Source organism: Kitasatospora sp. NPDC058492 (assembly GCF_042720685.1).
Taxonomy (GTDB): domain Bacteria; phylum Actinomycetota; class Actinomycetes; order Streptomycetales; family Streptomycetaceae; genus Kitasatospora.
The window spans coordinates 1-56,069 of the sequence record NZ_JBHXMU010000009.1 but is presented as its reverse complement, the minus strand read 5'-3'; the positions used below and the strand labels follow the sequence as shown (position 1 = coordinate 56,069).

General features: G+C 74.9%; 47 protein-coding genes, 2 tRNA genes, 1 rRNA gene, 1 pseudogene and 1 riboswitch (1 of these 52 running past the window's edge). Of the genes and pseudogenes, 23 read left to right on the top strand and 28 right to left on the bottom strand.

Annotated elements, in window-relative coordinates; all coding sequences use genetic code 11:
* The 4 genes from ACFWPI_RS08745 to ACFWPI_RS08730 form a co-directional block, all read right to left on the bottom strand.
* Positions 1-288, bottom strand: the 5' portion of a protein-coding gene (locus ACFWPI_RS08745) for a hypothetical protein (protein ID WP_063348325.1). It extends 48 nt beyond the left edge of the window; the window shows 288 of its 336 coding nt (coding positions 1-288); the start codon lies at positions 286-288; the stop codon falls past the left edge of the window.
* 161 nt (positions 289-449) lie between these two features.
* The gene (locus ACFWPI_RS08740; RefSeq protein WP_380374896.1) at positions 450-1,544 is read right to left on the bottom strand and encodes a hypothetical protein; all 1,095 of its coding nucleotides are present in this window, start codon (positions 1,542-1,544) and stop codon (positions 450-452) included.
* 177 nt (positions 1,545-1,721) lie between these two features.
* Complete coding sequence (locus tag ACFWPI_RS08735; protein ID WP_380374895.1) at positions 1,722-2,417, bottom strand: tyrosine-protein phosphatase; 696 nt, start codon at positions 2,415-2,417, stop codon at positions 1,722-1,724.
* A gap of 55 nt (positions 2,418-2,472) precedes the next feature.
* On the bottom strand, positions 2,473-3,237 hold the full coding sequence (locus ACFWPI_RS08730; RefSeq protein ID WP_380335468.1) for an SDR family oxidoreductase: 765 nt from the start codon (positions 3,235-3,237) through the stop codon (positions 2,473-2,475).
* 172 nt (positions 3,238-3,409) lie between these two features.
* Between ACFWPI_RS08730 and ACFWPI_RS08725 the strand changes: the two genes are divergently transcribed.
* A complete protein-coding gene (locus ACFWPI_RS08725; RefSeq protein ID WP_380374893.1) occupies positions 3,410-4,177 on the top strand; it encodes a DNA polymerase beta superfamily protein in 768 nt (255 codons plus the stop codon).
* A 37-nt stretch (positions 4,178-4,214) separates the two neighbouring features.
* A tRNA-Lys gene (locus tag ACFWPI_RS08720) sits at positions 4,215-4,287 on the top strand.
* A gap of 128 nt (positions 4,288-4,415) precedes the next feature.
* Here the strand turns inward: ACFWPI_RS08720 and ACFWPI_RS08715 are convergent.
* Positions 4,416-5,498, bottom strand: a complete 1,083-nt coding sequence (locus tag ACFWPI_RS08715; RefSeq protein ID WP_380374892.1) for a fatty acid desaturase family protein — start codon at positions 5,496-5,498, stop codon at positions 4,416-4,418.
* Positions 5,499-5,963: 465 nt separating this feature from the next.
* Between ACFWPI_RS08715 and ACFWPI_RS08710 the strand changes: the two genes are divergently transcribed.
* From ACFWPI_RS08710 to ACFWPI_RS08675, 8 genes are all read left to right on the top strand, one after another.
* On the top strand, positions 5,964-7,721 hold the full coding sequence (locus ACFWPI_RS08710) for an LCP family protein (protein WP_380374890.1): 1,758 nt from the start codon (positions 5,964-5,966) through the stop codon (positions 7,719-7,721).
* A gap of 224 nt (positions 7,722-7,945) precedes the next feature.
* Positions 7,946-8,395 (top strand): SRPBCC domain-containing protein, encoded by a 450-nt coding sequence (locus ACFWPI_RS08705; RefSeq protein WP_380374888.1) that lies wholly within the window; start codon positions 7,946-7,948, stop codon positions 8,393-8,395.
* Positions 8,396-8,644: 249 nt separating this feature from the next.
* Positions 8,645-9,445, top strand: a complete 801-nt coding sequence (locus ACFWPI_RS08700) for a VOC family protein (protein ID WP_350880560.1) — start codon at positions 8,645-8,647, stop codon at positions 9,443-9,445.
* 151 nt (positions 9,446-9,596) lie between these two features.
* On the top strand, positions 9,597-10,343 hold the full coding sequence (locus ACFWPI_RS08695) for an HAD family hydrolase (RefSeq protein WP_380374886.1): 747 nt from the start codon (positions 9,597-9,599) through the stop codon (positions 10,341-10,343).
* A gap of 99 nt (positions 10,344-10,442) precedes the next feature.
* A complete protein-coding gene (locus ACFWPI_RS08690; protein WP_380374884.1) occupies positions 10,443-12,848 on the top strand; it encodes a glycoside hydrolase family 65 protein in 2,406 nt (801 codons plus the stop codon).
* A gap of 114 nt (positions 12,849-12,962) precedes the next feature.
* On the top strand, positions 12,963-14,696 hold the full coding sequence (locus ACFWPI_RS08685) for a pyruvate dehydrogenase (protein ID WP_380374882.1): 1,734 nt from the start codon (positions 12,963-12,965) through the stop codon (positions 14,694-14,696).
* 88 nt (positions 14,697-14,784) lie between these two features.
* Entirely contained in the window at positions 14,785-15,417 is a 633-nt protein-coding gene (locus ACFWPI_RS08680) for a helix-turn-helix domain-containing protein (RefSeq protein WP_063348316.1), read from the top strand.
* A gap of 32 nt (positions 15,418-15,449) precedes the next feature.
* Positions 15,450-15,647: a DUF6126 family protein gene (locus ACFWPI_RS08675; protein WP_063348315.1), complete on the top strand. Its 198-nt coding sequence runs from the start codon at positions 15,450-15,452 to the stop codon at positions 15,645-15,647.
* Positions 15,648-15,669: 22 nt separating this feature from the next.
* On the opposite strand, the gene ACFWPI_RS08670 is transcribed toward ACFWPI_RS08675, so the two are convergent.
* The 3 genes from ACFWPI_RS08670 to ACFWPI_RS08660 all read right to left on the bottom strand — a co-directional run bounded on the left by ACFWPI_RS08670 (position 15,670) and on the right by ACFWPI_RS08660 (position 19,023).
* A complete protein-coding gene (locus tag ACFWPI_RS08670) occupies positions 15,670-17,097 on the bottom strand; it encodes a PLP-dependent aminotransferase family protein (RefSeq protein ID WP_380374879.1) in 1,428 nt (475 codons plus the stop codon).
* A gap of 51 nt (positions 17,098-17,148) precedes the next feature.
* Positions 17,149-18,069, bottom strand: a complete 921-nt coding sequence (locus tag ACFWPI_RS08665) for an undecaprenyl-diphosphate phosphatase (protein WP_380374877.1) — start codon at positions 18,067-18,069, stop codon at positions 17,149-17,151.
* A gap of 141 nt (positions 18,070-18,210) precedes the next feature.
* Positions 18,211-19,023: an NRDE family protein gene (locus ACFWPI_RS08660; RefSeq protein ID WP_380374876.1), complete on the bottom strand. Its 813-nt coding sequence runs from the start codon at positions 19,021-19,023 to the stop codon at positions 18,211-18,213.
* Between the two features lie 243 nt (positions 19,024-19,266).
* Here ACFWPI_RS08660 and ACFWPI_RS08655 point away from each other — a divergent pair, with 243 nt between their 5' ends.
* On the top strand, positions 19,267-19,752 hold the full coding sequence (locus ACFWPI_RS08655) for a carboxymuconolactone decarboxylase family protein (protein ID WP_063348311.1): 486 nt from the start codon (positions 19,267-19,269) through the stop codon (positions 19,750-19,752).
* Positions 19,753-19,772: 20 nt separating this feature from the next.
* Positions 19,773-20,597 carry an isocitrate lyase/phosphoenolpyruvate mutase family protein gene (locus tag ACFWPI_RS08650; protein ID WP_380374919.1) on the top strand — a complete coding sequence of 275 codons (825 nt, stop codon included), beginning with the start codon at positions 19,773-19,775 and terminating at the stop codon, positions 20,595-20,597.
* A gap of 209 nt (positions 20,598-20,806) precedes the next feature.
* Here ACFWPI_RS08650 and ACFWPI_RS08645 read toward each other — a convergent pair whose 3' ends face one another.
* The 11 genes from ACFWPI_RS08645 to ACFWPI_RS08595 form a co-directional block, all read right to left on the bottom strand.
* Entirely contained in the window at positions 20,807-21,064 is a 258-nt protein-coding gene (locus ACFWPI_RS08645; RefSeq protein WP_063348310.1) for a hypothetical protein, read from the bottom strand.
* Between the two features lie 43 nt (positions 21,065-21,107).
* Positions 21,108-22,214 carry a cytochrome P450 gene (locus tag ACFWPI_RS08640; RefSeq protein ID WP_380374873.1) on the bottom strand — a complete coding sequence of 369 codons (1,107 nt, stop codon included), beginning with the start codon at positions 22,212-22,214 and terminating at the stop codon, positions 21,108-21,110.
* On the bottom strand, positions 22,178-23,626 hold the full coding sequence (locus ACFWPI_RS08635) for a cytochrome P450 (protein WP_380374872.1): 1,449 nt from the start codon (positions 23,624-23,626) through the stop codon (positions 22,178-22,180). The genes ACFWPI_RS08640 and ACFWPI_RS08635 overlap by 37 nt, the downstream gene beginning before the upstream one ends.
* Positions 23,623-24,258: an ATP/GTP-binding protein gene (locus ACFWPI_RS08630; RefSeq protein WP_380335493.1), complete on the bottom strand. Its 636-nt coding sequence runs from the start codon at positions 24,256-24,258 to the stop codon at positions 23,623-23,625. Before ACFWPI_RS08630 ends, ACFWPI_RS08635 begins: the two co-directional genes overlap by 4 nt.
* Positions 24,236-24,583, bottom strand: coding sequence for a DUF742 domain-containing protein (locus tag ACFWPI_RS08625; RefSeq protein ID WP_350880532.1), 348 nt, complete (start codon positions 24,581-24,583; stop codon positions 24,236-24,238). Before ACFWPI_RS08625 ends, ACFWPI_RS08630 begins: the two co-directional genes overlap by 23 nt.
* Complete coding sequence (locus ACFWPI_RS08620) at positions 24,580-24,993, bottom strand: roadblock/LC7 domain-containing protein (protein ID WP_063348307.1); 414 nt, start codon at positions 24,991-24,993, stop codon at positions 24,580-24,582. Before ACFWPI_RS08620 ends, ACFWPI_RS08625 begins: the two co-directional genes overlap by 4 nt.
* Positions 24,977-26,245, bottom strand: a complete 1,269-nt coding sequence (locus ACFWPI_RS08615) for a sensor histidine kinase (protein WP_380374917.1) — start codon at positions 26,243-26,245, stop codon at positions 24,977-24,979. The genes ACFWPI_RS08620 and ACFWPI_RS08615 overlap by 17 nt, the downstream gene beginning before the upstream one ends.
* 233 nt (positions 26,246-26,478) lie before the next feature.
* Positions 26,479-28,740, bottom strand: a complete 2,262-nt coding sequence (locus tag ACFWPI_RS08610; RefSeq protein ID WP_380374871.1) for a SpoIIE family protein phosphatase — start codon at positions 28,738-28,740, stop codon at positions 26,479-26,481.
* A gap of 82 nt (positions 28,741-28,822) precedes the next feature.
* Positions 28,823-29,953 (bottom strand): PP2C family protein-serine/threonine phosphatase, encoded by a 1,131-nt coding sequence (locus tag ACFWPI_RS08605; protein ID WP_380374870.1) that lies wholly within the window; start codon positions 29,951-29,953, stop codon positions 28,823-28,825.
* A 220-nt stretch (positions 29,954-30,173) separates the two neighbouring features.
* Positions 30,174-30,743, bottom strand: a complete 570-nt coding sequence (locus ACFWPI_RS08600) for a TetR/AcrR family transcriptional regulator (protein ID WP_063348304.1) — start codon at positions 30,741-30,743, stop codon at positions 30,174-30,176.
* A gap of 96 nt (positions 30,744-30,839) precedes the next feature.
* Entirely contained in the window at positions 30,840-31,667 is an 828-nt protein-coding gene (locus tag ACFWPI_RS08595; RefSeq protein ID WP_380374867.1) for an alpha/beta fold hydrolase, read from the bottom strand.
* Between the two features lie 341 nt (positions 31,668-32,008).
* A riboswitch (cyclic di-AMP (ydaO/yuaA leader) is annotated at positions 32,009-32,167 on the top strand.
* A 12-nt stretch (positions 32,168-32,179) separates the two neighbouring features.
* Between ACFWPI_RS08595 and ACFWPI_RS08590 the strand changes: the two genes are divergently transcribed.
* Entirely contained in the window at positions 32,180-33,013 is an 834-nt protein-coding gene (locus ACFWPI_RS08590; RefSeq protein ID WP_063348302.1) for a M23 family metallopeptidase, read from the top strand.
* A 61-nt stretch (positions 33,014-33,074) separates the two neighbouring features.
* Here the strand turns inward: ACFWPI_RS08590 and ACFWPI_RS08585 are convergent, their stop codons facing one another.
* Positions 33,075-34,037 carry a hypothetical protein gene (locus ACFWPI_RS08585; RefSeq protein ID WP_380374865.1) on the bottom strand — a complete coding sequence of 321 codons (963 nt, stop codon included), beginning with the start codon at positions 34,035-34,037 and terminating at the stop codon, positions 33,075-33,077.
* Between the two features lie 42 nt (positions 34,038-34,079).
* Here ACFWPI_RS08585 and ACFWPI_RS08580 point away from each other — a divergent pair, with 42 nt between their 5' ends.
* The 4 genes from ACFWPI_RS08580 (at position 34,080) to ACFWPI_RS08565 (ending at position 37,060) form a co-directional block, all read left to right on the top strand.
* On the top strand, positions 34,080-34,652 hold the full coding sequence (locus ACFWPI_RS08580) for a GNAT family N-acetyltransferase (protein WP_380374863.1): 573 nt from the start codon (positions 34,080-34,082) through the stop codon (positions 34,650-34,652).
* Positions 34,653-34,842: 190 nt separating this feature from the next.
* Positions 34,843-35,583: a sensor domain-containing protein gene (locus tag ACFWPI_RS08575; RefSeq protein ID WP_380374861.1), complete on the top strand. Its 741-nt coding sequence runs from the start codon at positions 34,843-34,845 to the stop codon at positions 35,581-35,583.
* A gap of 226 nt (positions 35,584-35,809) precedes the next feature.
* On the top strand, positions 35,810-36,562 hold the full coding sequence (locus tag ACFWPI_RS08570) for a hypothetical protein (protein ID WP_380374859.1): 753 nt from the start codon (positions 35,810-35,812) through the stop codon (positions 36,560-36,562).
* Between the two features lie 36 nt (positions 36,563-36,598).
* Positions 36,599-37,060, top strand: a complete 462-nt coding sequence (locus ACFWPI_RS08565; RefSeq protein WP_363376805.1) for a GNAT family N-acetyltransferase — start codon at positions 36,599-36,601, stop codon at positions 37,058-37,060.
* On the opposite strand, the gene ACFWPI_RS08560 is transcribed toward ACFWPI_RS08565, so the two are convergent.
* From ACFWPI_RS08560 to ACFWPI_RS08535, 6 genes are all read right to left on the bottom strand, one after another.
* A complete protein-coding gene (locus ACFWPI_RS08560; protein WP_380374858.1) occupies positions 37,057-38,199 on the bottom strand; it encodes a hypothetical protein in 1,143 nt (380 codons plus the stop codon). The genes ACFWPI_RS08565 and ACFWPI_RS08560 overlap by 4 nt on opposite strands.
* 579 nt (positions 38,200-38,778) lie before the next feature.
* A tRNA-Met gene (locus ACFWPI_RS08555) sits at positions 38,779-38,852 on the bottom strand.
* Positions 38,853-38,902: 50 nt separating this feature from the next.
* The gene (locus tag ACFWPI_RS08550) at positions 38,903-40,204 is read right to left on the bottom strand and encodes a PrsW family intramembrane metalloprotease (RefSeq protein ID WP_380374856.1); all 1,302 of its coding nucleotides are present in this window, start codon (positions 40,202-40,204) and stop codon (positions 38,903-38,905) included.
* Positions 40,205-40,320: 116 nt separating this feature from the next.
* The gene (gene trmB, locus ACFWPI_RS08545) at positions 40,321-41,151 is read right to left on the bottom strand and encodes a tRNA (guanosine(46)-N7)-methyltransferase TrmB (RefSeq protein ID WP_380374855.1); all 831 of its coding nucleotides are present in this window, start codon (positions 41,149-41,151) and stop codon (positions 40,321-40,323) included.
* A 55-nt stretch (positions 41,152-41,206) separates the two neighbouring features.
* Positions 41,207-42,442 carry an L-2-hydroxyglutarate oxidase gene (gene lhgO, locus ACFWPI_RS08540; RefSeq protein ID WP_380374854.1) on the bottom strand — a complete coding sequence of 412 codons (1,236 nt, stop codon included), beginning with the start codon at positions 42,440-42,442 and terminating at the stop codon, positions 41,207-41,209.
* Between the two features lie 172 nt (positions 42,443-42,614).
* Entirely contained in the window at positions 42,615-44,042 is a 1,428-nt protein-coding gene (locus ACFWPI_RS08535) for a hypothetical protein (protein WP_063348294.1), read from the bottom strand.
* 741 nt (positions 44,043-44,783) lie between these two features.
* On the opposite strand from ACFWPI_RS08535, the gene ACFWPI_RS08530 reads away from it, so the two are divergent.
* From ACFWPI_RS08530 to ACFWPI_RS08520, 3 genes are all read left to right on the top strand, one after another.
* Complete coding sequence (locus ACFWPI_RS08530) at positions 44,784-46,934, top strand: asparagine synthase-related protein (RefSeq protein ID WP_380374852.1); 2,151 nt, start codon at positions 44,784-44,786, stop codon at positions 46,932-46,934.
* 95 nt (positions 46,935-47,029) lie between these two features.
* On the top strand, positions 47,030-47,551 hold the full coding sequence (locus tag ACFWPI_RS08525; RefSeq protein WP_159398461.1) for a universal stress protein: 522 nt from the start codon (positions 47,030-47,032) through the stop codon (positions 47,549-47,551).
* 141 nt (positions 47,552-47,692) lie between these two features.
* On the top strand, positions 47,693-48,397 hold the full coding sequence (locus tag ACFWPI_RS08520) for a DsbA family oxidoreductase (RefSeq protein ID WP_079135703.1): 705 nt from the start codon (positions 47,693-47,695) through the stop codon (positions 48,395-48,397).
* A gap of 74 nt (positions 48,398-48,471) precedes the next feature.
* On the opposite strand, the gene ACFWPI_RS08515 is transcribed toward ACFWPI_RS08520, so the two are convergent.
* The gene (locus tag ACFWPI_RS08515) at positions 48,472-50,760 is read right to left on the bottom strand and encodes a sigma-70 family RNA polymerase sigma factor (protein ID WP_380424675.1); all 2,289 of its coding nucleotides are present in this window, start codon (positions 50,758-50,760) and stop codon (positions 48,472-48,474) included.
* 338 nt (positions 50,761-51,098) lie between these two features.
* A complete protein-coding gene (locus ACFWPI_RS08510) occupies positions 51,099-51,962 on the bottom strand; it encodes a helix-turn-helix domain-containing protein (protein WP_363376793.1) in 864 nt (287 codons plus the stop codon).
* A gap of 573 nt (positions 51,963-52,535) precedes the next feature.
* Here ACFWPI_RS08510 and ACFWPI_RS08505 point away from each other — a divergent pair.
* From ACFWPI_RS08505 to ACFWPI_RS08495, 3 genes and pseudogenes are all read left to right on the top strand, one after another.
* Entirely contained in the window at positions 52,536-53,873 is a 1,338-nt protein-coding gene (locus ACFWPI_RS08505; RefSeq protein ID WP_380380867.1) for an NAD(P)/FAD-dependent oxidoreductase, read from the top strand.
* 168 nt (positions 53,874-54,041) lie between these two features.
* Positions 54,042-55,400 (top strand): annotated as a pseudogene (locus ACFWPI_RS08500) (PP2C family protein-serine/threonine phosphatase); the annotation flags it as partial.
* A 577-nt stretch (positions 55,401-55,977) separates the two neighbouring features.
* Positions 55,978-56,069 (top strand): 16S ribosomal RNA (locus ACFWPI_RS08495); the annotation flags it as partial.

Here is a 56,069-nt window from a genome sequence, read left to right as displayed (position 1 = left end):
GACCACACCGGTGACGGCGAAGACCGACGGCCAGGCGCCGATCTTCTTCGCCAGCGGATGCGAGCCGCCGAACGCCGCCACGTACAGGCCGGTCAGCGCCGCCGCAGTGGCCGCGCCCGAGCTGCGGTGCCACTGCGCGGCCGCCCCGGCACCGGCCACCGCCAGCACCGCGCCGCCCAGTTCGCGCCGGCCGCTCCAGCGGGCGACGCCGTAACCGCCCACCAGGCCGCTCGCCGCGGTCAGTGCGGCGGGCGCGGCGGCCGAGAGCACGTTGGGGACCTTCGCCATCGTCGACTCCACTCGTAGAGGTTGTCCCGACTTCCTGTTCCGGCTTCCGACCATAGCCCGCCCGCCCCGCGCCCGTCCGGGCCTCCCCGCCGTCGGGTCCTGCTGCCGTCGGGTCCCGCCGCTTTCGGGCCTCCCCGCTTTCGGGTCTCCCCGCGGGCGCGTTACCGGAACGCCTGTTCGGCGGGTTGTGCCGGCACCGTGCGGGCCAGCCGCTGCGCGGCCTCCGCCGGGGGCAGCACCCGTTCCAGCCGCAGGTCGCCCGGGACCTCCTGGAGGAGCCGCCCGGCGGACCAACTGCGCTCGTACGGCGGCGGTTCCAGCACCAGGGTGCGCACGCCGTCCACCACCGGGATGTCGCTGGGCGTCCCCTCGTTCCACAGCCACGAGCCGTCCGGGGCGACCAGGTTGAACGCGCCGGTCGCGACCACCCGGCGGTCGTCCGGGACCGCGGTACGGGCCAGCGCCACCACCTCCGGGTCCGGCCGGGTGCCCGGCAGGTGGCCGCCGCCGATCAGCACCTCGGCGAGCAGGGTGTGCAGTTGGAAGGTGTCGCCCAGCCCGTCCATGCGCAGCAGGTAGCCGGTGCCGGTGGGGCGGTCCAGCACCAGCAGCGGCTCGTCGTCGAGGACCAGCGCCAGGTGCGCCAGGCCCTTGAAGTCGTGCCGCCCGCCGTCGTACCGCTCGAACAGCTCCAGCAGCACGTCCGTCACGCCCGAGGTGCGCGCCTCGCGGCGCACCGGCGGGTGCGCGTACACGGCCCAGGCGGCCCGCTGCCACAGGTGCAGCGTCCACCAGCCGACCACGGCCAGGTGCGCGTGCCACGCGTCCAGGTGTGCCGGATCCGCGACCCGGTCGTGCGCCTCGACCGGGTCGTCGCCCTCCGGGTCCGGCAGCGGGCCGCCGCCGGTCTGCGCCCACCGCCGCGTCAGCCGCTGCGTGCCGGTCAGCGCCCCGCGCAGGCCTGCCAGCACCGGGCCCGCGCAGCCGACCGGGTCGGCGCCGTTCTCCACGCAGGCGCCCACGACCATCGCCAGGTGCGCCCGGGGGAACGGCGGGGCGCCCGGCAGCAGCGCGGCCAGCCGGGGGCCGGCTGCGGCGGCCTCGGCCGGACCGGCCGACCCGAACAGCCCGCCCACCAGCGCCAGGGCGGGGCCGAAGCGGTCGTCGTCCCCGGCGGCGGCCACCGCCTCCAGCCCGGCCACCGCCTCCAAGAGGGTGGGCTGCTGACGGTGCGGCGCATCATGGTCGGAAGACACCGCCGCAGCATAGGCGGCGCTGCGGGTGGGCCCGGTGGCGGGTGCCGGGTCGGCTGCCGGGCCGCGGCCTTCGCGCCGCACCGCCCCCGACCCCGCCGTCCACCAGGGGGAGGACACCGGCCCGCCCGCCCAGTGGTGGCGCTTCGAAGGCCAGGAGCAGGTGCGTCCCCGGGCCGGTCAGGCCGACAGGTTGGTGCGCAGGGCGGTCAGCTCCTCGTCGGTGACGCCGTGGGCGCGGAGGTAGGCGGGGAGGGAGGAGTGCCGGGTGTGGATCCAGCCGAGGGCGGAGGCGAGGAGTTCGGCGGTGACGGGGCGGGAGACGCGTTCGGTGCCGGTCTCGTCGACGTAGGGGGTGGGGCCCCGGTCGAGGCCGAGGCCGACGTTGGAGAGCAGGAAGTCGGCGGTGACGTCGGCCTCCGAGGCGCCGAGCAGGGACTGCAGGACGGCGATGGTCAGGCCGGTGCGGTCCTTGCCGACGGCGCAGTGCACGAGGGCGGGCAGCGCGCCGGGGGCGGCGAGGCGGCGGACGACGGCGGCGAGGGACGGGCCGGCGGTCCGGGCCATGAAGGGGTAGAGCGCCGCCTGGTCCTCGGGCCAGGGCTGGTCGACGTCCTCGCGGTTGGCGGGCAGGGTCGGCAGGTTGAGGGCCTCGTGGTCGAGGCCGTGCCGCAGGTCGGGCCAGACCTCCAGCTCGACCGGACTGCGCAGGTCGAGGACGGTGCGCAGGCCGAGGGCCTTGAGGCGCCGGGCGCCCTCGTCGGTGAGGGTGTGGAAGGAGCCGGAGCGGTAGAGCACGCCCCGCCGCAGGGCGCCGATCCCGCCCGCGTCACGGAAGTTGCGCACACCGGGGATGTCGATGAAGGCGTCGGTCATGGCCCCACGGTACGGGCGGCGGGCGGGCCGGCGGAAGGAAACCGGAGGGAACCTTTCAGCGCCCGCCGGAGACGTCCAGGAACGCGTTGGTGGTGTACGAGGCGGCGGGGGAGAGCAGGAAGAGGATCGCCTCGGCGACCTCCTCCGCCCGTCCGCCGCGCCGCATCGGCAGTCCGGGGGCGACCCGGTCGACCCGGCCGGGCTCGCCGCCGAGGGCGTGGATGTCGGTGTGGATCAGGCCGGGGCGGACGGCGTTGACCCGGATCCCCTCGGCGGCGACCTCCAGGGCGAGGCCGCGGGTCATCGAGTCGACGGCGCCCTTGGCGGCCGCGTAGTCGACGTACTCGTTGGGCGAGCCGAGCCGCGAGGCGGCCGAGGACACGTTGACGATGGCACCGCCGCGGCCGCCGTGCCGGGTGGACATCCGGCGGACGGCCTGGGCCGCGCACAGGAACGGGCCGGTGATGTTGGCGGCCCAGATCCGGTTCAGCCGGTCCTCGTCGATGTCCTCCAGCCGGCACTGCTTCTCCAGCGTGCCGGCGTTGTTCACCAGGCCGGTGAGCAGCCCGAGTTCGGCGTCCACGGTGGTGAACAGCCGCTCCACCTCGGCGGTGCGGGTGACGTCGGCCCGGACGGCGAGCGCGGTGCCGCCCTCGGCCCGGACGGCGTCCACCACGGCGGTGGCCGAGGCCTCGTCCGTGCGGTAGTTGACGCAGACCCGGTAGCCGCGCCGGGCGGCGAGCAGGGCGGTGGCGGCGCCGATGCCGCGGCCGGCGCCGGTGACGATCAGGACGCCGTCGTCGGGGATGGTGGTCGACATGGTCGGTACGCTACCCGGCGGGCCGGCCGGGGCGGGCCCCGGCGCGGAAATCGTTCGCCCGGAGCGGCCCGGACCGGCGAGGATGCGGTAGCGGCGCCACCACCACCCTCACCGCCACCACCCTCACCGCCGGCACCGTCCTGCCAGCCGGCCGGTCGAGAGGAGACCGACGATGCCCGACGCACCCGCACCCGCACCCGCACCCGCCGTCCCCGGCACCGTCCTGCTCTCCGGCGTGGTCGGCTCCACCGCGTACGGCTTCGCCCACGCCGGCTCCGACGTCGACCGGCTCGGCCTGTACGCCGCCCCCACCGAGGAGCTGCACGGTCTGCACCGCCCGGCCGAGTCGCACGTCACCACCGGGCCCGACGTCACCCTGCACGAGGCCGCCAAGTGGTGCCGCCTGGCGCTGTCCTGCAACCCGACCGCCTCCGAGCTCGTCTGGCTGCCGGACGACCTGTACGAGATCCGCACTCCGCTCGGTGCCGAACTGGTCGAGATCCGCTCGAGTTTCCTCAGCGAATCGGCCGTCCGGAAGGCCTATCTCGGTTACGCAGAGCAGCAGTTCCGCAAACTGCTGACCCGCGACACCACCGACCCGGTCACCCGCGGCCGGGCCGCCAAGCACGCCCGGCACCTGGTCCGGCTGGTCGCGCAGGCCGTCCGGCTGCACGAGACCGGCCACAACCTGGTCCGCCTCGCCGACCCCGGACACGTCCGCGACCTCGGCGAACGCATCGCCGACCGCCCCGCCGTCGCCGAGTCCCTGCTCGCCGACGCCGCCGATCGCCTGGCCCGCCCCGGCGTCCTCCCCGCCGCCCCGGACCCGCGCCCCGCCGAATCCTGGCTCCGCCGCGTCCGCGCCGCCCACTACGCTCCGCCCCCCGCCCCCGGCGCGCCCGCGCAATCCGCTGGCGGAGCCCTGCGCCCCACCGGGTAGGATCACGGTGGCCCTCCCCAACCGGGACGAGGGCCACGGGCCACTAGCTCAATTGGCAGAGCTGCGGACTTTTAATCCGTAGGTTCAGGGTTCGAGCCCCTGGTGGCCCACCGAACCGAGGCCAGGTCAGAAAACCTCTGACCTGGCCTTTTGCATGTCCGCGACCGGTGAACGCACTGCGGCACCCCGGCTGGTCGAGTAGCCGGGGTGCCGCAGTGTGGTGCGGGTCGTGGGCGGGTCAGGCCGCGGCGCGGATCGGGGCGCCGGTCTGGTGGAGGTGGGTGAGGATCTCGCGGTACGAGCGGAAGAGGCCGGTCTCGTAGTAGGCGATCTCCTTCTCGGCGCAGAAGTCACGGGTGAGGACGGCGGCGCGGCGCAGGGCCGGGGTGGGCATGCTGGGGAAGAGGTGGTGCTCGACCTGGTAGTTGAGGCCGCCCATCAGGGCGTCGATGAAGTAGCCGCCGCGGACGTTGCGGGAGGTGAGGACCTGGCGGCGGAGGAAGTCGAGCCGCATGCCGGGCGTCACCATCAGCATGCCCTTGTGGTTGGGGGCGAAGACGCAGCCCAAGTAGACGCCGAGCAGGGCCTGGTGGACGGCGAGGAAGGCGAAGGCCTTGCCGACCGGGAGGGCGGCGAAGACCAGCCCGAGGTAGGCGGCGAAGTGGGCGACCAGCAGGAAGCCCTCCAGGTACGGGCGCTTCATGATCGGGCTGCGCAGCGCGCGGAAGCTGTTGTAGCTGAGGTTGAGGCCTTCGAGCAGGAGCAGCGGGAAGAAGAGGAACGCCTGGCGGCGGCCGATGAAGCGGGCGATTCCGCTGGCCCTCCTGGCCTGGTCCTGGGACCAGACGACGAGGTCGGGGGAGACGTCCGGGTCCCGCTCCTCGTGGTTGGGGTTGGCGTGGTGGCGGGTGTGCTTGTTCATCCACCAGCCGTAGCTCATGCCCATCAGGAGGTTGGCGACGATGCGGCCGCCGATCTCGCCGGCGCGGCGCCCGGTGAACACCTGGCGGTGCGCCAGGTCATGGGCCATCAGTCCGAGTTGGGCGAAGACGATGGACATCGCGGCGGCCAGGCCGAGTTGGAGCCAGGTGTCGCCGAGGGCGAACATGGCCCACCAGCCGCCGAGGAACGCGGCGAGGACGAGGCCCGCGCGGACGGTGTAGTAGACCGGGCGTCGGTCGAGCAGGGCCTCGGCGCTGATCCGGCCGAGCAGTTGGGCGAAGTCGCTCCCGCCGGTTCCGGGCGGGGCGGTGTCCGGTGGTCCGGCGGGCGGCTGCGGCCGGGTTTTCGCGGTCGGCGTCCCCGCGGTATCGGTGGTCATGGTGCTGAGTCTGGTCTAGCGAACGGGCCTTGAGAAACGGGGGCATCCCCCTGGGGCGGGGTGAGGATAACCCCCGGACCGTCCCGGGCGGCGGCGGACGTGCGGCGCGTGGTGCCGGATGGTGCCGCTGGGGCGGGGCGAGGTGGCGTAGGTCACGTCGTAATCGGCTGGTTTCGGGCGTTCTGTGGCGAGCTTGCGCCGTGGTGGCCGGGGTTGGTGGTGGACCGGAGGTCGGTGACCGCGTCGGGCCTAAATATGATCGGAAGCCACGTTCATCGGTTTGTACCGATGTTCGTATGTGCAACCTGGGAACGGCTCCGACCGTCTCCCTGTGTGCGGTGCGCCAGATCGTCCGGGGCGTCGCTTCCGTCGGTGAAAGGTACGCGCATGTCAGGTCAGTGGGGCGAGGGCCCGGCTCGGGGGGAGAACGCACCCGGCGCGCTCACGACGGGGAGCGATGGATCCGTGCCGCCGCCGCGTACCGGCGGCCGGGCGGAGGCCCGACGCGCCGCCCAGGGCAAGGGCGCTGGCCGCGCTGGCAAGGACGGCGGCAAGGACGGCGGCAAGGACGCTGGCAAGGACGGTGGTCGGGGCGCTGGCAAGGACGGCGGCAGGCCGGAGGCGGCGGCCGGCGGCGGCCGGGCGGCGGCGCGCAACAGCCGCAAGCCCAAGAAGAACGTGAAGAAGATCGTCGCCTGGTCGGCGGCCGGTGTGCTGGTGCTGATCGCGGGCGCCGGCGGGGCGATCTACTTCAAGCTGAACGCCAACATCAAGTCCTTCGACGGCGACGCGATAGCCACCGACCGCCCGCCGGAGGCGCAGGCCGACGCGGACGGCAACAAGCCGGTCAACGTCCTGCTGATCGGTTCGGACAGCCGCGGCGGCAACAACTCGGACCTCGGCGGCGGCGAGGACGGCGGCGCCCGCTCGGACACCACGATCCTGCTGCACGTCTACGCCGACCACAAGCACGCCGTGGGCATCTCGATCCCGCGCAACGCGAAGGTCCCGATCCCGCCCTGCAAGCTGCCCAACGGCAAGTGGACCAAGGGGGCGTCCAGCGACCTGTTCAACGCGGCCTTCTCGGTCGGCGGCAGCGACGGCGGCAACCCGGCCTGCGCCCAGAACACGGTGGAGAAGCTCACCGGGATCCGGGTCGACCACACCATCGTGGTCGACTTCAACGGCTTCTCCGCGATGACCAAGGCCGTGAACGGCGTCGACGTCTGCCTGCCGAAGGCCATCTACGAGGGCGACGTCAACCCCAACCTGCACAAGAAGGGCGACCTCGTCCTGCCGCAGGGCAAGCAGACCGTGCAGGGCCAGCAGGCGCTGGACTACGTGCGCCTGCGGCACGGCATCGGCGACGGCTCCGACATCGGCCGGATGAAGCGCCAGCAGGCCTTCCTCAGCTCGCTCGCGAGCAAGGTCAAGAAGGACGGGCTGAGCCCCACCAACCTGCTGCCGCTGGCCGACGCCGCGACCAAGTCGCTGGTGGTCGACCCGGGGCTGGCCTCCGCGGACAAGCTGCTCTCCTTCGGGCTGTCGCTCAAGAACATCGACATGCACGACCTCAAGTTCGTGACGGCGCCCTGGCGTTACCGCACCCAGGACAAGGACCTCGACCTGGTCCAGCCGGACGCCAACAAGCTCTGGGAGACCCTCAAGGCCGACCAGACCATCGACGGGCAGAACGCCACCGGCCAGCAGCCGGACGCCGCCGCCAGCCCGAGCGCACCGGCCGCGTCGCAGTCGGCCGCGTCCAGCGCGCCCGCCGCGCCGGTCGCGGACGCCGGTAACTCGTCGATCAAGGTGGCGGTCTACAACGGGACGACCGAGAACGGCCTGGCCGGCAAGGCGACCGCGCAGCTGAAGGCCGCCAAGTTCGTCGCCACCACGGCGGGCCAGGCGGCGAGCACCAAGTACAAGACCACCATGATCGAGTACGGCTCCGGGCAGAAGGCGAACGCCGACAAGGTCGCCGCGCTGTTCCCGGGCGCCAGCGTCGAGGCCGGCAACTCGGCGGGCGTGACCCTGATCGTCGGCAAGGACTTCTCGGCGGCCAACGGCGGCGGCGCCACCGGCCCGGCCGCCGGGACGGGCGGCGCGGCCGCGAACGGCACCCCGGCGCCCCCGGCGCCGCTGCCCACCACCGTCACCAACGACGCCCGCTCGGCGGACGACGACATCTGCGCGAACACCACCTACGGCAGCGGCGGCTGACCGCACCCGAGCCGTGGGGGCTGACCGCACCCGAGCCGTGGGGACGACCCCCGGGCCGGCGCCGTCCAGGGCGCGCGGGCCCGGGGGTCGTGCCATGGTGGCCGGAGAAACCGGGGAGGCGCCCGGCCCGGGCGACCTGAGGGACGGGGGCCCGACGCGCGGGACCCCGGTACACCGGACCCGGCCCACGGACAAGGGGGGCGCGCACCGAAAGGCGGACCCCCATGCCCGAGATCGCCCTCCAGTTCGACATCGCCGCACCCCGGGCCGTCGTCCTCGCCGCGCTCAACACGCACGGCGGGCTGACCAGCTGGTGGACCACCGGCGTGGACCGGGAGGGCGACGTCCTGCTGTTCGACTTCCCCGGCGTCCCCGAGCCGTTCCGGCTGCGCCGCGAGCGGGCCGACCTGGACCGGGTGGTGTGGGCCAACGCCGGGGCCTTCCCGCCGCACTGGGCCGGCACCTGGATCAGCTGGGACCTCGCCGACCAGCCCGGCGAGCCCGGCCGCACCCGGCTGCTGTTCCGGCACGGCGGCTGGCAGCCGGGCAGCGAGGACGGTGTCCCGCTGGTCGCCGGCACCTGGGCCGAACTGCTGGTCCGGCTCAAGGACTACGCGCAGAGCGGCAAGGTGCAGCCGTACTTCGTCACGGCCCAGCGGCACGACGCCGCGTGAACGGCCCACGCGGCGGCGTGAGCGGCACGACGCCGCGCGAACGGCCCGCCGGCGGCCGAACGGGCCCCGGGCCCGTCCGATCGCCCGCCAGGGCGCCGTCCGGTGGCGGGATCGCGGCGCCGGGCCGATGGTGGGCGGTGTACCCGCCGTTCGCGCTGACGGCCGGCACCGGCAGCCCGGCACCGGGCGGCCGGGACCCGCCCGCCCCGACGACCACGCCGGCGACCACTGCCTTCGGGAGGCCCAGCAATGCCCGTAGTCACCGCTCCGTACAAGCCCGGCACCCCGTGCTGGATCGACCTGATGGCGAGCGACCAGCAGGCCGCGCTCGACTTCTACCGCGACCTGTTCGGCTGGCAGGGCGAGGTCGGCCCGGCCGAGTTCGGCGGCTACGCCGTGTGCATGCTCAACGACCGACCGGTCGCCGGGATCATGGCGCGGTCCGCGCCCGAGGGCCAGCCGCTGCCGCCCGTCGCCTGGACCACCTACCTGGCCTCGGACGACGCCGACGTGAGCGGGGCCGCCATCGCCGAGCACGGCGGCACGATCCTCTACCCGGCGATGGACGTCGGCGTGATCGGCCGGATGCTGGTCGCCGCCGACCCGACCGGCGCGGTGTTCGGCGTCTGGCAGGCGATGGACTTCATCGGCGCGGGCGTGGTCAACGAGCCCGGCGCACTGGTCTGGAACGAGCTCAACACCGCCGACACCGACGCGGCCGGCCGCTTCTACCTCCCGGCGCTCGGGCTGCGCCCGGCGACCATCCAGGGCATGGAGGGGTACTTCTCGCTCAACGCCGGCGACCGTACGGTGGGCGGCATGCAGCCGATCCCCAAGTACCTGGGGGCGGGCACGCCCTCGCACTGGATGGCCTACTTCTCGGTGGACGACACCGACTCCACCGTGGACGCCCTGGTCAAGGCGGGCGGCTCGGTGATCCAGCCGCCGTTCGACATGCAGTCCGGCCGGATGGCGGTCGTCCAGGACCCGCAGGGTGCGGTGTTCGCGGTGGCGGAGGCCGCCGAGGCGCAGATGCCCGACTCGCCGTAACAGCAGCCGGGCACCCCCGCCGTGCCGGCGCCGGGCACCCCCGGGCCCACCCGGCCACCCACGAGCACCCGGGCAACCGGAAGCCGCCCTTCCCGCGACGCGCCGCCGGGAAATGGGCGGCTTCCCCGCGTTCCCGGGTAAGACTGCACCCATGCTGGGGCTACCGGACGACATCCGCGCTTTCCTCTTCGACCTCGACGGGGTCCTCACCCAGACCGCCAAAGTGCACGCCGCGGCCTGGAAGGACACCTTCGACTCCTTCCTGCGCGCCGAAGCCGCCCGCACCGGCGGGCAGTTCGTCCCCTTCGACGCCGTCACCGACTACGACACCTACGTGGACGGCCGCCCGAGACTGGACGGCACCCGGGCGTTCCTGCACAGCCGGGGCGTCGACCTGCCCGAGGGCACCGACGCCGATCCGCCCAACACCCCTACCGTGCACGGGATCAGCCGGGCCAAGAACGACACCGTCCTGCGGCTGATCCGCGAGCAGGGCGTCCAGCCGTACGACGGCTCGGTCGCGTACGTGCACCGGCTGCGCGCGCTCGGGCTGCCCAGCGCCGTGGTGTCCTCCAGCGCCAACTGCCGGGACGTGCTGCGGGCGGCGGGCATCGAGGGGCTGTTCGACGTGATCGTGGACGGCGTCGTCGCCCAGCGCGAGGGCCTGCCCGGCAAGCCCGCCCCCGACACCTACCTGTACGCCGCCCGCACGCTCGGCGTCGAGCCCGCGCACGCCGCCGTCTTCGAGGACGCGCTCGCCGGGGTGGCCTCCGGCCGGGCGGGCGGCTTCGGGGCCGTGGTCGGGGTCAACCGCACCGGGCAGACCGCCGAACTGCGCCGGGACGGCGCGACCGTGGTCGTCGACGACCTCGCCGAACTGCTGGAGGAGCAGGCATGAGTGAGTGGAGCGGGGTAGTCGCATGAGTGAGCGGAGTGAGCTCATCATCGAGAGGCGCGCGTGCCGGTCATCGGCTGCCGAGCGGAGCGAGGTGGGCGCATGAGTGGCTTGGACAACTTCTCCGTCGACCCCTGGCTGATCGCCGAGCAGGGTCTGGACCTGACCGCGATGGCCCGCGCCGAGTCGCTGTTCGCGCTCTCCAACGGCCACATCGGCCTGCGCGCCAACCTGGACGAGGGCGAGCCGCACGGCCTCCCCGGCACCTACCTGAACGGTGTCTTCGAGCTCCGCCCGCTGCCGTACGGCGAGGGCGGCTACGGCTACCCGGAGTCCAGCCAGAGCGTCATCAACGTGACCAACGGCAAGATCATCCGGCTGTTGGTCGACGACGAGCCCTTCGACCTGCGCTACGGCGAACTCATCCGCCACAAGCGCTGGTTGGACTTCCGGGAGGGGATGCTGCACCGCGAGGCCGAGTGGACCTCCCCGGCCGGCCGGACCATCCGGGTGCGCTCCTCCCGGCTGGTCTCGCTCACCCAGCGCGCGGTCGCCGCGGTCGAGTACAGCGTCGAGGCGGTGGACGGGCCGGTGCGGATCGTGCTCCAGTCCGAGCTGGTCGCCAACGAGCAGCTGCCCGGCGGCCCCGAGGGCGATCCGCGGGCCTCCGCCGTGCTGGAGGCGCCGTTGCAGCCCGAGGTGCACCACGCGAGCGGCACCAAGGCCGTCCTGGTGCACCGCACCCGCTACAGCGCGATCCGGGTCGCCGCCGGGATGGACCACGTGATCGAGGGCCCGGAGGAGCTCGAAACCGTCGCCGAGGCCGAGGCCGACCACTGCCGGATCAGCGTCACCACCGTGCTCCGGCCCGGACAGCGGCTGCGGCTGGTCAAGTTCATGGCCTACGGCTGGTCGGGGACGCGCTCGTTGCCCGCCGTCCGGGACCAGGTGGAGGCCGCGCTGACCGCCGCCAGGTACACCGGCTGGGACGGTCTGGCCGCCGAACAGGCCGACTACCTCAAGGAGTTCTGGGAGACCAGCGACGTCGAGATCGAAGGCGACGTCGAACTCCAGCAGGCCGTCCGGTTCGCCGTCTTCCACGTCCTCCAGGCCGGCGCCCGCAGCGAGGAACGGGCCATCCCCGCCAAGGGGTTGACCGGCCCCGGCTACGACGGCCACAGCTTCTGGGACACCGAGACCTTCGTCCTGCCGGTGCTCACCTACTGCCTGCCCGGGGCCGTCAACCAGGCGCTGCGCTGGCGGCACACCACGCTGCCGCTGGCCCGCGAGCGGGCCGCCCAACTCGGCCTGGCCGGAGCGGTGTTCCCCTGGCGGACCATCCGCGGCGAGGAGTGCTCCGGGTACTGGCCGGCCGGTACCGCAGCCTTCCACATCGGCGCCGACATCGCCGCCGCCGTCGCCCGCTACGTCCGGGCCACCGGGGACGCCGAGTTCGAGCGCGCGTACGGGCTCGAACTGCTCGTGGAGACCGCCCGGATGTGGCGCTCGCTCGGCCACCACGACGTCTCGGGGAAGTTCCGCATCGAGGGCGTCACCGGCCCGGACGAGTACAGCGCCGTCGCCGACAACAACGTGTTCACCAACCTGATGGCGCAGACGAACCTGCGCGCCGCCGCCGAGGCCGCCGCCCGCCACTCGCACGAGGCCGCCGAACTCGGCGTCGACACCGAGGAGACCGCCGCCTGGCGGGACGCCGCGGCCGCGATGTACATCCCGTACGACGAGGACCTCGGCGTGCACCCGCAGGCCGACGGCTTCACCCACCACCAGGTCTGGGACTTCGAGCACACCCCGCCCGAGAAGTACCCGCTGCTGCTGCACTACCCGTACTTCGACCTGTACCGCAAGCAGGTGGTCAAGCAGGCCGACCTGGTGCTCGCCATGCAGGTCCGCGGCGACGCGTTCACCGACGAGCAGAAGGCCCGCAACTTCGCCTACTACGAGCGGCTCACCGTCCGCGACTCCTCGCTCTCCGCGTGCACCCAGGCGGTGATCGCCGCCGAGGTCGGCCAGCTCGACCTCGCGTACGACTACACGGCCGAGGCGGCGCTGATGGACCTGCACGACCTCGGCGGCAACACCCGCGACGGCCTGCACATGGCCTCGCTCGCGGGCGCCTGCATCGCCCTGGTGGCGGGCTTCGGGGGGCTGCGCGACCACAGCGACTCGCTGTCCTTCCGGCCCCGGCTGCCGGGCGGGCTGATGAGGCTCGGGTTCTCGCTGATGGTCCGCGGGCAGTTGCTGGGCGTCCAGATCACCCACGAGGGGACGACGTACGCGCTGCGCCGCGGCGAGGTGCTGCACCTGTGGCACGACGGCGAGCCGGTGCAGGTGAAGGCCGGGCAGCCGGTCACCCTGCCGACCACCGCGCCGCCGGCCCAGGAGCGGTGCGGCCAGCCGCCCGGCCGCGAGCCCGCCCGGCGGCAGGCGCAGGCGGGCCTGGTCAGCGGCAAGCTCGGGCAGCAGGACCACCTGGCGGCGGAGTAGCCGCGCCGGCCTGTCGTTCACCTGTTCGGGCCCGCTCCGGGTGCGGGGCGGGCCCGGCCGTCGGAGGGTGCAGGTGTCCTGCGGCAGCGGGCGGCCGGTGATTGGAGAGCACCCGTGGCGAGCGTGGCCGAACAGATGGTGGAGGTGCTCCGGCAGGCCGGGGTCGAGCGGGTCTACGGCGTGGTCGGAGACAGCCTCAACCCGGTCGTGGACGCGATCCGGCGGACCGACTGCATCAGCTGGGTGCACGTGCGCAACGAGGAGGCGGGCGCCTTCGCGGCGGCCGCCGAGGCCGAACTCAGCGGCCGGCTCGCCGTCTGCGCCGGCTCCTGCGGCCCCGGCAACACCCACCTCGTCCAGGGCCTGTACGACGCCCAGCGCAGCGGCCTGCCGGTGCTGGCGCTCGCCTCGCACATCCCGTCCGGGCAGATCGGCACCGGCTTCTTCCAGGAGACCCACCCCGAGCGGGTGTTCACCGACTGCAGCTCCTGGTGCGAGATGCTCTCCACCCCCGCCCAGCTGCCCCGGTTGATGCGGATCGCCATCCAGCACGCGCTCGGCTCGCACGGCGTCTCGGTGCTGGCCTTCCCCGGGGACGTCGCCGCGCTCCCCGCCGCCGGGCCCACCGGGACCAGCCACTTCCTCACCGAGCAGGCCGTCGCCGCGCCGCCGTGGTCCCAGGTGCAGGAGCTGGCCCGGCTGCTCAACGCGGCCCGCAAGGTCGCCCTGTTCTGCGGCGCGGGGGTGCGCGGGGCGCACGGCGAGGTGATGGAGGCGGCCCGGGCCCTGAACGCGCCGGTCGGGCACTCCCTGCGCGGCAAGGAGTGGATCCAGTACGACAACCCGTACGACGTCGGCATGAGCGGCCTGCTCGGCTACGGCGCCTGCCACGAGGCGCTGCACTCCGCCGACCTGGTGCTGCTGCTCGGCACCGACTTCCCGTACGACTCCTTCCTGCCGCAGGCGCACACCGTCCAGGTCGACCACGACGCCACCCGGCTGGGCCGCCGCACCGCGCTCGAACTGGCCGTCCACGGCGATGTCGCCGCCACCCTGCGGGCCGTCCTGCCGCTGCTGGACGCCAAGCGCGACCGCGCCTTCCTCGACGGGATGCTGCGCAAGCACTGCCGCTCGCTGGAGGACGTGGTCGGCGCCTACACCCGGGACATCGAGAAGCACCTGCCGATCCACCCCGAGTACGTCGCCTCGGTGCTCGACGAGGTGGCCGCCGACGACGCGGTGTTCGCCGTGGACACCGGCATGAACAACGTCTGGGCCGCCCGCTACCTCCAGCCGAACGGCCGCCGCCGGGTGATCGGCTCCTTCCTGCACGGCTCGATGGCCAACGCCCTGCCGCACGCCATCGGCGCCCAACTGGCCTGCCCCGGGCGGCAGGTGATCGCGATGGCCGGCGACGGCGGGATCGGCATGCTGCTCGGCGAACTGCTGACGGTGGCCAAGCACCGGCTGCCGGTGAAGACCGTCGTCTTCAACAACGGGGTGCTCGGCATGATCAAGCTGGAGATGCTGGTCTCGGGCTACCCGGAGTACGAGATCGACAACGGGGACGTCGACTACGCGGGGATCGCGCGGGCGATGGGCATCCCGGCCAAGCGGGTCACCGAGCCGGGGAGGGTCCGGGAGGTGCTGGCGGAGGCGCTGGAGCGGCCCGGCCCCGCCCTGGTGGACGTGGTCACCGACCCCAACGCGCTGTCCATCCCGCCGTACATCACGGCGGCCCAGCTGAAGGGCTTCGCGCTGGCGGCCGGGCGGACGGTGCTCTCCGGCGGGGTCGGGCGCATGATCGACCTGGCCCGCAGCAACCTGCGCAACATCCCGCGGCCGTAGGCCCTGTCCGAGAGAGGGGGACTCCGGGCCCTCTTGCCTCTGAGGCAAAAATCTTGCCCGAGCGGCACGGCGGGTGTCCACTGGTCACATGACCACCAGCCCGACCGGGGACGCCGCCCCGGAAGACCGGCTCGACGACCAGGAAGTGGTCGGCCTCGCCGCCCGCCTCCGGGAACACCGGCTCAGCAGCCGCCTGACCCTCGAAGTGGCCTCCGCCAGGGTCGGGCTCTCCCCAGCCTATCTGTCCCGGCTGGAGACCGGCCGCCGCCAGCCCTCCCTCCCCGTCCTGCTCGGCCTCGCCCGCGCCTACGGCACCTCCGTCTCCGGCCTGCTCGGCGAGACCATGGCCGAACCCGACCCGGTCGTGCGCGGCGGCGCCATCGAACCCGGCCGCGCCGGCGGCTGGGGCTACCGCCGGGCCGGCGCCCCCGGCCGGGCCATGCAGGCGCTGCGCGTCCACGTGCCCCCGGGCGTGCAGGACACGGTGGTCCGGGTCCACCCCGGCGAGGAGTGGCTGTACGTCCTGCAGGGCCGGCTCAAGCTGACCCTCGGCGACCGCGTCCACCGCCTCGACGTCGGCGACTCCGCCCACTTCGACTCGCTCACCCCGCACTGCATCGCCGCCGACGCGCCGGACGGCGTCGAACTGCTCTTCGTCCACACCCTGCTGCAGAGCCCCGGCGGCGAACTCTGCCTCGGCGGCCCCGCAGCAACCCACTGACCCGACGTCAGAACCCTTGGAGGAGATCCCTCATGGCCGATCCCACCAGCCCCGACCAGGCCGCCGCGGCCACCGCCCCGGCCGCTCCGACCCCCGCCCCGCTGACCGTCGACGCCGGCATCTCGGCCAACCGCCGGGTCGGGGTCCGCCTGGTGATCTACACCGCCGGCATCCACGCCGTCGCCGGCTTCATCATGCTGCTGTTCGAACTGGGCAACCGCAACAAGTAGTCCACCGGGGCGGTCGCGGCCCTCACCGCTCGCGCAGCAGCTCGCAGAGGGCGTCCAGCGCCGCCGGGAAGGCGTGCTCGGGCGGGGACGCGTAGCCGATCACCAGAGCGGGGGCGGCGTCCGGGTCGGCGGCCGACCGGTCGGCGAGGTGCCAGGACAGCCCTTCGAGGGCCAGGCCGGCGGCCTCGGCCCGGGCCAGCAGCTCAGCCTCGGACGCGGAACCGGGCGGCAGTTGGAGAACGGCGTGCAGCCCGGCGGCGATCCCGGTGACCCGCACGCGCGGGGCGTGCTCGGCGAGCGCGGCGACCAACTGGTCCCGTCGGCGCCGGTAGTGCAGCCGGCAGCGGCGGACGTGCCGGTCGTACGTCCCGGAGGTGATCAGCTCGGCGAGGGTCAGCTGGTCGAGCACCGGGGACATCGTGTCGGCCAGTCTCTTCAACCGGGCCACCGGCTCGACCAGCGCGTCCGGCAGGGCCAGCCAGGCCAGCCGCAGGCCCGGCGCGAGGCTCTTGGCGGCCGTCCCGGCGTACACCACCCGCTCCGGGTCGAGCGCCTGCATCGCGCCGACCGGCTGCCGGTCGTAGCGGAACTCGCCGTCGTAGTCGTCCTCGACGACGTACCCGTCCCGCTCGCGCGCCCAGCGCACGGCGGCGGCCCGCCGGTCGGCGGCCAGCGGCGCACCGGTGGGGAACTGGTGCGCGGGGGTGAGCAGGACGGCCCCGCACCGGCCGTCGAGCCGCTCGACCCGGGCGCCCGCCTCGTCCAGCGGCACCGGAACGGTGGCCAGCCCCGCCGCCCGGGCGACGGCGTGCTGCGGCGGCAGCCCGTACTCCTCGACCGCGAGGGCGCGGTCCCCGCGCTCCCGCAGGGCGGCGCAGAGCAGGCCCAGGCCCTGGGAGACACCGGTGCAGATCAGCAGGTGGTCGGGGTCGGTGCGGACGCCGCGGACCCGCGCCAGGTAGTCGGTGAGCGCCCGCCGCAGCTCGATCCGGCCGAACGGGCTGCCGTAGCCGAAGGCCTCGTGCGGCGCGGTGGCGAGGGCCCGGCGGGCGGCGGCGAGCCAGGCGGTACGGGGGAAGAGCGAGAGGTCGGGCCGCCCGGCCATCAGGTCGTGCCGGACGGTCCGCCGCCCCGCTGCGGGCCGGGCGGCCCGCCGGCTCCGGCCGGGCGCGGCCCGCCGGGCGACGGTGGTGCCGGAGCCCTGCCGGGAGGTGAGCCAGCCCTCCGCGGTGAGCTGCCCGTACGCCTCGACCACGGTGTTCCGGGCGATCCCGAGGTCCTCGCCGAGGGCCCGCGAGGACGGCAGCCGGGTGCCGGGCACGAGCCGCCCGTCCTGGACGGCCTCGCGCAGCGCGTCCTCCAGGGCGGCCCGCAGCCCGGCCCCGGCGGCGCGCCGCTCGGTGAGGTCCAGGTGCAAGTCGCCGCCGAAGGAAGTCCAGGAGCTGCTCACGGGCCCGATTATCGCGCGGCCCGGCATCCTCGACCCCGGGGTGGGGGCGGATCAGACCGACAGGTAGACCGCGCTGCCGACGCCGGCGAGGAAGCAGTAGAGCGCGAACGGCGTCAGGCTGCGGGTCTCGAAGTACTTGGTGAGGAAGCGCACCGAGACGTAGCCGGCGACGAAGGCGGCGATGCTGCCGGCGACGACCGGGCCGAGGACGGCGGAGTTCTCCGGCTTGAACAGCTCCGGCACCTTCAGCACGGAGGCGGCCAGGATGACCGGGGTCGCGAGCAGGAAGGAGAAGCGGGCGGCGTCCTCGTGGTGCAGGCCGCGCAGGATGCCGGCGCTCATGGTGACACCGGAGCGGCTGATGCCGGGGAAGAGCGCGAGGATCTGGGCGGCGCCGATCCAGGCGCCCTGGACGAAGCTGAGCCGGGCGAGGCGGTGGTCGGAGGCGATCGCCGGGTCGAGGCCCGGTTCCTCGGTCGGCGGGGCGGCGTGCCCGGCCCGCCGACGGCCGGTGCCGCCGCGCTTGAGCCGTTCGGCACCGAGCAGCACCAGCCCGTTGAGGGCGAGGAAGACGGCGGCCGGGACGGGCTTGCCGAGCGCGTTGCGCAGCGCCTTCTCCAGGGCGAGGCCCGCCACCCCGACCGGGATGGTGGAGATGATCAGCAGCCAGGCGAGCTTCTCGTCCCGGCTCTCGACCCGGCGGCGGCGGATCGAGCTGAAGAAGCCGCCGATCACCCGGACCCAGTCCTTGCGGAAGAACACCACCAGCGCGAACGCGGTGGCCAGGTGCAGGCCGACCAGGACGGCGAGGTAGGAGGAGCCCTCGGCGGTCATGTCGAGGTCCCGCTGGATCTTCCCGCCGATCAGGGCGGGGAGCAGGATGCTGTGGCCCAGGCTGGAGACCGGGAAGAGTTCCGTCACACCCTGCAGCAGGCCGACGCCTATCGCTTCCGGGTAGGTCAGGGTGGACATCGCGCACCTTCGCTCGGGGGTCTGGATCCGGGGGAGCCCCGCGAAGCTACTACGGGCATGTAGACGCCCGGCAGCCCCGCCGCCAGAAGTTCATCGAGCGGACGTCTGGGCGCCACCGCCACCGCTGCCGGTCAGCCGTCGTCAGCCGCCGGACCGCGCCGCCGACCCGCCTCCGCCGAGCGGCACCCGCCGCCACGCCCCGCCGTCGGCGGGCACCGGAGCGGGGGCGAAGTCGTAGCGCGGCCCGTCCGGCCCGAGCGCGAGCAGCGAGATCGAGGAGGACCCCCAGATCCGCCCGTCGCCGAAGTCCCGCCGCTGGATCAGCGCCGCGTCGTCGTCCAGCGGCAGGCCGTCGCCCGCGACGATCGGCAGCCAGTCGCCCCAGGCCCGTTCGGCGGGCCCGTCGCCGGTCGGCTCCGGCCGGGGCGCGGCGGCGAGGCGGGCCCGGAAGCGGTCGGCGCGGGCGGCCATCAGCGCGCGGATCCGCTCGGAGGCGGTCCGGTTGGCGGCCGTGCCCTCCAGCCCGTCGTTGAGCACCACGCTGAGGCCGACCGGCAGTTCGCGCTCCTCCAGCCGGCCGCCGCCCCAGCTGGCGACCCGGGCGCCGTCGGGCCGGACCAGGACGAGGTGGAACGGGTCGTACGGGGTGAGGTCGAGGTGGCCGATCCCGCCGTCCCGGACGGCGGTGAGCGGCAGTTCGCCACGGGAGAGCCGGGTGTCGGCGGGGGCGAGCGGCCCGAAGCCGTTCAGCAGGCAGGCGGCGGTCCGCCGCCCGGGGTCGACGGCCAGCCAGGTGCCGCCGGCGGCGAGGTCGAGTCCGCCGACCAGGGCCGGCCGGTCCGGCCAGTGGTGGTCCGGCGGCAGCCAGCCGCGCCCGAGGTACTCGTCCCGGACGGAGAGGAGCAGCACCGGCACGGCCGCTCCCGGTTCGATGCTGACGAACGCCGTACACACGATCGCGGCCCCCTGACCTCGCCCGGCGGGGGCACGCGTGGTGGCGCCCCCGCGGTCGATCCTCGCACTCCCGTTCGCGCGCCGGGAGTGCGCGTCCGCGCCCGGAGGCGCCCCAGGGCCCTCCCTTTTCGGCCGCCGCCGTGGCACACTCGCCCCACGGCCGGGCGCAGGCCGAAGTGGCCCAGGATTTCGCGGTTCAAATGCACCAGGGAACAGGTCCACCAGGTCCCTAGGCTGGTGGCCATGACGACGAACGAGCACCAGCCGACCGAGGCCCCGGTCCCGGCCCCCGCCCAGCGCCTCGCGCTGCACAGCCTGGCCCCCGACTTCTACCAGGCCATGATCGCGGTGGACCGCGCCGCCCGGAAGGGCATCGACCACACGCTCGCCGAGCTGGTCAAGGTGCACGCCTCGATGATCAACGGCTGCGCCTTCTGCATCGACATGCACAGCACCGACGCCCTGAAGGGCGGCGAGCAGGACCACCGGCTGCTCTCCCTCCCGGCCTGGCGCGAGACCCCCTGGTTCACCGCCCGGGAGCGGGCCGCGCTGGCCCTCACCGAGTCGGTCACCCTGCTGACCCAGGGCCACGTCCCGGACGCGGTCTACGCCGAGGCCGCCGCCCAGTTCGACGAGACCGAGCTGGCCCAGCTGATCGCGCTGATCGTCACCATCAACGCCTGGAACCGGATCGGGGTGGCCTCCCGGCTCAGCCCGGCCGCCAAGTGAGGCCCGGGGACATGACGAACATGGCGAACATGGCGGACATGGCGGTCGTCCAGCAGGAGAAGGCCCGGCTGCTCCGGGAACTGCACCGGCCGGGCGAGCCGCTGGTGCTCGCCAACGTGTGGGACGCGGCGAGCGCCCGCCTGGTCGCCGCCGCCGGAGCGCGGGCGGTGGCGACGGCCAGTGCGAGCGTCTCCTGGTCGCTCGGCAGCCGGGACGGCGGCGGCGCCGACCTCGAACAGGTCCTCGTACGGACGGCGCAGGTGGTCCGCGCGGTGGACCTGCCGGTCACCGCCGACCTGGAGAGCGGCTTCGCGCGGACCGCCGCCGGCGTCGGCGAGTCCGTCGCCGCGCTACTGGCCACCGGCGCGGTCGGCGTCAACCTGGAGGACGAGGGCCGGCCGGTGGCCGAGGCCGCCGAGCGGATCGCGGCGGCCCGGGCGGCGGCGGACGCGGCGGGCGTGCCCGCCTACGTCAACGCGCGCACCGACGTGTTCCTGCACGGGATCGGCGCGCCGGAGGGCCGGCTGGACGACGCGGTGCGCCGGCTGCGGGCCTACGTCGAGGCGGGTGCGGACGGCGTGTTCGTGCCCGGTGTCGCGGACCGGGAGACGATCGCCGCGCTGGCCGCGGCCGTCCCGGTGCCGCTGAACGTGCTGGCGGGGCCGGGCGCGCCGTCCGTCCCGGAGCTGGCGAAGCTGGGCGTGGCCCGGGTGAGCCTCGGCCCCGGGCTGGCCGAGGTGGCGTACGCGGCGGTGCGCCGGGCCGCGGCGGAGGTGTACGCGAGCGGCACCTACACCGCCTTGGAGGGCGGGCTGACCTACCAGGAGCTGAACGGCCTCTTCTGAGCGGGCTTCGGCCCGGTCCGTCCAGCGCTGAGCGGGCCCGGCGGCGCTGGGCAGGGCGGTCCGGCGGCGCCGGGTGGTCCGGGCAGGCCTGCGGCGCGGGCCGGGCGGGCCCGGGAACGGCGAAGCCCCGGTTGCCGCCGACGGGGGTGGCGGCAACCGGGGCGGTGCCCGGTGGGCGTGGTCAGCCGATCCGGGTCAGTCGATCCGGGTCAGCCGATCTGACCGCTGAGCCCCGGGTGGGTCATCTGGTTGGTGCCGACGGCCTCCACCTCCTGGGCGGTGTGGCCGACCACCGGCAACTTGCCGGCGGCGTGGATGGCGAGGTCGGCCGGGGAGAGGTTGAGACCGTCGGTGAGGCCCCCGGTGGCGTCCGGGGAGCTCGCGGTCTGGGTGGTGGCGGACGCCGCCGGGGCGGCGAGCGCGAGGCCCGCCATGGTGAGGGCGGCCAGGGTGGCGAGTTTCTTCATGCACTGCCGAACGACCCGGGCCGCCTTCAGGTAACCGGGCGGCTCAGACCGTCACCCGCAGGGTTCGCACGCTGTTGCTGATGAAGGAGCCGATCGGCTCCGGCGCGTCGCCCTCGGCGAGGGCCAGCCCGGGGAACCGCCCGAACAGGTGCCGCAGCGCGGTCTCGGCCTCCAGCCGGGCCAGCCCGGAGCCGAGGCAGAAGTGCGGGCCGTGGCCGAGCGACAGGTGCCGGTTGGGCCGCCGGGTGACGTCGAAGCGGTCGGCGTCCGGGTGGTGCCCGGAGTCGCGGCCGGCCGCCGCGTAGGAGGCGAGCAGCGCCTCGCCGCGTCGGATCACCACGTCACCGACCTCGATGTCCTCGGTCGCGTAGCGCAGTGGGAACTGGCCGACCGGCGAGTCGTAGCGCAGCGTCTCCTCGATGACCGCCGACCACGGCTGCTCGCCGGAGAGCACCAGCCGCAGCTGGTCGGGGTGGGCGAGCAGGGCCCGGACGGCGTTGGTGATCAGGTTGAGCGTGGTCTCGTGCCCGGCGACCAGCATCAGCAGCAGGGTGCCGACCAGTTCGGCCTCGCTGAGCCGGTCCCCGGCCTCGCGGGCGGCGATCAGGTCGGTGGTGAGGTCGTCGGCGGGCGCGGCCCGCTTGGCCGCCACCACGGAGCCCAGCAGCGCGTACAGGGCCTGCTGCGCGGCGGCGGCCGCCGCGGGGGTGGCCGAGCTGGAGACCAGGGTGTCGGAGAGCTCGTGCAGCCTGTCCTGCTCGTCCAGCGCCAGGCCGAGCAGTTCGCCGATCACCTGCATCGGCAGCGGGTAGGCGAAGTGCTCGCGCAGGTCGAACGCGCCGTCCAGCTCGGCGACCCGGTCGAGCAGCGAGACGGTGCGGGCCTCGATCGCGGGCGCCAGGTCGGCTATTCGGCGCGGGGTGAAGGCCTGGCTGACCAGGCCGCGCAGCCGCCGGTGGTCGTCGCCGTCGGCGGTGACCATGCCGGGCACGGTGACGAAGTTGAGCAGCGGCCAGCCCTGGGGCAGCCGGCCCTCCCGGAAGGTCGTCCACAGCTGGGCGTTCTTGCCCACCCGGTGGTCGGCGAGCAGCGCCTGGAGGGTGTCGTGGTGGGTTATCGCCCAGACCACCACCCCGCCAGGGAGCTCCACCAGGACCGCGGGGCCGGCCGCCCGGAGGCGGGCGTTCTCCTGGTGCTGGTCGCGTCCGAAGGGGTCGAGTCTGACGGGCTCGGGTCGGGGGTCGACGGCGGTGTCCATGCGGGCCTTTCGGGGGCTGGCGGGCGGGGCGGGGTGAAGGCGCTGTACAGCACCGGCAGGCCGAGCAGAGCCCGTGACCACGGGGACGGGCGCCATCCCAGGTCGCCGGCGGGGACGGCGAGTTGGAGATCGGGCAGGCGGTGCAGCAGGGTCTCGACGGCGGTCTCGACGATGATCCGGGCCGGGTGCTGGGCCGGGCAGACGTGCCGTCCGGCGCCCCAGGCGAGGTGGGCCCGGTTGCCGCCGAGCGAGCCCTGGGCGGCGGAGGCGAGGCCCTGGGCGGCCGGGTCGGCGTTGGCCGCGGCCAGGCCGAGGACGAGCATGTCGCCGGCGCTGATGTACTGGCCGCCGAGGACGGTGTCGCCGGTGGCCCAGCGGCCGGGGAAGTTCTGCGTCGGCGGGTCGCGCCAGAGCACCTCCTCCAGCGCGTCGGAGACGGTGAGCCGCCCGCCGGTGAGGGTGGCCCGGAACCGGCGGTCGGTGAGCAGCAGCCGCAGCGTGTTGCCGGTCCAGTTGATGCTGGTCTCGTTGCCCGCGACCAGCATCACCACCAGGTGGTGCACGGCCTCCTCGTCGGTGAGCCCGGCCGGGTGGGCGAGCAGCCAGGAGGTGAGGTCGGCGCTGGGGGCGGTCCGGCGGCGCCGGACCAGGTCGACCAGGATCGCCTGGAACTCGGCGTTGGCGCGCACCGACTTGGGGCCGCTGTCCACGAAGTGGCTGATCAGCTCGACCAGGTGGGGCCCGGCTTCGCGGGGCAGGCCGACCAGCTGGGTGAAGACCAGCAGCGGCAGCGGGCGGGCGTACTGGGCGATCAGGTCGGCGGTGCCGTCCGGGCCCCAGCTGTCGATGAGGTCGTTGGCGCAGGCCTCGGTGGTCTCGCGCAGCTGGCGGTGGTCGATCTGGGCGAGGGTGTCCGAGACGGCGGAGCGCAGCCGCTGGTGCTCGGCGCCGTCCAGGTTGAGCAGGGTGGGCCGCCAGGAGGTCATCGGCAGCAGCCGGGAGTCGGGGGCCAGCCGGCCCTCGGCGGGCACCCGCCAGCGGCGCGAGTCCTTGGAGAACAGCGCCTCGTTGCGGGTGAGTTCGAGCAGTTCGGCGTAGCCGAGGACGAGCCAGGCCTCGACCCCGGGCTCCAGCTCGATCGGCGCGACCGGGCCGTAGCGCTGGCGCAGCCGGGCGTACAGGCCGTGCGGGTCCTCGGCGACGGCGGGGCCGTACAGCGGGGTCAGCGGGAGGCCGGCGGGCAGGCTGCCGCCGTGCGGGAACGGGCAGCCGGGGGAGGCGGTGCCGGGTTCGGGCGCGGTCATCCCTGGAGCTCCAGGATCGAACTGCGGTGCAGGTGGTCGACGAAGTCGATCAGCAGGTCGTAGGACTGCCGCCGGTCGCGGGCGTCGCAGTGCAGGATCGGTACCTCCGGCAGCAGGTCGAGGGCGGAGCGCAGCTCCTCCTCGGGGTAACTCGGCGTGTCCGAGAAGGTGTTGACCGCCACGGCGAACGGGATGCGCTGCTCCTCCAGGCGGCCGAGCACGTCGAAGCTCTCGTCCGGGCGGCGCAGGTCGACCATGGCGATGGCGCCGAGCGCGCCGCGCGACAGGTCGTCCCAGAGCGGCCAGAACCGCCGCTGGCCGGGCGTGCCGAACAGGTACAGCGCGAGCCGCGGGTTGAGCGTGATCCGGCCGAAGTCGAGCGCGACCGTGGTGGTGGTCTTGCCGGCGCGCCCGGTGAGGTCGTCGATGCCGCTGCTGGCGGCGGTCATCGTCTCCTCGGTGCGCAGCGGAGTGATCTCGCTGAGCGAGCCGACCAGCGTGGTCTTGCCGACCCCGAACGGGCCGGTGACCAGGATCTTCACCGCGCCCTGGACCGAGGACGGCAGGTACCGCGGCTCGGCGGGCAGGTCGGCGGTGGCCCCGGGGGCTTCAGCGGAGTTGGCGGAGGCCAACGAGCACCTCTTCCAGAAGGGTTGCGGGCAGGCGTTCGGCCTGCGGGACGGGCGGGAGGACCTGGACGGCGCCGAGGTCCCAGAGGTCGCCGACCAGCACCTTGACGACGCCGAGCGGCAGCCCCAGGTGGGCCGCCACCTCGGCGATCGACAGCAGGCTGTGGCAGAGCGCGAGGATGCGCCGGTGCTCGCGGTTGAGCAGGGCGTGGTCGGGGAGCTCCGGCGGCTCGGGTAACGCGCTGACCAGGCTCTCGATGGCCAGCTCGGCCCGGGTGGACCGGCTGCGGCCACCGGTGATGACGTAGGGCCGGACCGGCCCGCTCACCGGTGCCCCCCCGCCGCGTGGTCGACCCGCGGCGGGCTGGTGAGGTGGCTGCCGATCCGTTCGACCAGGACCTGCATCTGGTAGGCGACCAGGCCGGCGTCCACGGCGTCGCTGGTCACCACGGCCAGGTGCGCGCCGGCCCCGGCGGCGACGATGAACAGGTAGCCGCCGCCGTACTCGATGATGATCTGGCGGGTGGCGCTGCCCGGTCCGCCGAACCCGGTCGCGACGCCGCGGGCCAGCGACTGGAGTCCGGAGCAGGCGGCGGCGAGCCGTTCGGCGTCCTCGCGCGCGATGTTCGCGCTGCGGCCGATCTCCAGGCCGTCGTTGGAGACGACGACGGCGTGCTGGACCTGCGGGACGTTGACGATGTCGGCGAGCATCCAGCCGAGATCAGGGGTGGTGGTCATGGAACTCTCCGGAGCGCTGGGGAAGTCGGGGGGAAGCGGGCAGGGAAGGGTCGTGCTGGGCCTGGACCCGGGCGGCCGATCGGCCGCTGGCGGTGCCGGCCTGGAACATCGCCATGAACGCCTGCGCGTCCCGGGCCGAGCGGTACGGCGGGGCGGGCGGCGGCGCGGGAGAGGCGTGCTGGGCGGGGCGGGCGGCGCGGTCGCGTCGGTGGCTCCGGCGGGGCAGCGGCGGCGGGGTGTCGGCGGCCGCGGGGGGTCGGCCGGCCGGCGGGGTCTCCACCAGGGGGTGTCCGGCGGGGTGTCCGGTCGGCCGGAAATCGGTGCTGAACGCCCGGTCGTCCGGTCCGAGGCCGGGGACGGTGGGCGGCAGCGGTTCGGTGAGCAGGGCGTTCGGCAGCATCACGACGACGCGGACGCCGCCGTACGGCGAGGGCGCCGAGCTGAGGGTGACCCGGAAGCCGTACTGCTCGGCCAGTCGGCCGACCGCGGCGAGGCCCAGCTGCGGCACCTCGCCGAGCCGGGAGACCTCCAGGCTGGTGCCGCCGGCGAGGGCGGCGGCGGCCTTGGCGACGGCCTGTTCCGGCATGCCGACGCCACCGTCGTCGATCTCGATGACGGCTCCGTTGTGCACCGGCATCAGGGTGACGAACACCTGGGTGCTGGGCGGGGAGTAGCGGGTGGCGTTGTCCAGCAGCTCGGCGACGGCGTGGATCAGCGCCTCGGCGGCGGCGCCGACCACGGCGGTCTCGATCCGGCTGCGGACCACCACCCGCTGGAACGGCAGGATGCGGGACTGGGCGCCGCGCACGACGTCCTCCAGCGAGACCGGCTCGGGCCAGTGCCGGCCGGCCCGCGCGCCGCACAGCACGGCCAGGGTCTGGGCCAGCCGGGCCTGTTGGGCGGCGGCGTGGTCGGCCTTGAGCAGGCCCTCCAGCAGCGCCGGGTCGTCGTGGGTGCGTTCCATCTCGTCGAGCAGGGCCTGCTGGTCGTGGGCCATGACGAGGATGCGGCGGGCGACGCTGAGGAAGGCCCGCTGGGTGGAGGCGGTGAGTTCCTGCTCCTGCTGGACGGCGGCCAGGTCGGCGCCGCGGCGGGAGAGTTCGGCGCCCAGCTGCTCCTGGAGCCGGGCGAGGTCGCGTCGCAGCCGGTCGGCGCGGCGGCGCTGGGTGACGGACACGGCGCGGTACCGGGCGGTGGCCACGAGGGCGAGGGCGGCGAGTACGCCGGTTGCCGTTGTGCACCACTGAGTCATCGTCACGCCGCGAATTCTAGGGTGATGATCCTACGAAGGTGTGAACGGATCTCGCCAAGTGACCGGATCTCGTCAATATCCAGTCAATACGGCGTCAAACCGGCGCCGTTCGACCGCGATCCGGGCGGCCCGAGGACGTTCGTCCCCGGTGGGGCGCCTGCGGCGCGTCGGCCGGGCCGGGCGGGAGATGGCCGAGTCACGTCCTGGGATGTGTGGGGAACGTGTGCACGGTGTTACGGAAGGGGCGACGTCCGGTGCAGGAGCAACAGCGCCACGTCGTCCGGCCGGGACCGCCGCTCGGTCACGTTCAGCGTGAGCAGGTCGGCCAGCCGCTCCAGCGCGGGCGCCGCGCCGACCCGGGTCGGGCCGGTCTGCCGGGCCCACAGCTCCAGCCCGCCGAGCATCCGCTGCACCGACTCGTCGTAGTCCTCCTCGCGGTCCTCGACCAGCCCGTCGGTGTACACCAGCAGCGTCTCGCCGACCGCCAGCCGGCCGACCGTCAGCGGGTACGGCTGCCCCGGGTCCACGCCCAGCGGCGGCCCGCCCGGCAGATCGAGCTCGACGGCCCTGCCGTCCGCGATCCGCACCGGCGCGGGATGCCCGGCCCGGGCCGCGGTCAGCGCGCCGTCGGCCGGGTCCAGGGCCAGGAAGAGGCAGGTCGCGAACAGGTCGGTGTCCAGCTCGGTCAGCAGCCGGCTGGTCCGGGCCAGCGTGGCGGCCGGATCGTGCCCGTCCGTCGCGTACGCCCGCAGGCCGCTGCGCAGCTGGCCCATCACCGCCGTCGCCTCCGCGTTGTGGCCCTGGACGTCGCCGATCACCAGCCCGATCCGGCCGTCCGGCAGCCTCAGCAGGTCGTACCAGTCGCCGCCGATCTGCATGCCCTCGGTGCTCGGCAGGTAGCGGGCGGCACTGGCGATCCCGGGCAGCCGGGGCAGGGTGCGCGGCAGCATCGCGCGCTGCAGCTCGGTGGCGCGGTGGTGGTGGGTGTCGTACAGCCGGGCCCGCTCCAGGGACTGCGCCAGGATCCCGGCGAACGCCGAGTACAGGGTGCGGTCCTCCCGGCCGAACGCCCGCTCGGCGGAGAAGGTGATCAGGCAGGAGCCCACCTGCCGCCCGGAGGCGACCAGCGGCAGCACCGCCCAGGAGGCCGGGGTGAGCGGGCCGTGCCGGCCCCGTTCCGGGCCGGGCTCGCTGAACAGCGGGGCCGAGCGGGTCAGCGCGTGCTGCATCACGTTCTCGGAGAGGTCCGCCAGCCGGGTCAGCTCGGTGCGCCTGGGCCCGCCGTACACGGTGTGCGAGACGGGCAGCAGCCGGCCCTCGTCCACCAGGTCCAGGACGATGCTGGCGGCGCCGAACGCCGGGCGGGCGACGTCCGTGACGGCGGTGGTGACGTCCCGGACGGTCACCGCCCGCGACAGCGACCGGGTGAGCGCGAGCAGCAGCGCCGTCCGGGCCCCGGCCGGGGTGGACTGCTCCTCGGGCTGCTGCCCGGGGTGTTCCCGGCCCTGGTCCCGGCCGCGGCCCTGGCCCCGGTCGGAGAGCAGCCCGGCGACCCGGACCGGCCGGCCGTGGACGTCCAGCATCACCTCGCCGGTCTCCTCGATCCGCGCCACCCTGCCGCCCCCGCGCAGTACCCGGTACCCGATCCGGTACCACCCGCCGGTGGTGAGCGATTCGGCGAGCGCCGCCTGCACGTCCGGCAGGTCCTCCGGGTGGACGATCCGGTCCAGCTCCGGGGCGGAGCCGTCGGCGGTGGCGGGCTGGCCGGTGACCCGGAACGCCGCGGCGTCCCAGTAGCTCTCGCCGGTGACCAGATCGCGTTCGAAGGCGCCGTGCCCGGCCGCCCGGACGGCGAGCGACAGCATCGGGTGGGCCAGCCCGGCGGGGAGGCTGCCGGCCCCGTCCGGCGGCGCCCCGGCCGGGTCCTGGGGTATCCGGGCGTCCGCGTGGTCGAGCAGGTGGGACAGCCGGTGGGCGCAGGCCTCGCCGATGGTCTCCAGGACGTCCAGGTCGCGGCGGGGGACGGTGCCCCGGTGGGCCAGCGCGAGGGCGAGGACGCCGACCGGCCGCTCGTCGACGACCATCGGCAGGGCGATCACGGCGACCATGCCGGTGCCCATGCCGGCGTTCTTGTTCGGGTAGTCGACGCTGGTGTGCTCGGGACTGAGCAGGTAGGGGCGGCGTAACCGCAGGGCCATCGCGGCGGGGAGGTCACCGGCCGGATCGACGATGCTGTAGCGCTCGTGGGCCCAGTCCGGCAGCCCGTGCGAGGCGGTCAGCCGGAGCATTCCGGCGGAATCCAGTAGGTAGAGCGCGGAACCCTCGCCGGTGATCCAGCCCGGCCCCTCGGCGAGGACGGTGCCGAGCAGTTCGGCGGCGCTGGTGCAGCCGAGAAGTAAGCGCACGCAGCGCATGGGGCTGCGGGCGGTGGGACTGCTGCGCGGCGTCCGGCTCTCGTCCTCGGAGGGGGGAACCCACGGCGAGGTCAGGTCCATCGGATACCCGGCCTTTCCGCTCTCGGGGGGTGGGTGCCCTCTGGGTGCCCGAACGGGCACTTAATTCTTCATACCTTATTTCTCAAGTGGGTGCTGAAGCGGGTGAATGGTGACCCAGACGGCGCACCAGCACCAGCGTCCGGTCGTCCGCCGCGTCCCGCGCCACCGTCCGGACCAGCCGCTCCGCCGCACCCCGGGTGAGCTGCTGCTGCGTCCGCCACGGCCGCACCACCGGCTCGGCCGCCGCCAGCAGCCGGCCCACCCCCTCGTCCAGGTCCCGACCCGGCACCTCCACCAGGCCGTCACTGAACAGCAGCAGCGAATCGCCCCGCCGCAGCCGCCCCGACACCGCCGGGTACAGCGCGCCCGACACCAGCCCCAGCGCCGGACCGCCGTGCCCCGACCGCGCCCAGCCGCCGCCGTCCGCCCGGCGGAACTGCGCGGGCGCCGGATGGCCGGCGTTGAACAGCAGGTAGTCGCCCGTCGCCGGGCGCAGCGCGAGGTGCACCGCCGTCGCGAAGTCGTCCTCCCAGCCCATCCGCACCAGATGGTCGTTGGCCGCCGGCAGGAACGCCTCCGGCGGCACCCGCCCCAGCAGCATCGCGAACGCGCCCGACAGGTGCGTCGAGCGGGCCGCCGCCCGGCTGCCCTTGCCCGACACGTCCACCAGCAGCAGTTCCAGCAGATCCTCCTCGGGGCGGTGCGCGCACAGCAGGAAGTCACCCGAGAACGAGGTGTCGCCGGCCGGCGCCAGCGCACTGTCGAAGTGCCAGTCGAGCAGCCGCTCCGGAAGCCGGGCCAGTGCCCGGGTGTGCTCGGCCAGCTCCAGCAGCATCGAATCGCCCTGCGTCCCGCGCAGACCCAGCCGGTGCCGGAACCGGTTCGCGGCCAGCACCGTCACCGCGGTCGCGGCCAGTACCAGCGTCACCCCGATCCGCACCCCGAGCGGATCCCGCACCACCGCCCCCAGCACCCCGCCGGCCAGCGCCGCGCACACCAGCACCAGCAGCTGCCCGCGCCGCAACAGCAGCCCGCCGACCACCAGCGGCAGCACCAGCGCCGACGGCGGCCAGCTGTACGGCAGCACGATCGGCAGGACGCTCAGCACCGCCGTCACTCCGAGCAGCACCCCCAGCGCGTACCGCGCCGCCCGGGCGTTCCCGTCCAGCAGCCGCAGATACCACCGCCGTGCCCTCGCTATCGGTGCGGGCACGTGGACCTCCGCCAAGGGGTCGGCGGTCCCCTGTCATGACCACCAGTCAGCCCGGCCACACTAACCCGTCCACCCCCACCACCCCCAGGCCGCTGCCTGCCCGCCGCACGGGAAGTCGGCGGGGCCGACTTCTCGCGCATGTGTCACCCGGGGCGCTGGCCGTTCCGCCGTCGCGGGAGGCCGGGCGGGTCGTGCCGCGGTCGGTGCGGTGGCCGGCGTCTCAGGGGGTGGGCCAGGTGCGGAGGCCGGTGGTGAGGAGGGTGATGAGGCGGCTCTGGGTGGTGGCCAGGTCCTCGGCGAGCTGGAAGCCGCCGCCGATGGAGAGGGAGGCGAAGCCGTGGGCGACGGAGCGGACGGTGCGGGCGGCGTGGATCGCCTCCGCGCCGTCGAGGCCGTACTCCCGCAGGACGGCGATGATCACCCCGACGAGCCGACCGGCCGCGCGGGTGAGGTCGTCGTCCGGCTGCGGGGCCTGGGGGAGGGCGTTGTAGCGGTGCGGGTGCTCGGTGGCGTACGCGTGGTAGGCACGCAGCACGGTGGCGACGGCGTCGTCCCCGCTGCGGCCGACGGCGGCCTCGGCGAGCCGGTCGGCGAGTTCCTCGGTGACCCGGACGGCGATGAGCCGCCGCAGTTCGGTGAGGCCGCCGCTGACGTGCTTGTACAGCGACGGGGTGGCGACCCCGGCCCGGGCGGCGACGGCGGCCAGGGTGAGGGCGTCGGCGCCCTGCTCGTCGATGAGGGCGAGGGCGTGGTCGACGACCTGCTCGGGGGTGAGTCCTACTCGGGGCATGGTGTGGGCTCTCCGTCGGTGGAAGGCGTACGTGGCGGGGCGGGGCGGGGCGGCGCGTGGGGGCGGGGCTGACGTGGGCGGACGGGGTGGGCGGGCTCAGGCGAGTTCGGCGAGGAAGGGCAGCAGGGCGCCGGCGGTGGCCTGCGGGTTGTCGGCCATCGGGTAGTGCCCGGATCCGTCGATCATGACCTTCCGCGCGTCGAGCGCGGCGGCCTGCCGGTCGGCGACGGCTTCCGGCTTGGGGAAGTCGGGGTCCTTGCTGCCCATGATGACGAGCGAGGGGCAGCGGACGGCCGCGGTCCAGCCGACGGGCGCGGAGTCCCCGCTGACGTGTCCGCGGGTGGCGGTCTTGCGGCCGGGGGTGCGCATGGCGGCGACGAGTCCGGCCACGTACGTGTCGAAGTCGGCGGGCTTGGCGCCCGGGTAGGCCAGCTTGCGGTGGTAGAGGCCCCAGAAGGCGGGCGAGTGGACGGTCAGGGTGCCCATGACGCGGAGGGCGCCGCGCATGAGGGCGCCGGGCGGGGGGTTCTCGACGAAGGCGTCGATCAGGGCGATGCCGGCGACCCGCTCGGGGGCGTCGCCGGCGGCCTTGACGACCGTCGCGCCGGTGTAGGAGTTGCCGACCAGGACGGCGCGGCCGATGCCGAGGTGGTCGAGCAGGGCGAGGACGTCGGTGGCGATGGCGGCGGGGGAGTAGTCGTCCCAGACGATCGAGGATTCGCCGAAGCCGCGCAGGTCCATGGTGATGACCCGGCGGCCGGCGGCGGCCAGCAGCGGGTGGAGGTGCCGGTAGGCGGCGCGGGTGTCGAGCATTCCGGGGAGCAGCACGACGGGGGCGCCGTCGCCCTGCCGGGTGTCGTCGTAGGCGAGGCGGCCGCCGGTGACGTCGAGGTACTGGGTGGTGGGGGCGCTGGTGGCGTTCATGGTGGGCCTCCGGGGGCTGCCGGTGCGGGCTTCGGCGTGCTGCCGATAGCCATAAAGCTAAGGCTAATAGCCTTAGCCGTCAAGCCTTCGCACCCTGTGGGGCGGGGGAGGTCGGTGGTGAGTGCCTGAATGAAGGGCCGTCCGTTGACGTCCGATCACGTGAGGTGGCGTCAATGGTGTTCAAGCGTGCCCAAGGGGCTCAAGGGGGACAAAACGCCCTTCGCGTCCCAGAGTGCCCCGTCCGTCTCCGGTCGTCCCGGGCGAACGGCTTGGAATCAGGGCCTCCTAGGATTAACGTTTGATAACGCAGCGCGGTCCTCAACGCCGTACCCAGACGGCACCGTGCGCCGTCGCCTAATCCCGCCGACCGGCCTCCGGGCAGGTCAGGGAGCCGGGGAACCACGTTCCTTGGGGTGAATCGGCGGGGCTCCGGCCCAGCCGTAGGAGACCTTCCTGCTCCGAACCCGTCAGCTAACCCGGTAGGCGCGAAGGAAGGAAAGGAGCGCGCCTCCGTGGCGTCGACGCACACCCCGGCACACCCGGCCGGCCTCGCAGCAGGTACCCGGCTCCTCGACCACCCCGGCCCGGACGGCCCCGAGTACGCGGGCCCGGACGCCGAGACCAACCGGCACCGGATGCCGCGTCAGGTCCGTGGGACCTCCCCGCTGCTCGGCGTCACCGCCGTCGCCGCCACCCTGGGCGCCACCGGCTTCGCCTCCGCCACCCCGGCCGCCGCCCCCGCCATCGAGACCCCGGACGAGACCCCGGTCGCCCTCTCCGCCGACCCCGGCCTCGCGCTCGCCGCCCGCATCCAGCTGCAGGCCGACAGCCAGCGCACCGCCGCCGAGGAGGACGCCCGCGTCCAGGCCGCGAAGGAGGCGGAGGCCAAGGCCGCCGCCAAGGAGGCCGAGGCCAAGCGGGCCGCCGAGGAGGCCGAGCGGGCCAAGGCCGCCGCCCTCACCCTGCCGGTGCGCGACTACCACCTCACCGCCCACTACGGCCAGAGCGCCCGCTACTGGGCCCACCTGCACACCGGCCTGGACTTCGCCGCCGACACCGGCACCCCCGTCTACGCGGTCGGCCAGGGCACCATCACCTCGGCCGGCTGGTCCGGCTCGTACGGCTACCGGATCGTCGAGACCCTGCCCGACGGCACCGAGATCTGGTACTGCCACCTCTCCTCGATCATCAAGGGCTCCGGCAAGGTCGGCTCCGGCCAGCAGATCGGCAAGGTCGGCGCCACCGGCAACGTCACCGGCGCGCACCTGCACGTGGAGGTCCGCCCCGGTGGCGGCGCCCCCGTCGACCCGGAGACCTGGTTCCAGCAGCGCGGCCTCAACCCCTGACGCACCCGCGAAGCCCCGGCCGCCGGAACCGAAAGGCACCGGCGGCCGGGGCTTCGCCGCGTCACTCCCGAGCCTGGTCCGTCGGGTCCGTCGGGTCTGCCTGGTCCGCCGGGACTGCCGATCCCGCCAGCTCCTCCAGGCGGGCGTCGAACTCCTCCTGCGCCGGCCCCGCCAGGTACGCGTCGATCTCCTCCTGCCCCGGCTCCGGCGCGAGGTCCGGGAACTCCTCCACCAGCAGTCGCGGCAGCCCGGGCACCGTCCACTCCCCGTACAGGTCGAGCGCGGCCTCCACCGCCGCCTCCTCGAACGCCCCGAAGTCCCCGGCCAGTTCGTCCGGCATCGGCCGCCCCAGCGCGGTCAGCTCGGTCAGGTTGCGGTAGCTGCGCCGCATCAGGCCCTGCTCCAGCAGCCGGCGCGCGCCGTCGGTGGCCATGCCGACCGAGATCACCCGGGTCGGGCTCCAGCCCTGCTCGTCCACCTCGTCCAGCCAGCCGGTCTGCGCCAGTGCGGCGAACCTGGCCAGCCGCTCCTCCTGCGCCAGCTCCCGGAAGCCGGTCAGCCACTCCCGCACCGCCTCCGGATCCGTGACGTCCGCCCCGTACGCGTGCAGCAGCAGCGCGTACAGCCGGGGCCAGGTCACCAGGTCGGCGCGGCGCAGCAGCCCGGCCGCGACCTCGCCCTGCCACTCGGCCTCGGCGTGCAGCCGCTCCTGGCGCTTGGCGTTGAGCCGCTTGGCGGCCCGCTGGTGGTCGGTCAGCAGCCGGACGGCGGCGCCGTACGCGAACGGGTCCGCCTCCGGTTCGGGTTGGACGTACAGGTGGAGCCGCTCGTACAGCAGGTGCTCCACCGCGTTCGAGGTCAGTTCGGGCCAGCCGTCGTGCATCCTGCCCTCGCCCAGCTCCAGCAGGGCCAGCACCGCGCGCAGCGGCGCTTCGGCCACCGGGGTGCGGTCCTCTTCCGCCGCCCAGGCGAGCAGGTCGGCGGCCCTGGTGCGCGGGGCGAGCCGCAGGTCTTCGTCGTTCATAGCTCGAACGGTAACCGCTGGCCGGGAGTAGGGTCGGCTGCCATGGTCCCCGTACGACTCACCGGCCCCCGGCTGGCCATCCGCGAGTATCACCACACCCCCGGCGACGTGGACGCGCTGCACGGGCTGTTCGGCGACCCGGAGGTCACCCGCTACCTCCCCTTCGAGCCGCGCGACCGCGAAACCTGCGCCGACCAGATCGAGCTCTACCTGGAGGAGGCGATGGCGCCGGAGCGGGACACCTACCGGCTGGCCGTCACCCGGCGCGACGACGCCGAGGACCCGGTGGACGCCACGCCGATCGCCCACGCCTCCCTCACCCTCGGCAAGCACCGCTCCGCCCACCTCGGCTACGTGCTGGGCCGCGACGTCTGGGGCCGCGGCTACGCGGGCGAGATCGCCGGCCTGCTCTGCGAGCTCTCCTTCGAGGCCCTCGGCGTGCACCGGCTGGCGGCCCGGGTCGACGTGGACAACGCCGCCTCCGCCAAGGTGCTCCTCCGGCTCGGGTTCCAGCTGGAGGGGCGGGTCCGGCACGACCTGTACAAGGGCGGCGCCTGGTCCGACTCGTACCTGTACTCGCTGCTCGCCGACGAGTGGACCGGCGCGACCGGCTGACCTTTCGGCGCGGACGTCCGGCGCGGACATCTGGCGCGGACATCTGGCGCGGACCCGGGGCAGGCCTGTCAGGTCAGGCCCGGGGGGTTAACCCCACCCCCGATCCGCCAGGCCTCCGGATCCTCCCCGGCCCGCCGTTCGACCAGACTGATGCCATCAGCAGCCGAGAACGAGGGACCGGGGCCGGGACATGAGCATCAGCCGAAGCACGCAGGACCGCGAGTGGGACGTCCTCGGTGGTTACGGCGACGACCCGCGTCCCGCTCGGGCCCACCGGACCGAGGAGCCGCCGGCCGTCTGGCGGGCGCCGTTCTCCAAGCACTACTACCGCGAGATCGGCTACACGCTCACCGGCCTGCCGCTGTCGGTCATCGGCTTCTCCGTCTCGATCATCCTGTTCTGCATGGGGGTCGGCACCTTCGTCACCGTCCTCGGCCTGCCCGTGCTCGCCCTCCTGACCACCGTCGCCCGCGGCATGGGCCGGATGGAGCGGGCCCGGGTGCGCGGCATGCTGGCCCTGGACGTGCCCGCCCCGGCGCCGGTGCGCCAGACCCGCCCGGGCACCTGGGGGGCGATCACCGCGCGGCTGGCGGACCCGGCCGGGTGGAAGGCCGCGTTCTACCAGGTGGTGATGTTCCCGTGGGCGGTCCTCAGCTTCGCCCTGTCGCTGGTGTTCCTGCTGCTCGGCTGGGCGATGGCGCTGTACCCGCTCTACCAGTGGGTCTTCCCGGCCTTCACCTCCTGGCGCGGGTACCGGGTCTTCGACTTCTACGACAGCGGCAACGTCCAGCACGTCTACTACGTCGAGGGGGCCTGGCAGATCGCGGGCTTCTCGCTGGCCGGGGTGCTGCTCATCATCCTCACCGCGCAGCTGGTCCGCGGCCTGACCAACGTGAACCGGGCCGCCGCCCAGGGCCTGCTCGGCCGCTGAACCCCGCCCGCTTCCCCGGTCCCGCCCGCCTTCCCGGCCCCGCCCGCTTCCCCGGTCCCGCCCGCCTTCCCGGCCCCGCCCGCTTCCCCGGTCCCGCCCGCTTCCCCGGCCCCGCCCGCCTTCCCGGCCCCGCCCGCTTCCCCGGCCCCGCCCGCCTCACCGGCCCCGCCCGCGCCCCGGACGTGCTCCGGATGCGGGCGGGGCCGGCCCGTGTTCGGATGGCCGGGTGGCCGCCGCACGCACTCCCGCCGACCCGGGCGCCCTGGGTCGGGACATCCTGGTCACCTCCCGCCCGCTGGACGAGTACTGCGACCTGTTCGACCTCACCCGGGCCCAACTCGCCGCGCTGCCGGGCCCGGTGCTGGACTGCCCGGGCGGCGCGGCCGGCCTGGCCGCCGAGGCGCGTCGGCTCGGCTGCCGGGTGATCGCCGCCGACCCGGCGTACGCGCTCCCCGTACCCGAGGTCGCGGCCCACGCGCTGGCGGCCCGGGCGTCGATGGCCACCGCGATGGCCGCCCGCCCGCACCTGTACCCGTCGCCGCGCTCCTGCCGGCCGGACCGCTACCTGCGCAGTTGGGACCGCGCCCGCCGCCTGTTCGCCGCCGACTCGGCCGCGCACCCGCAGCAGTACGTGGCCGCCGCGCTGCCCCGACTGCCGTTCGCGGACGGCGCCTTCGCGCTCACCCTGAGCGGCTATCTGCTCTTCGCCTACCCCGAACTGTTCGACCCCGAGCGGCAGTTGGCCGCCCTGGTGGAACTCGTCCGGGTGACCTCCCCGGACGGCGAGGTCCGCGTCCAGCCGCTGCACGACGGCCACGGCCTCCGCTGCGCCCACCTCGACCCGCTGCGGTACGCGCTCGGCGAGCGCCGCGTCGCCAGCGAGATCCGCCGCTTCCCCCGCGCCGCGGACGGCCGCACCCGCCGCGTCCTGGTCCTGCGGTCCGCCGACCACCGCCGCCGGTCCGCCGCCGAAAAGTAATGGTCTCTCCTGGTCAGCACCCCTATACTCGCCCGCATGAGCGAGACGACCATCAGGCGCGCCGGGGCGGCCGACGCCGACCGGCTCACCGAGCTGATCCAGGCCTCCACCGCCTACCGCGGCGACTACGCGGCGATGATCGACGGCTACCGGGTCACCCCCGAGTACGTCGCCCGGCACGAGGTGTTCCTGGCCTCGGACCCGACCACCGACCGACTGCTCGGCTTCTACGGCCTGATCCGTGAACCGGCCGAACTGGACCTCATGTTCGTCGCCGACGAGGCCCAGGGGCTCGGCATCGGGCGGAAGCTGATCGCGGACATGCTGGAGCGCGCCCGGGCGGCCGGGATCGCCTCGGTCAAGGTGGTGTCCCACCCGCCCGCCGAGGGCTTCTACCTCCAGATGGGCGCCGAGCGCACGGGCACCCGTCCGCCGCAGGTCAAGACGCCCTGGGAGCAGCCCGAACTGCGCTTCACCGTCAAGGAGTTCAGCAGCTAGCTGTGGTCGCCCGCCGACGGAGCCGACTGGACGGGCTGGACGGGCTGAGCGGGCTCAGCAGGCTGAGCGGGCGGGGCCGGCTGCGTCGGGACGAAGGCCGTCGCCTCCAGCCGGGACAGGATCTTCTCCGCCAGCCAGCTGCGGTCCGACCCGTACGGGATCCCCTCCGGCAGCACCAACTGCCCGGCCACCGCGTCCCGCAGCCGCTGCGCCTCGGCGCCGGGCAGCCGGGAGAGCAGCCCCCGGGCGGCCAGCAGCGCGTGGTACTGCTCGAAGCCGGAGCGCGGGCGCTCGATCGCGTCCAGCAGGCTCGGCAGGTCGGCCAGCGACGGGTCGCCCTGCATCAGCGCGAGTGCCTGGATCCGGCGGCCCTCGGAGCCGTCCGCGTACAGCGCCCGCACCTGGTCGGCGGTCAGCGCCGAGCGGCGCGCGGTAGAGCGGACCTCGGCCACCACGCCCTCCGGCCCGGACGAGGGCGAGGAGGCGGGCGGCAACTGCGCGGCCAGCGCGGCCGACTGCTCCGCGCTGCCCCCCAGCAGCCCGAGCTGCTGCATCGCCCGGACCCGCAGGTCGTCGGCGCCCACCTTGTCGCCTCGCCGGTCGCGGTCCTGCCCGGCGAGGAAGAGGTCCAGGGCCTGGTCGGCGTCGGTCAGTACCTGCGGCAGCGCGAGCCTGGTCACGAGCCAGCCGGCCAGGAAGCCGAAGACCACGAAGTACAGCACCAGTGCCGCCGCGAACGGCACCGCGGCGTCCTCCCCGCCCAGCGCGGGGGCCAGTGCGGTGCCGAGCTGGTGCAGCCGCTCGCCGAGCGAGCCGAGCTGGGTCAGCCCGACGCCCAGCAGCACCTTGGTCAGCCAGTCGGACACCTGCTCCAGGTTGGTGTTCGGGGCGTACGAGCCCTGCGGTTCGCCGCTGCCGCTGCGCACCCGGGGCACTCCGAACAGGAAGCCCAGCGCGCCGCCGAGCACCGTCGAGGCTCCGGCCACCACCAGCCCGCCGCCGAACGCCTGCCAGGCCTGCTCCCGGCCGAGCGAGAAGAGCAGCAGCCCGAGCAGGCCCGTCCCGGCCAGTGCCCCGGGCGCGGCCCACCGTGCCGTCCGCAGGGCCGTCGTGCCGCTCCGCCGCCGCGCCTTCGCCATCGCCTACCCCCTGTGCCCGCGCCGCTCCGCTCCGGAACCCGCGCCGACTCTAGCGCCGCGGCCCCACCGCGGGAACGACCCGGGGGCGCCCCGGACCGGGCGCGGGTGAGGACCAAGAGCGGCGGAAGACGCCGGAGGGCGGCGGAGAACGCAGACAGCCCGCAGGCTGCTCCTCCGCGCCGGCCCGTGCACTGGCCTGGCGCCGAGGCACCGGGGATGTTCCGGTGGGCCTGCGGGCCGGGTGACTGCTATGGATTTCGCCTGCCGGAGGCCTCAGGCCTCACCCCGCGCAGGCAGGGGCGGCTCTAGCGAGCAGCCACCTCACACATCCTGATGGAACTCAATTCAGGATCACCTCCCTTCAGTGTGCCGCCACGATAGGCAGCCCACCGGCCGGAGGGCAACGGATTTATCGGTGGCCCGCCCGGCGGCCGTCGGCCGGGCCGCCGTCGTTCGGGAGGTCTCCGCTGACGGGGGCCCAGGTCCTGTTGCGGCTTCGCGGCGGAACGTTCCTTCGCCGTGCCGGGGAACGCGAAAGGCCCGGAGGACGAATCCTCCGGGCCTTTCGTTGCTACTGAGTAGCGGGGACAGGATTTGAACCTGCGACCTCTGGGTTATGAGCCCAGCGAGCTACCGAGCTGCTCCACCCCGCGTCGGTGAACACAACAATACGGGGAAGTCGCCGAGATGGGAAATCGGTTCTTCAGACCGCCCCGGCGGAGCGCCTGTCGCGCCGGGCGGCGTGCCGGGCCGCCCGGGACCTGGCCCAGGCCGCGAAGCAGACCAGCGCGGCGAAGCAGGGCACCATCAGCGCCCCGTACACCACCAGGAAGCCGTCCGTGCCGAGGTCGGCGGCGGCGTTCCAGGTGCCGTGCAGCGCCATCGCCAGCAGCAGCCCGGTCGGCGCGGCCAGCCGGGCCAGCCAGCGCCGCCCGGTGGTCAGGGCGACGGCCAGGCCGATCCCGGTGAGCGCGGTGAACAGCGGGTGCGCGAAGGGGGAGAGCAGGGCGCGCAGTACGAAGGTCTGCACGGTGCCGTCGAAGTCGCGCAGGCTGGGCGGATCGCCGAGGCCGATGCTGTCCAGCCGCTGCCGCTGGTCGGTGGTGAACGCCCGGCCCAGGTAGAGGGCGTTCTCGGTGAAGGCGAAGCCGCAGGCGGTCATCCCGCCGAGCACCACCCCGGCCGCCAGGGTGCGGGGCCGGGAGCGGCGGTGCGGGCCGCCGCCGGAGGGCGGGGCCGGGCGCAGGTACGGCAGCGGGCGCAGGTACGGGCGCAGCCGCAGCCGGCCCCGGGCGTGCGGAACGGCCGGGCGGCGGGCGTACGTCCGGGGGAGCCGGGGGGCCGGCAGCCGGTGCAGCAGCGGAGCGCAGGGGCGGCCGGTGCGGCGGCCGTGGCAGCGCAGCCGCTGGCCGAGCGGCAGCAGCAGCACCAGCAGGGCGGTGGCCTTGGCGGTCTCCTCGATCAGCGGGGTGGCGATGCCGGCGCCCAGCAGTTCGCCGAGCGGGCCCTGGTGCGAGGTCAGGTAGCTGGCGGTCCAGTTGTTGGCCACGATGGCGACGGTGGTGGCCGCGCAGGCGCCCCAGCCGAGGCAGAACACGGTGTGCCGCAGCGGCACCCGGGCGGTCAGGTTGAGCCAGGCCAGGGCGCCGAGCACGAACGGCAGCGGCACCATCGCCAGGCCGACGCCGACCAGCAGCCCGACGGTGCCGGTCTGGCGCTGGACCAGGTGCAGGATCAGCACCCCGCAGCCGGCCAGGGTCAGTACGGCGGTGGCGGTGACGGAGGAGACCGCCACCGAGTGGCCGCGCCGGGGTGGTGCGGCGGCTCCGGCCGGTGGCGGTGGCGGTGGCGGTGAAGCGGCGCCGGCCCAGGGCGCGAGGCGGTGGGCCCGGCGCCTCCGGGGCCCCGGGATGGTCCGGGTGTCGCCGGTGCGCGGGACCGTCTCCGGTGCGTCGGCGGCGGCCTGGACGGTGGCCCGGGACCCGCCGCCGGCCGGGCTGCCCATGCGGCACAGGGTAGGCCACCGCACCCGCCCGTCGGGAGGACTCGGGACGAACCGTCCGTCCGGGCAACGGCCCCCCGGTCATCGCGCGGTGGCCTGTTCGAACGGCCGACGGCGGCTCAGCGGCGGCGGAACAGCAGGTCGTGGACGACGTGCCCCTTGGCCAGTCCGGCCCGTTCGAACTTGGTGACCGGGCGCCAGTCCGGCCGCGGCGCGTAGCCGGGGATGCTGCCGTCCGGGTGGTCCGCGGGCTCCAGCCAGCCGCTGCCGTCACCCTCGGGGTGCAGGTTCTCCAGCTCCGGCGAGGCGGACAGCACGGCCAGCATCTGCTCCGCGTACGGCTCCCAGTCGGTCGCGCAGTGCACCAGGGCGCCGGGGGCGAGCCGGGGCAGCACGAGATCCAGGAAGGACGGCTGGACCAGCCGGCGCTTGTGGTGCTTGGGCTTGGGCCACGGGTCGGCGAAGTAGACCCGCAGGCCGGCCAGCGAGGCGTCCGGCAGCATGTCGCGCAGCAGGATCACGGCGTCGCCGGCGGCCGGCCGCACGTTCCGCGAGCCGTCGCGCTCCAGCAGGCCGAGCAGGTTGCCGTGGCCGGGGGTGTGGACGTCGGCGGCGAGGATGCCCATGGCCGGGTCGGCGGCGGCCATGGTGGCCGTGGTCTCGCCCATGCCGAAGCCGATCTCCAGGGTGACCGGCAGCTCGCCGAACAGCTCCCGCAGGTCGAGCGGGCTGCCGTCGATCGGTATGCCGTAGGCCTCCCAGCCCCGGTCCAGGGCGCCCGCCTGGGCGTTGGTCATCCGGCCCCGGCGCGGCTGGAAGCTGCGGATGCGCCGCTCGCGGTGCTGGGCGTCGGTGGCCTTGTGCGGGTACATCGGCGCGGGGTAGCCGGCCGGTGCGGCGGACAACCGGGCGGACGGCGAGGGCTGGGGGATGGGGGCGGTGGCAGTCACAATTCCCCGAGTCTACGGGGCCCCCGGGCCCCTCCCGAAGGTGCTGTGACCGGGCTCATCCGCCGGCCTCCAGCGCCGCCAGCGCCCGGCGGGCCACCTCGCGGCCGATCGGCAGCGAGGCCGTGGCGGCGGGGGAGGGGGCGTTCAGCACGTGCACCGCGCGGCGCGGGGAGCGCGGGTCGGCCGGGTCGAAACCGGCGAAGGCGAAGTCGTCCAGCAGCGAGCCGTCCCGGGCCACGGCCTGGGCCCGGACCCCGGCGCCGGCCGGCACCAGGTCCTCGGCGGCGACCACGGGCAGCAGCCGCCGCACGGCGGCGGTGAACGCCCGCTTCGACAGCGAGCGGTGCAACTCGCCCACCTCGTACCGCCAGTGCCGCCGGGCGATCCGCCAGGTGCCGGGGAAGGCCAGCGTCCCGGCCAGGTCGCGCGGGCGCACGGTGCGCCAGTCGTAGCCCTCGCGGGCCAGCGCGGGCACCGCGTTCGGGCCGACGTGCACGTCCCCGTGGACGCCCCGGGTGAGGTGCACGCCGAGGAACGGGAAGGCCGGGTCGGGCACCGGGTAGACCAGGCCGCGCACCAAGTCCCGTCGCCCTTCGGCCAGTTCGTAGTACTCGCCGCGGAACGGCACGATCCGCACCCCGGGCTCGTCCCCGGCCAGCCGGGCGATCCGGTCGCTGTGCAGCCCGGCGCAGTTCACCAGCACCTGGCAGCGCAGTTCCCCGGTGGAGGTCTGCACCGTCACGCCGTCCGCCCGCCGGGCCGCCGCCCGCAGCTCGCAGCCGAGCCGGAGCTCCGCACCCGCCTCCCGGGCCAGCCGGGCGTAGGCGGTGGCGACGGCCGGGAAGTCGCAGACGCCGGTCGTGCCGACGTGCAGCCCCGCCACCCCGGTGACCTGCGGCTCGTACCGGGCGATCCCGGCCCGGTCCACCTCGGTGACGGGGATGCCGTTCGCCCGCCCGCGCTCGGCCAGCGCCGCCAGCCGGGGCAGCTCCTCCGGGCCGGTGGCCACGATCAGCTTGCCGGTGACCTCGTACGGGACACCCTGCTCGCGGCAGAACGCCACCAGCTCGGCGGCGCCCGCCACCGCGTACCGGGCCTTGTACGAGCCCGGCCGGTAGTAGACGCCGCTGTGGATCACCCCGCTGTTGCGGCCGGTCTGGTGGGCGGCGAAGCCGGGCTCCTTCTCCAGCACCGCGAGCCGCAGCCCCGGCCGGGCCCGGGTCAGCGCGTACGCGGTGGCGAGGCCGACGATCCCGCCGCCCACCACCAGCACGTCGAAGTCGTACGCCACCGCCAGCTCCTCGCAGTCCGCCCGGCTCCCCCCGCCGCCGATGCTGCCACGCCGGGCGGGGCCGGTCGAGGGCGCCGAGGGGCGGGCGGCGGCGCCGGCCGGCGGTGTCGGGCCTGGGTGCCCGGGGCCCCTCTCGCCGGTGCACCTCAACGACCGCCGGGCTCGCCCCCGGTCACGCCGGGGCGACCAGGACCGCGCGGGCCCGTTCGGTCAGCTCCCGGACGCGGCGCTCGCCCTGGAAGGGCTCCAGGCGGCGCAGCATCTCCACCACGTACTCCCGGCTGCGCTGGGAGGAGATCCGGCCGGCCACCTCGACGGCGCGCTCGCCGGCGGCGACCGCGGCGTCCAGGTTGCCGGCCTCGGCCTCGGCCATCGCCGAGACCACCAGGCGCAGGCCGTGCGAGCGGACGAAGCCCTCGGTGGGCTTGGCCAGTGCCTCGCGGGTGAACTGGCGGACCTTGGAGGGCACTCCGAGGTCGCGGAAGCACTCGGCGGCGTCGGCGGCGAGCCGGTCGTAGGCGTAGAAGTCGATCCACGCCGGATCGGGATCCCCGGCGCGGGCCCGTTCGAGTGCGCTCTCCGCCGCGCCGAGTGCCGTCGCGCACGCCGCCGCGTTGCGGGCCTTGGCCTGGGCCCGGGCCTCCACCAGGTGGAAGAAGCTCATCGTCCGGGCGGTGGCCAGGCCCCGGTTGCGCTCCAGGGCGGCCTGGGCGAGGTCCACCGCCTCCTCGGCGAAGCCCCGGTAGCCGGCCTGGAGGCTCATCGAGGCGAGCACGTAGCCGCCGAGCGGCACGTCGGCGGCGGCCCGGGCGAGCCGCAGGGCCTGGATGTAGTAGCGCTGGGCGGCCTCGTGCTGCCCGGTGTCGAAGGCCATCCACCCGGCCAGCCTGGTCAGTTCGGCGGTCGCGCCGAACAGCGCCCGGCCGACGGTGTCGCTGTACGAGGCCAGCAGCAGCGGGGCCGCCTCCACCCGCAGGCACTCCGGCACCATCGACGAACGCCAGTCCCCGCCGCCGTACTTGGAGTCCCAGCGGCGGGCCTCCTGGGCGGCCTCGCGGAGCTTGGCGGCGTCCGAGTGGCCGACCCGGTAGGAGGACGCCTCGCTGGGCGCGCGCGGCGCCTCCCGGGCGACCGAACCGTCCGCCGGGGTGATCAGCCAGCGGGACACCGGCGTCGCGTAGGCGGCGACCGAGAAGGTGCCGGCCAGGCTGTCGCTCCAGCGGCCGCCGCCGGGGCCGCGGCGCAGGTCGAGGTCGACCCGCCACAGGTCGGTGGCGGAGCGGACCGCCTCGGCGACGTCGCGCGGGAAGGCCAGGCCGAGTTCGGGGGCCGGGTCGGTGTCGCCGAGGCCGATCTCCTCCAGCGGCACCGGGCGGCCGAGCTTGCCGCCGATCGCGGTGGCGATCAGGTGCGGGACGGGCCCCTGCGGGACCATGCCCTTGCTGACCCAGCGGGCCACCGAGGTCTTGTCGTACCGCAGGGTCAGCCCGCGCTGGGCGCCCAGGTCGTTGACCCGGCGGGCCAGTCCGGCGTTGCTGATCTGGGCGAGGGTCAGGAGCGTGCCGAGCCGTTCGTTCGGTCCTCGTGGGCTGACGGTCATGGTGGCGGCGGCACCTCCTGCGGCCTTGTGCGCGGGGCCCGGGCGGCACCGGGCCGTAGCTGCTGCACCTAGAGTAGTCGGACGCGTTCCGACGGTTAAGAGGCCGCATTCCGGATGGCGGGATCGTGCACCCGGCGGTGCGGCGCCGGCTCCTCGCCGGGGTTGGTCCGGACCACTCGGATCGGGCCGGGGGTGCCGCGCGCCGGAGCGTCGTGCTCCGGTCCTGTGTTCACGTGCGCCCGGCCGTGCCCCCTGGCTCGACCGGCTGGTCGGCGATTCGCTGGTGGTCGTGGGTCGGCCCGCCGTCGAGGACCCGGCGGGCCGGGGGACGCCGCCGCCTCAATCCCCGCGGGTGGTGGCTGAGTCCGGGAGGGCATGCGGATGCCCTCCCGGGCCGGGCGACGCCTTTCGGCCATCTCGCGATGCCCATGTCAAAGGCGGCGCGGCGGGCGGTCCGGGCCGGGGAGGGGAAGGCCCGGCCCGCCCTGCGGACCACGCGAACACGTCAACACCCGCTGCCCGCACCGGGATCGCCGCCGGGGCCGGAACCACCCCGCACCGAGGCCACCGGCGGAACCGGAACCGGCAACACGGGCCACGGGAGCGCCAACCGGTGGCACGATGTCTCCTGACGGCGCGCCGGTACCCGGGACCGCCGTCACGGCACACCGCGGACCGGCGAGGAGCCGCCCGGCGGCGGACGCGCCGTACGGGTGCAGGTCCTCGTCCGGTGGAGGCGCGATGCGGTGGCTGACGGGCTGGAGCACGGGCGCGCCCCGGGCGGGCGCACCGGCGCACGAGGCGCTCGGTACGGTCGCACCGATCGCCGCGCGCCCCCTGTGGACCGGACCCAACCCGCTCTGGGTCGTCGGGGACTGGCGCCCCGAGGAGATCCGCCTCGCCACCCTCCGCCCCGGCGCCCCCGCCACGGTCACCACCGGCCCCACCGCCCCCGACCCCGTCGAGGACACCCCCGCCACCCTGCGGCTCGCCGTCCTCGGCCACTGCGGCGCCACCGACGCGGAACTCGCCGCCGGCCTCGCCGCCGCCCGCGGCGGCGCCGTCCGCCACCTCACCGCCTGGCCCGGCAGTTACACCGCCGTCCTGCGCACCGGCACCCGCTCCACCCTGCTGCTCACCGACCTGGCCGGCGCCCAGCCGGTCTTCCACACCCCCTGGGCCGGCGGCACCGCGTACGCCACCGCCGCCCTCCCGCTCGCCGACCTGGTCGGCGCCCCGCTGGACACCGGCCACCTCGCCGCCCGGCTCGCCTGCCCCGAATCGCCCGAGGCGCTCGGCACCGGCACCCCGTACCTGGGCGTCCAGCGGGTGCCGCCGGGCCACGTGCTCGCCATCCGCGGCGGCCACCCCTACCTCTCCGCCTACGACGACCCCGCCGCCCGGGAGCAGCCGCGCGACGAGGCGCCGGCCATCCGCGAACTCACCCGCGCGCTGCTGGAGTCCGTCCGCTCCCGGGTCCGCACCACCGCGCCCGCCACCGTGCCGGGTTCGGCCGGCCGCGCCCGGCTCGGTGTCGACCTCTCCTACGGCACCGCCTCCGCCACCGTCGCCCTGCTCGCCGCCGCCGTACCGCTGCCGCCGGTGCCCGCGAGCACGGGCCCGGAGCGCCTGCCGGCCGTCCGCGCCGGGGCCAGGAACGGCGCGGTCAAGGGCTCCTGGACCCGCGTCGCCGCCCAAGAGCCCTCCGCCCCGGAACAGTTGGCCGCCGTCACGCTCGGCGAGACCGAACCCCCGACCACCCTCGCGCTCGCCCCCGACACCCCCCGGCTGCGGCACACCGTGCTCCACCCCGGCCCCGACACCCTCCCGTACGCCGGACTGCACGCCGACGCACCGCCCGGCCGGCTCACCGACGAGCCCGGGCCCGAACTCGTCGCCGCCGCCCGCGCCGAGGCCCGCTTCGACGTCGGCGGCACCGACCACCTCACCGGCTACGGCGCCCGCCAGGTCCTCGACGGCCACCCGGCCCGGCTCGCCGACCTCATCCGGGCCGGCCGCCCGCGCGAGCTGCTGCCCCCGGTCGCCGCGCTGGCCGGTGCCGACCGGGCCGTCGTCGGCGTCCTGGCCGGCGCGCTGCGTACCCCGCTCACCGTGGTCCGGGCCGCCCACCGGCTCTCCCGGGTCCGGTACGCCGAGGCGCTGGACGACGCCGCCGCCAAGCTGACGGCCCGCCACCTCCCGGTCAACGGCCGCACGGCGGGCGACCGTTCGGCCGGCGACCTCGCCTGGTGCGTCCCCGGCCCGGCCGCCCGCTGGCTCTCCGACGAGGCGCTCTCCTCCGTCGCCCTCCGGCTGCGGCTGGCGGCGCGCAGACCAGCGCCCGACGAACGCCCGGGCGCACACCGCGCCCGGCACGCCCTCTACCGGCACGCGCGCTCCTACCGCACCCTCGTCCACGCCGCCGAACAGCCCGGCCAGCGGCTGCACGCGCCGTTCCTCGACAACCAGGTGGTCCGCGCCGCCCGCCTGCTCCCCGACGACGTCCGCCTCCAACCCGGCGCCCGGCACGCCCTCCTGCACGCCGTCCTCACCGGCGCCGGCCGCACCGACCTGCCCCCCGACTGGGGCCGCGGCCCCCGCCCCGACCGCACCGCCCCCGCCCGGGCCGGCCTGCGCCTCGCCGCCGACGGCCTCGCCGAACTCTTCGACGCACCCCTCCTCGCCGAAGCCGGCCTCATCGACCTCCCCGCCGTCCGCGCCGGCCTCGCCGACCCCGCCACCCCCCTCTCCGCAGCCGCCCTGGCGGGCCTCGCCGACCTGGTCTCCACCGAACTCTGGCTCCGCCGCATCCGCGCCCGCCGCCACGGCGCCTGCTGGACCGGCCTTCCCCTGGCCCAACCCCCGGCCCTCAGCCCCGTCCGTCCCTCCTGACCCCGCCGGGCGCCGCGCCCGGCCGGGCGGCGGGGTCCGGGAGCCGGGGCAGGTGATGATGGCGGGCAACGAGTCCGTCGGTGAGGAGAGCCGTGGTGGCCAGCGTGAGCCCGGAGCAGTCCGTTCCCGTCGTGCTGTCGGTGTTGGGGCGGCCGCCGACGGGGCGCCCGCCGGGGGTGTTGGCGGCGTGCGACGGGTCGGACGGGTCGCTGTGGGCGTTGGACCGGGCGATGACCGAGGCGGAGCTGTTCGGGCTGCCGCTGTACGTGCTGGCCGTGGTGAACCCGGCGCCGGCCGGCTATCCGCCGGGGATGGCGGAGCTGGTGCAGGAGAGCGTCGAGACGCTGGTGGAGAGCATGGCGGACGGGCTGCGCCGGGCGGTGGTGGCCGTGCAGGGGCAGCGTTCCCGGCCGTACGCGGGGGAGATGTCGCTGCACGTGGTGCTGGGCAACGTGATCGAGGTGCTGCTGGAGGCCTCGACCCGGCAGCACACGCTGGTGCTCGGCACGCGGGGGAACGGGGGGTTCGCGCGGCTGCTGCTGGGTTCGGTGAGTTCGGCGGCGGTGCACCACGCGGCCTGCCCGGTGCTGGTGGTTCCGGCGCCTGCGGAGGGTTGACCCGGGGCGGGGCCGGTGCGCTGACCAGCCCGGCTCGGGGCGCTGACCAGGGAGGCTGACCGGGGTGCCGGGAATGTACCGAGATGGTTCATCGTTCACCTATCCCGACACCCGTCCCCGCCCCACCCCTGGAGTCCCCTCATGAAGGTCGAGATCTGGTCCGACATCGCCTGCCCGTGGTGCTACATCGGTAAGCGCCGCTTCGAGCAGGCCCTGGAGGGCTTCGCCGGCAAGGAAGGCGTCGAGGTGGTCTACCGGCCGTACCAGCTGGTCCCGGACGCGCCGGCGACGGCGAGCCCGCACCGCGCGTGGCTGGCCGAGCGCTACGGCCCGCAGTCGGTGGCGATGGACGCGCGGGTGGCCGAGCTGGGCCGCGCCGAGGGCATCACGTACGACTTCGACGCCGCGCTGCACGCCAACACCTTCCTGGGCCACCGCCTCCTGCACCTCGCCGAGACCGAGTACGGCGCGGCCGTCCAGGGGCGGCTGAAGGAGGAGCTGCTGAAGGCGCACTTCACCGACGGCGTCGACGTCGGCGACCGCGCCGCGCTGACCGACGTCGCGGTGGCGGCCGGCCTGGACCGGGCGCGGGTCACCGCCTACCTGGCGGGCGACGAGGGCGCCACCGAGGTGAGCGCGCAGCTGGCCGAGGCCCGGGAGCTGGGCATCACCGCCGTGCCGACCTTCGTGTTCGAGGGCAAGTGGGCGGTGCAGGGCGGCCAGGACGAAGAGACCTTCCGCAAGGTGCTGGAGCAGGTCGCCGCCGAGATCGGCGAGACCCGCCCGGCGCCGGTGCAGGTCGCCCCGGCGGGGGAGGCCTGCGCGGACGGCTCCTGCGCGATCTGACCCCGCACAGCCCCACCCCGCACAGCTTTACCCCGGGTGGGCCCCACCCCGCACAGCCCCCGCCGAGGCCCGTTTCAGGAACACCTGAAGCGGGCCTCGGCCCAGTCCGCCACGTTGAGCGCCGACCAGATGCCGTGCACCGGGGTGACCACCAACCGGATCGACTTCTGCCCGGCCAGCGGCACGTGCACCGGTGCCGCGTCGTCCCCAGCGGCGAGCGGGGAGGAGCGCCACAGGGTGCTGCCGTCGCCGCCCTGGACGGAGAAGACCACGCCGCCCGGCGAGAGCGTGGCGTCGTCGACCCCGGCGACCGCGTCGAAGGACGTGCAGCTGCGGTTGAGGTCGATCAGGGTGGTCGCCGGGGCGCGCACGGTGATGGCGTGCCCGTGGCGTTCGCCGCCGATCCAGGCGCTGTCGTGCTGCCAGAACCAGTCGCTGCCCTTCTGCCGGATGCTGGGGCCGGGCGGCGGCACCCGGTTGTTGCCCGGCTTGACCACGGGCAGTGAGTCGGCCCAGAAGTCGGCGGGCGCGGGCGGCGAGGGCGGGATGACCGTCGGGGTGGGCAGCGGCGGCACGGTGGGCGTGGGGACGACGGGGACGACCGGCGGCTCGGGCGTGGGCAGCGGCGGCACGCTGGGCGTCGGCACGACGGGGACGGCCGGGGCCGGCGGCGTGGGGGTCCGCTTGGGCGTCGTCGAGCTCGGCGTGACCGGCGACGCGGCCTTCGTCGTGGTCTGGGCGGCTGTCGGGGCGGCTGTCGGGGCAGGCGTCGACCGGGTGACCGGCGTCGCGCTCGGGCTCGGGCTCGGCGCAGGCGGTGCCGGGGCGGCCGCGGCGCTGCTGGGCGCCGGGTCGGCGGGCGCGGGCGGCGCGGGTGCGGGGGCCTGCGGCCGGGGGGTGGCGGGGGCGCCGGCGGCGGGGGGCGCGGCCGTGGGCGGCTTGGGCTCGGGTGAGCCGGTGAGCGCGTACGCGGCGACGGCGGCCGCGGCCACCGCGACGGCGGCGGCGATCCCGGCCTTGGCGGCGGTGCCCAGGCCCTCGCCGGCCGCGGCGCCGGCGCCGGCCCCGCTTCCGCCGGAGACCGCACCCGCTCCGCCAACTGCACCCGCACCCGCGGTTCCGGAGGTGGCCGCCGCGGTGCCCGCAGCCGCACCGCCGACCGCGGCGACCCCGCCGACGGCCGCCGCGGCGGCGCTGAACCCGCCGACCCCGATCCAGACGAGCACGCCGCCGGGCAGCAGCGCGCGCAGGCCGGTGTTGATCTCGGTGAGTTCGAGGCAGGCGGCCGTGCAGCGGTCGCACTCCTGGAGGTGCCGTCCGACCTCCGCCGAGGCGCGCTTGCGCAGCGATCCGCGCGCGTACGCGCCGAGCCGGTTGGCGTACGCCTCGCAGGTGCGGTCCTGGCTGCCGGAGACGTGCGCCTGGAGGAAGGCGGCGGCGAGCCGGTCGCGGGCCCGGTGGGCCTGGACGGCGGTGGCGTTGGCGGTCTTGCCGAGCATCACGGCGACGGTCTTCGGGGACTCCCGTTCGACCTCGGTGTGCCAGAGCACCATCCGGTCGTCCTCGGGCAGTTCGGCGTAGGCCTGCATGACCATGCGCTGGTCGGCCATGGCCATCGCCCAGGCATCGGCACCGGGGTCGGCCAGGTCGAGGTCGACGACGGCGGCCGAGGTCTGGGCGAACACGCTGAAGTCGTCGACGAGTTGCTCGCGCCGCTCGCTGCGGGTCCAGGCGGCGGCGACGTTGCGGACGGCGGTCAGCAGGTAGGCGCGGACGGCGAACTCCGGGCCCTTGCCCGCCCTCAGGGCTTGCAGGGTGCGGGCGAAGACCTCGCCGGCGAGGTCCTCGGCGGTGAAGCTGTCCCGGCAGCAGGTGCGGGCGTAGCGGCGCACCGAGTCGGCGTGCCGGCGGTAGATCTCCTCGTACGCGGTGTCGTCGCCGGCCCGGACCCGGGCGGTCAACTCGGCGTCGGAGGCCGGGCGCTCGCCGTCGACCGGGTCGGCGGGGGCGGGCACGGTGGGGCGGGCGGGGCGGCCGGCGCCGACGAACGCCTCGGGGGCGACGCCGCCGCGGCCGGCCGGGGCCTGGCCGGGCACCCGCCCGGGGGGCAGCGCGGCGGCGGAGGCGGAGAGGGACTCGCGGCTGGGCATGCCCGCCTGGTCGGGCACGTGTCCGGCGGTCGGGCCGGTGGCCGAACCCGGTGCGGCGCCGGGTACTTGGGCCGGGCCGCCGGAGGCCGTGGCGGGGCCTTCGGACGTACTGGACGTACTGCCGGACGAGCCGTCGGCCAGTCCCCCGGTCAAGCCTCCGGACGGGCCGAAGTCGAGGCCGTACCCGTAGTCGTTCTGTTCCTCGGCGCTCACAACGGACCCCAGATTCCACGACAGCCCCCGCAGTGTGGCAGGGCGCGCGGGAGCGCGTGGGCGCACGGTTCCGCGCTGTACGGCGCCGAGGGCGCGCGAAGGGCGCGCATCGGGACATTGGCTCCAACCACGGGCAAAGGATGGCATAGCGCAGAGATGGGCGGTAGCCGGACCGGCCGGGACCCACTCTTCCGAGGAGCCGTCGCGGATGTGTTCGGCCAGCACAGGGCGGGTGGTTGTGCACCGCCCGCACCCGGCGCGCGTGACTGGTCCGCGCGCCGGTCTCCTGTCCAACTCCCGTCCCCGCCAGCTGCGGCGGCCGCGCCCGCGGTGGCGCGTCAGCGTGCCCGCAGGCCGTCCAGCAGGATCTCCAGCAGCCGCTCCGAGGGGCCGGCCGTCGGCTGCCCCTCCGCCTGCTGGACCCCGGCCGAGAAACCCGCCGTGGTCGGCGCGGTGCGGGCCGCGTGCACCGGCACCGAGGCGGTCAGCACCAGCACGACGTCCGACACCGTGACGCCCGGCCGCAGTTCGCCGGCCGCGCCGGCCCTGGCGACCAGGGCGGCCAGCAGTTGCAGCAGCAGCCGGGGATCGGCGTCGGCCGCCGACGGCTCGACGGCCGCACCGTTCTGCGCGTCCTCGCCGCGCAGGTCGAACCGGACGGCGGCCGGCTCGGGCACCCGCTGCTCCGGCACCCGGCCCAGTTCCTCCGCGTACCGGAACGCCTCCGGCGGCAGCAGCCGCCCGGCGCCGGTGCCGACCGCCCGCGCCAGGTAGCCGGCCAGCGACTCCCAGGCTCCGCCGCCGCCGTACAGCGACTCCCGTGCCTGCGCGGTCAGCCAGGCCACCTCCTCGGCGGCGATCCGCTGGACCAGCACCTCCTTGCTCGGGAAGCGCCGGTAGACCGTCCCGACGCCGACCCCGGCCCGGCGCGCGACCTCCTCCATCGGCGCGCCGTAGCCGAACTCGCCGAACACCTCGCGGGCGGCCCGCAGCACGCTCTCCAGGTTCCGCCGGGCGTCCACCCGTAGTCGGGTCCCGGGGACGTGCACGACGACCGGTGGCGGCTCCACCCGGTAGGGGACGCCCGGATAGGCGGCCCCGACCTCCGGCGGCAGGTCCACCGGGCCGCGCTGTTCCGGCACCATGCCCTGGCCGGCGTGCGGTGCTCCCGTTCGCCCCAACACCTGCTCCTGCTCCATCATCCCAACTCTCCCCCGCAGGCGCCCGAACCCGGACCCTGTCGTCGCCCGCCCCTGCACCCCCCGGTGCAGCTCAGCCCGTCAGAAATGACCTGATGACCCATCGCTCGTTGCCGCCCGTCCCGTTTCGTGACCACGGTTCGTGCCTCCGGGCCGGCTCGCGTCCGGCTCGGCGCGTCGGCACCGTCCGGGGCCTTGTCCGGGAACTACCCTTCCCCGGATGACTGTCCCGCAGTCGGGTTCTCGAGCCAACGCTGGAACTGGCCGTAGTGGCCGCTCCACGGTGCGTCGCCGCCGATTGTCATGGCGGTAACCGCTCCGGCACACAATCCGACCATAGTTCACGCCCGTTCGCGGCCGAAAGTCCGTCAGAAAGTCGCCCGGACAGCACAACTGGCCCCACCCGTCGACTCCCGTCACATCCGGCGCGGTACGGACTGTGGACAAGACCGCCCCTGCCGGTCCTTCATAGGGGGGCGCGAGGGGGGACACCCCCGGCCGCGGGGCCGGGAGGAAGCGCCAATCGGCAGGAGGTGCACCATCAGAATCCTGATCGCCGGCGGAGGCTGTGCCGGGATGGCCACCGCGCTGCACCTCCAGCGCGGCCTGCGGGAACGCCTGCGACGCGGCGAGGTCGAGATCACCGTCGTCGAGCCCCAGGCCTACTTCACCTACCACCCGCTGCTGGCCGAGGTCGCGGCTGGCTCGATCGACCCCCGGCACGTGGTCGTCCCGCTCCGCCGGGCCCTGCCGGACTGCCGGGTGCTGACCGCCCGGATCACCCGGATCGAACACGCCGCCCGCCGCGCCTTCGCCGACGCCGCGGGCCCCGGAGAGGCCGCCGCACCGATCGAACTCCCCTACGACGTCCTGGTGGTGGCGCCCGGCTCGGTCTCCCGGACGGCGCCGGTGCCCGGTCTGGCCGAACACGGCCGCGGCTTCTCCACCGTCGGCGAGGCCGTGGGTCTGCGCAACCACGTCCTGGAACAGCTCGACCTCGCCTCCGCCACCCGCGACCCGGCCCTGCGCCAGGCCGCGCTCACCTTCGTCTTCGTCGGCGCCGGGTACGCGGGCGTCGGCGCGCTCGCCGAACTGGAGGACATGGCCCGGACCGCGGTGCGCGGCTACCACAACGTCCGCCCCGAGGACCTGCGCTGGGTCCTGGTCGAGGCCACCGACCGGATCCTCGCCGAGGAGTCGCCGGAGCTGGCCGAGCACACTCTCGGCCAGCTCCGCGAACGCGGCGTCGACATCCGGTTGCGCACCACCCTGGCGTCCGCCGCGGACCGGGTCGTCGCCCTGTCCGACGGCAGCCGCTTCGGTGCCCGCACCCTGGTCTGGACGGCCGGGGTGAGGCCGGCCCCGCTGCTGCGCGACACCGACCTGCCGCTGGACACCCTCGGCCGGGTCCGCTGCCTCGCCACCCTGCAAGCCGTCGGCCCGGACGGGCGCGCGCTGCCCGGCGTCTGGGCGGCCGGGGACTGCGCCGCCGTGCCGGACCCCGACGCGGACGGGGCGCCCTGCGCGCCCAACGCCCAGCACGCCTTCGCCCAGGCCGAGCTGCTCGCCCGGAACATCGCGGTCGCCCTGGACGCCGGACCGCACGCCCCCGGCCTCGCCGAGTACCGGCCGGGCCACGCCGCCTGCTCGACCTCGCTGGGCCTGCGCCGGGCCGTCGCCCACACCCGGCGCGGCCGCCGGATCACCGGGCGGCGGGCCTGGTGGCTGCACCGGGCCCGGCACCTGCGGCGCCTGCCGAGCGCGGAGCGCCGGGTGCGGGTGCTGATGGACTGGGTGCTGGGCGGGCTGTTCTCCCGCGAGGTGGTCTCGCTGGGGGCGGCGGAGCATCCGCGTCCGGAGTTCGAGGCCGGGTCCGGGCCGCGGCCCGACGGCGGTCCGGACGCCCCGCGGTGAGCGCCCCGGCGCCCCGTGCCGGGGCGGAACGGGCGGCCACGCCGGGCGGGCGACTTCCGGAATCGGGCCCTTGCCTGACAGGATCAGCCCAACCTAGTCATTACCCCGTGTGCTGATGTGCACACAAAAAGTGATGATATGCCTGGAAATCGAGGAAGCGGCCGTCGTTTGAACCTCATGCGCTGGAGCGCCCGGCTCACCGGAGTCCCTTGGCGTGCCGCCCCGCCAACCGGGGCCGGCACCGACGAGGGCGCGCCCTCCGCCGACGGCGTCGTCGTCCCCGGCCCCCGCGACCCCACCAACCTGGCCACCGCCGCCGAACTCCTCGACCTGCACAAACCCCAGAACCTGCGCGAGGTCCTCAACCGGATCCCCGCCCCGGTGGCCGTCACCTACGGCCCGCTCCACCAGCTCGGCTACGCCAACCGCGCCTACCGCGAACTCTTCGGCGACCGCACCACCGGCCTGCCCGCCGGAGAAGCCCTCCCCGAACTCGGCACCATGGGCGTCCTGGCCCTGATGGACCAGGTCATCCGCGGCGGCCGCCCGCGCAGCGTCAAGGCCCGCTGCATCCTCGGCCTCACCGGCAACCGCTACTACAACGTCTCCTGCGTCCCGCTCGGCCCCGGCGGCCCCGGCGGCCCCGGCGGCCCCGGCGGCCCCGGCGACACGGGGGACACCCCCGCCGAGGAACCGCCCGCCGGCGTCCTGATCTTCGCCGCCGAGGTCACCGACCAGGTCCTCGCCGCCGCCCGGCTCCGCGAAGCCGAACGCCGCCAGCGCGAGGCCGCCGTCACCCTCCAGCGCAGCCTCCTCCCGCAGAAGCTCGACCAGCCGGCCGACCTGAGGGTCGCCGCCACCTACCAGCCGGGCGGCGCCGAGGCCGCCGTCGGCGGCGACTGGTACGACGTCATCGCCATCGACGGCGGCCGGACCGCCCTGGTCATCGGCGACGTGATGGGGCGCGGCCTGCGCGCCGCCGCCGTCATGGGCCAGCTGCGCACCGCCGTCCGCGCCTACGCCCGGCTCGACCTGCCCCCGCACGAGGTGATGCGCCTGCTCGACGGCCTCGCCATGGAGATCGACGCCAACCAGATCGCCACCTGCACGTACGCCGTCTGGGACCCGCAGCGCCGCACCCTCTCCTACGCCTCCGCCGGACACCTCCCCATGCTGCTGCGCTGCCCCGACGGGACGGTCCTGCGCAGCGAGGAGCAGAACGGCCCTCCGCTCGGCACCGGCGACGGCCTCCACGTCTCGCACACCCTGCGCCTGCTGCCCGGGACCACCGGTGTCCTCTATACGGACGGCCTGGTCGAACGCCGCGACGAGGACATCGACCAGGGCCTCGACCTCCTCGCCCGCACCCTCACCGGCGCGGTCGGGGCCCCCGAGGTGATCTGCGCCCGCCTCCTGCGGGCGATGGGCGTGACCTCCGAGCACGACGACGACGTCGCCGTCCTGGCCTTCCACCTGCCGGCGGAGGAGGCGGAGGAAGAGAGCGTCGCCGGGGCGGAACCGGAGCTTGACTCGGCCTTCCCCGAGGTCTAGTGTTCTTCGAGCTGCCTGGCAGGGAGCACCGGACACGCATTTTGCGCGGACGGTCCCGCGGTAGCCAATCCTTTCGAAACACCACTTCCCGGTTCGGGCTGGGTCGCGTCTTGTCGCGGCTTGGTTCTTATTCGGCGTGCTCGTTTTATTGGATTGCGGCCGATTCGCTTTTCGGAGCAGGGATCGGCTAGAGTTTGAAACGTCGGACGGGGCGTCAAGCCGCAGAAGACACCAGCGAGTTGGATGAACGAAGCGCCGGAAACGGAGCGGAAAACATCTGGTAAGCTGGGAACACGAAAGAACGAAGCGCCCGGAGGGCCCGCTGGAAGGCGGTCCGAAGGAAGTGTCCGTTCCTTGAGAACTCAACAGCGTGCCAAAAGTCAACGCCAGATATGTTGACATCCCCGGCCTCAGATTCTTCTGGGGTTGGAGATTCCTTTTGAAGTAAAACACTAGCGAGGACGCAGTGCGCGGGACCGCCCTATTCCGGTGGTTGCCGTGCCGCTCAACGCGGGTGTCGACCGGCCTCCTTCAATGTGGGGCCGAGTAAACATTCACGGAGAGTTTGATCCTGGCTCAGGACGAACGCTGGCGGCGTGCTTAACACATGCAAGTCGAACGGTGAAGCCCTTCGGGGTGGATCAG

What these genes read in the sequence shown, in the direction of transcription:
- ACFWPI_RS08735 (WP_380374895.1), bottom strand. Translation starts at nt 2,417, where the DNA reads ATGACCGACGCCTTCATCGACATCCCCGGTGTGCGCAACTTCCGTGAC.
- ACFWPI_RS08730 (WP_380335468.1), bottom strand. Translation starts at nt 3,237, where the DNA reads ATGTCGACCACCATCCCCGACGACGGCGTCCTGATCGTCACCGGCGCC.
- ACFWPI_RS08725 (WP_380374893.1), top strand. Translation starts at nt 3,410, where the DNA reads ATGCCCGACGCACCCGCACCCGCACCCGCACCCGCCGTCCCCGGCACC.
- ACFWPI_RS08715 (WP_380374892.1), bottom strand. Translation starts at nt 5,498, where the DNA reads ATGACCACCGATACCGCGGGGACGCCGACCGCGAAAACCCGGCCGCAG.
- ACFWPI_RS08705 (WP_380374888.1), top strand. Translation starts at nt 7,946, where the DNA reads ATGCCCGAGATCGCCCTCCAGTTCGACATCGCCGCACCCCGGGCCGTC.
- ACFWPI_RS08700 (WP_350880560.1), top strand. Translation starts at nt 8,645, where the DNA reads ATGCCCGTAGTCACCGCTCCGTACAAGCCCGGCACCCCGTGCTGGATC.
- ACFWPI_RS08695 (WP_380374886.1), top strand. Translation starts at nt 9,597, where the DNA reads ATGCTGGGGCTACCGGACGACATCCGCGCTTTCCTCTTCGACCTCGAC.
- ACFWPI_RS08690 (WP_380374884.1), top strand. Translation starts at nt 10,443, where the DNA reads ATGAGTGGCTTGGACAACTTCTCCGTCGACCCCTGGCTGATCGCCGAG.
- ACFWPI_RS08680 (WP_063348316.1), top strand. Translation starts at nt 14,785, where the DNA reads ATGACCACCAGCCCGACCGGGGACGCCGCCCCGGAAGACCGGCTCGAC.
- ACFWPI_RS08675 (WP_063348315.1), top strand. Translation starts at nt 15,450, where the DNA reads ATGGCCGATCCCACCAGCCCCGACCAGGCCGCCGCGGCCACCGCCCCG.
- ACFWPI_RS08665 (WP_380374877.1), bottom strand. Translation starts at nt 18,069, where the DNA reads ATGTCCACCCTGACCTACCCGGAAGCGATAGGCGTCGGCCTGCTGCAG.
- ACFWPI_RS08655 (WP_063348311.1), top strand. Translation starts at nt 19,267, where the DNA reads ATGACGACGAACGAGCACCAGCCGACCGAGGCCCCGGTCCCGGCCCCC.
- ACFWPI_RS08650 (WP_380374919.1), top strand. Translation starts at nt 19,773, where the DNA reads ATGGCGAACATGGCGGACATGGCGGTCGTCCAGCAGGAGAAGGCCCGG.
- ACFWPI_RS08645 (WP_063348310.1), bottom strand. Translation starts at nt 21,064, where the DNA reads ATGAAGAAACTCGCCACCCTGGCCGCCCTCACCATGGCGGGCCTCGCG.
- ACFWPI_RS08635 (WP_380374872.1), bottom strand. Translation starts at nt 23,626, where the DNA reads ATGACCGCGCCCGAACCCGGCACCGCCTCCCCCGGCTGCCCGTTCCCG.
- ACFWPI_RS08620 (WP_063348307.1), bottom strand. Translation starts at nt 24,993, where the DNA reads ATGACCACCACCCCTGATCTCGGCTGGATGCTCGCCGACATCGTCAAC.
- ACFWPI_RS08615 (WP_380374917.1), bottom strand. Translation starts at nt 26,245, where the DNA reads ATGACTCAGTGGTGCACAACGGCAACCGGCGTACTCGCCGCCCTCGCC.
- ACFWPI_RS08610 (WP_380374871.1), bottom strand. Translation starts at nt 28,740, where the DNA reads ATGGACCTGACCTCGCCGTGGGTTCCCCCCTCCGAGGACGAGAGCCGG.
- ACFWPI_RS08600 (WP_063348304.1), bottom strand. Translation starts at nt 30,743, where the DNA reads ATGCCCCGAGTAGGACTCACCCCCGAGCAGGTCGTCGACCACGCCCTC.
- ACFWPI_RS08595 (WP_380374867.1), bottom strand. Translation starts at nt 31,667, where the DNA reads ATGAACGCCACCAGCGCCCCCACCACCCAGTACCTCGACGTCACCGGC.
- ACFWPI_RS08585 (WP_380374865.1), bottom strand. Translation starts at nt 34,037, where the DNA reads ATGAACGACGAAGACCTGCGGCTCGCCCCGCGCACCAGGGCCGCCGAC.
- ACFWPI_RS08580 (WP_380374863.1), top strand. Translation starts at nt 34,080, where the DNA reads ATGGTCCCCGTACGACTCACCGGCCCCCGGCTGGCCATCCGCGAGTAT.
- ACFWPI_RS08575 (WP_380374861.1), top strand. Translation starts at nt 34,843, where the DNA reads ATGAGCATCAGCCGAAGCACGCAGGACCGCGAGTGGGACGTCCTCGGT.
- ACFWPI_RS08565 (WP_363376805.1), top strand. Translation starts at nt 36,599, where the DNA reads ATGAGCGAGACGACCATCAGGCGCGCCGGGGCGGCCGACGCCGACCGG.
- ACFWPI_RS08560 (WP_380374858.1), bottom strand. Translation starts at nt 38,199, where the DNA reads ATGGCGAAGGCGCGGCGGCGGAGCGGCACGACGGCCCTGCGGACGGCA.
- ACFWPI_RS08550 (WP_380374856.1), bottom strand. Translation starts at nt 40,204, where the DNA reads ATGGGCAGCCCGGCCGGCGGCGGGTCCCGGGCCACCGTCCAGGCCGCC.
- ACFWPI_RS08535 (WP_063348294.1), bottom strand. Translation starts at nt 44,042, where the DNA reads ATGACCGTCAGCCCACGAGGACCGAACGAACGGCTCGGCACGCTCCTG.
- ACFWPI_RS08530 (WP_380374852.1), top strand. Translation starts at nt 44,784, where the DNA reads ATGCGGTGGCTGACGGGCTGGAGCACGGGCGCGCCCCGGGCGGGCGCA.
- ACFWPI_RS08520 (WP_079135703.1), top strand. Translation starts at nt 47,693, where the DNA reads ATGAAGGTCGAGATCTGGTCCGACATCGCCTGCCCGTGGTGCTACATC.
- ACFWPI_RS08510 (WP_363376793.1), bottom strand. Translation starts at nt 51,962, where the DNA reads ATGATGGAGCAGGAGCAGGTGTTGGGGCGAACGGGAGCACCGCACGCC.
- ACFWPI_RS08505 (WP_380380867.1), top strand. Translation starts at nt 52,536, where the DNA reads ATGGCCACCGCGCTGCACCTCCAGCGCGGCCTGCGGGAACGCCTGCGA.